The organism is Clostridium sp. AM25-23AC (assembly GCF_003435125.1).
GTDB lineage: Bacteria > Bacillota > Clostridia > Lachnospirales > Lachnospiraceae > Pilosibacter > Pilosibacter fragilis.
Window position 1 is genome coordinate 60,585 of sequence record NZ_QWGI01000010.1, and the last position, 57,671, is coordinate 118,255.

Annotated in this window: 62 protein-coding genes (2 of these 62 cut by a window edge); 12 read left to right on the plus strand and 50 right to left on the minus strand. The window is 43.0% G+C overall.

Going from position 1 to position 57,671, the window contains the following annotated elements; all coding sequences use genetic code 11:
* The 9 genes from aepX to DW677_RS07920 all read right to left on the minus strand — a co-directional run.
* Positions 1-61, minus strand: partial view of a phosphoenolpyruvate mutase gene (gene aepX, locus DW677_RS07885; RefSeq protein ID WP_117566832.1) — the 5' end (the start) only. The gene continues 1,235 nt to the left of window position 1, outside the view; the window shows 61 of its 1,296 coding nt (coding positions 1-61); its start codon is at positions 59-61; its stop codon lies off the left edge, out of view.
* Between the two features lie 27 nt (positions 62-88).
* Positions 89-1,264, minus strand: coding sequence for a hypothetical protein (locus tag DW677_RS07890; protein WP_117551762.1), 1,176 nt, complete (start codon positions 1,262-1,264; stop codon positions 89-91).
* Positions 1,265-1,267: 3 nt separating this feature from the next.
* Positions 1,268-2,011, minus strand: coding sequence for a DUF6564 domain-containing protein (locus tag DW677_RS07895; protein WP_117566834.1), 744 nt, complete (start codon positions 2,009-2,011; stop codon positions 1,268-1,270).
* Positions 2,008-2,997 carry an NAD(P)-dependent oxidoreductase gene (locus DW677_RS07900; protein WP_117566873.1) on the minus strand — a complete coding sequence of 330 codons (990 nt, stop codon included), beginning with the start codon at positions 2,995-2,997 and terminating at the stop codon, positions 2,008-2,010. Before DW677_RS07900 ends, DW677_RS07895 begins: the two co-directional genes overlap by 4 nt.
* Positions 2,998-3,002: 5 nt before the next feature.
* Positions 3,003-3,740, minus strand: a complete 738-nt coding sequence (locus DW677_RS07905; RefSeq protein WP_117566836.1) for a metallophosphoesterase family protein — start codon at positions 3,738-3,740, stop codon at positions 3,003-3,005.
* 94 nt (positions 3,741-3,834) lie between these two features.
* Positions 3,835-4,122 (minus strand): hypothetical protein, encoded by a 288-nt coding sequence (locus tag DW677_RS18710; RefSeq protein WP_242992128.1) that lies wholly within the window; start codon positions 4,120-4,122, stop codon positions 3,835-3,837.
* A gap of 65 nt (positions 4,123-4,187) precedes the next feature.
* A complete protein-coding gene (locus tag DW677_RS18715; protein ID WP_242992129.1) occupies positions 4,188-4,790 on the minus strand; it encodes a LicD family protein in 603 nt (200 codons plus the stop codon).
* Between the two features lie 99 nt (positions 4,791-4,889).
* Entirely contained in the window at positions 4,890-6,683 is a 1,794-nt protein-coding gene (locus tag DW677_RS07915; protein ID WP_117566838.1) for a methyl-accepting chemotaxis protein, read from the minus strand.
* A 119-nt stretch (positions 6,684-6,802) separates the two neighbouring features.
* Positions 6,803-9,238: a hypothetical protein gene (locus tag DW677_RS07920; RefSeq protein WP_117566839.1), complete on the minus strand. Its 2,436-nt coding sequence runs from the start codon at positions 9,236-9,238 to the stop codon at positions 6,803-6,805.
* Between the two features lie 190 nt (positions 9,239-9,428).
* Between DW677_RS07920 and DW677_RS07925 the strand changes: the two genes are divergently transcribed.
* From DW677_RS07925 to DW677_RS07945, 5 genes are all read left to right on the plus strand, one after another.
* Entirely contained in the window at positions 9,429-11,531 is a 2,103-nt protein-coding gene (locus DW677_RS07925; RefSeq protein ID WP_117566841.1) for a chemotaxis protein CheA, read from the plus strand.
* A gap of 15 nt (positions 11,532-11,546) precedes the next feature.
* Positions 11,547-12,014, plus strand: a complete 468-nt coding sequence (locus DW677_RS07930; RefSeq protein WP_117505533.1) for a chemotaxis protein CheW — start codon at positions 11,547-11,549, stop codon at positions 12,012-12,014.
* Positions 12,015-12,127: 113 nt separating this feature from the next.
* Positions 12,128-12,940, plus strand: a complete 813-nt coding sequence (locus DW677_RS07935; protein ID WP_015553176.1) for a protein-glutamate O-methyltransferase CheR — start codon at positions 12,128-12,130, stop codon at positions 12,938-12,940.
* Between the two features lie 51 nt (positions 12,941-12,991).
* On the plus strand, positions 12,992-14,080 hold the full coding sequence (locus DW677_RS07940; RefSeq protein WP_347472264.1) for a chemotaxis response regulator protein-glutamate methylesterase: 1,089 nt from the start codon (positions 12,992-12,994) through the stop codon (positions 14,078-14,080).
* Between the two features lie 24 nt (positions 14,081-14,104).
* Complete coding sequence (locus tag DW677_RS07945) at positions 14,105-15,094, plus strand: C39 family peptidase (RefSeq protein ID WP_117551767.1); 990 nt, start codon at positions 14,105-14,107, stop codon at positions 15,092-15,094.
* On the opposite strand, the gene DW677_RS07950 is transcribed toward DW677_RS07945, so the two are convergent.
* The 8 genes from DW677_RS07950 to DW677_RS07985 form a co-directional block, all read right to left on the minus strand.
* Positions 15,031-16,359 (minus strand): glycosyltransferase, encoded by a 1,329-nt coding sequence (locus tag DW677_RS07950; protein ID WP_117566843.1) that lies wholly within the window; start codon positions 16,357-16,359, stop codon positions 15,031-15,033. The two genes, DW677_RS07945 and DW677_RS07950, sit on opposite strands and share 64 nt — an antisense overlap.
* 235 nt (positions 16,360-16,594) lie before the next feature.
* Complete coding sequence (locus DW677_RS07955) at positions 16,595-17,419, minus strand: flagellin (RefSeq protein WP_117566844.1); 825 nt, start codon at positions 17,417-17,419, stop codon at positions 16,595-16,597.
* Positions 17,420-17,583: 164 nt separating this feature from the next.
* Positions 17,584-18,450 (minus strand): flagellin, encoded by an 867-nt coding sequence (locus tag DW677_RS07960; protein ID WP_117566846.1) that lies wholly within the window; start codon positions 18,448-18,450, stop codon positions 17,584-17,586.
* Positions 18,451-18,599: 149 nt separating this feature from the next.
* Positions 18,600-19,394 carry a lytic transglycosylase domain-containing protein gene (locus tag DW677_RS07965; RefSeq protein WP_117566848.1) on the minus strand — a complete coding sequence of 265 codons (795 nt, stop codon included), beginning with the start codon at positions 19,392-19,394 and terminating at the stop codon, positions 18,600-18,602.
* A 5-nt stretch (positions 19,395-19,399) separates the two neighbouring features.
* A complete protein-coding gene (locus DW677_RS07970; RefSeq protein WP_242992130.1) occupies positions 19,400-20,566 on the minus strand; it encodes an N-acetylmuramoyl-L-alanine amidase family protein in 1,167 nt (388 codons plus the stop codon).
* A gap of 112 nt (positions 20,567-20,678) precedes the next feature.
* Positions 20,679-22,091, minus strand: coding sequence for an N-acetylmuramoyl-L-alanine amidase family protein (locus DW677_RS07975; protein WP_117566849.1), 1,413 nt, complete (start codon positions 22,089-22,091; stop codon positions 20,679-20,681).
* On the minus strand, positions 22,066-22,377 hold the full coding sequence (locus tag DW677_RS07980; protein ID WP_015553167.1) for an EscU/YscU/HrcU family type III secretion system export apparatus switch protein: 312 nt from the start codon (positions 22,375-22,377) through the stop codon (positions 22,066-22,068). Before DW677_RS07980 ends, DW677_RS07975 begins: the two co-directional genes overlap by 26 nt.
* Positions 22,364-23,785, minus strand: a complete 1,422-nt coding sequence (locus DW677_RS07985; RefSeq protein ID WP_117566851.1) for a hypothetical protein — start codon at positions 23,783-23,785, stop codon at positions 22,364-22,366. The genes DW677_RS07980 and DW677_RS07985 overlap by 14 nt, the downstream gene beginning before the upstream one ends.
* Before the next feature lie 258 nt (positions 23,786-24,043).
* Between DW677_RS07985 and DW677_RS07990 the strand changes: the two genes are divergently transcribed.
* The 7 genes from DW677_RS07990 to DW677_RS08020 all read left to right on the plus strand — a co-directional run bounded on the left by DW677_RS07990 (position 24,044) and on the right by DW677_RS08020 (position 28,958).
* Positions 24,044-24,355: a flagellar biosynthesis anti-sigma factor FlgM gene (locus DW677_RS07990; protein ID WP_117566853.1), complete on the plus strand. Its 312-nt coding sequence runs from the start codon at positions 24,044-24,046 to the stop codon at positions 24,353-24,355.
* A complete protein-coding gene (gene flgN / locus DW677_RS07995; protein ID WP_015553164.1) occupies positions 24,352-24,780 on the plus strand; it encodes a flagellar export chaperone FlgN in 429 nt (142 codons plus the stop codon). Before DW677_RS07990 ends, flgN begins: the two co-directional genes overlap by 4 nt.
* A gap of 51 nt (positions 24,781-24,831) precedes the next feature.
* Positions 24,832-26,508, plus strand: coding sequence for a flagellar hook-associated protein FlgK (flgK, locus tag DW677_RS08000; protein WP_117566855.1), 1,677 nt, complete (start codon positions 24,832-24,834; stop codon positions 26,506-26,508).
* 22 nt (positions 26,509-26,530) lie between these two features.
* Positions 26,531-27,652: a flagellin gene (locus DW677_RS08005; protein ID WP_117566856.1), complete on the plus strand. Its 1,122-nt coding sequence runs from the start codon at positions 26,531-26,533 to the stop codon at positions 27,650-27,652.
* Positions 27,653-27,725: 73 nt separating this feature from the next.
* Entirely contained in the window at positions 27,726-28,217 is a 492-nt protein-coding gene (locus DW677_RS08010) for a hypothetical protein (RefSeq protein WP_117483981.1), read from the plus strand.
* A gap of 28 nt (positions 28,218-28,245) precedes the next feature.
* The gene (locus tag DW677_RS08015; protein ID WP_015553160.1) at positions 28,246-28,719 is read left to right on the plus strand and encodes a flagellar assembly protein FliW; all 474 of its coding nucleotides are present in this window, start codon (positions 28,246-28,248) and stop codon (positions 28,717-28,719) included.
* 2 nt (positions 28,720-28,721) lie between these two features.
* On the plus strand, positions 28,722-28,958 hold the full coding sequence (locus DW677_RS08020; RefSeq protein WP_117483982.1) for a carbon storage regulator: 237 nt from the start codon (positions 28,722-28,724) through the stop codon (positions 28,956-28,958).
* Positions 28,959-29,007: 49 nt separating this feature from the next.
* Here the strand turns inward: DW677_RS08020 and DW677_RS08025 are convergent, their stop codons facing one another.
* From DW677_RS08025 to fliG, 33 genes are all read right to left on the minus strand, one after another.
* Positions 29,008-30,099: a nucleotidyltransferase family protein gene (locus tag DW677_RS08025; RefSeq protein ID WP_117566858.1), complete on the minus strand. Its 1,092-nt coding sequence runs from the start codon at positions 30,097-30,099 to the stop codon at positions 29,008-29,010.
* Between the two features lie 6 nt (positions 30,100-30,105).
* On the minus strand, positions 30,106-30,510 hold the full coding sequence (locus tag DW677_RS08030) for a hypothetical protein (protein ID WP_117551781.1): 405 nt from the start codon (positions 30,508-30,510) through the stop codon (positions 30,106-30,108).
* Positions 30,511-30,520: 10 nt separating this feature from the next.
* Positions 30,521-30,928, minus strand: a complete 408-nt coding sequence (locus DW677_RS08035; RefSeq protein ID WP_015553155.1) for a flagellar export chaperone FliS — start codon at positions 30,926-30,928, stop codon at positions 30,521-30,523.
* A 15-nt stretch (positions 30,929-30,943) separates the two neighbouring features.
* Positions 30,944-33,367, minus strand: a complete 2,424-nt coding sequence (gene fliD / locus DW677_RS08040) for a flagellar filament capping protein FliD (protein ID WP_117566860.1) — start codon at positions 33,365-33,367, stop codon at positions 30,944-30,946.
* 118 nt (positions 33,368-33,485) lie between these two features.
* On the minus strand, positions 33,486-34,205 hold the full coding sequence (locus DW677_RS08045; protein WP_117566861.1) for a late competence development ComFB family protein: 720 nt from the start codon (positions 34,203-34,205) through the stop codon (positions 33,486-33,488).
* A gap of 1 nt (position 34,206) precedes the next feature.
* Positions 34,207-34,977 (minus strand): ParA family protein, encoded by a 771-nt coding sequence (locus tag DW677_RS08050; protein WP_117514355.1) that lies wholly within the window; start codon positions 34,975-34,977, stop codon positions 34,207-34,209.
* Positions 34,978-35,037: 60 nt separating this feature from the next.
* Complete coding sequence (locus DW677_RS19065; protein ID WP_278286993.1) at positions 35,038-36,177, minus strand: hemerythrin domain-containing protein; 1,140 nt, start codon at positions 36,175-36,177, stop codon at positions 35,038-35,040.
* Positions 36,178-36,191: 14 nt separating this feature from the next.
* The gene (locus tag DW677_RS08060) at positions 36,192-37,130 is read right to left on the minus strand and encodes a chemotaxis protein (protein WP_015553150.1); all 939 of its coding nucleotides are present in this window, start codon (positions 37,128-37,130) and stop codon (positions 36,192-36,194) included.
* Positions 37,131-37,200: 70 nt separating this feature from the next.
* Positions 37,201-37,689 (minus strand): chemotaxis protein CheD, encoded by a 489-nt coding sequence (locus DW677_RS08065; RefSeq protein WP_117566863.1) that lies wholly within the window; start codon positions 37,687-37,689, stop codon positions 37,201-37,203.
* Positions 37,689-38,309 carry a chemotaxis protein CheC gene (locus DW677_RS08070; RefSeq protein ID WP_015553148.1) on the minus strand — a complete coding sequence of 207 codons (621 nt, stop codon included), beginning with the start codon at positions 38,307-38,309 and terminating at the stop codon, positions 37,689-37,691. The genes DW677_RS08065 and DW677_RS08070 overlap by 1 nt, the downstream gene beginning before the upstream one ends.
* A gap of 8 nt (positions 38,310-38,317) precedes the next feature.
* On the minus strand, positions 38,318-39,109 hold the full coding sequence (locus tag DW677_RS08075) for a flagellar hook-basal body complex protein (RefSeq protein ID WP_015553147.1): 792 nt from the start codon (positions 39,107-39,109) through the stop codon (positions 38,318-38,320).
* Between the two features lie 13 nt (positions 39,110-39,122).
* Complete coding sequence (locus tag DW677_RS08080) at positions 39,123-39,920, minus strand: flagellar hook-basal body protein (RefSeq protein WP_015553146.1); 798 nt, start codon at positions 39,918-39,920, stop codon at positions 39,123-39,125.
* Positions 39,901-40,698, minus strand: coding sequence for a sigma-70 family RNA polymerase sigma factor (locus tag DW677_RS08085; RefSeq protein WP_015553145.1), 798 nt, complete (start codon positions 40,696-40,698; stop codon positions 39,901-39,903). The genes DW677_RS08080 and DW677_RS08085 overlap by 20 nt, the downstream gene beginning before the upstream one ends.
* Before the next feature lie 49 nt (positions 40,699-40,747).
* Positions 40,748-42,871, minus strand: a complete 2,124-nt coding sequence (gene flhA / locus DW677_RS08090) for a flagellar biosynthesis protein FlhA (RefSeq protein ID WP_015553144.1) — start codon at positions 42,869-42,871, stop codon at positions 40,748-40,750.
* A gap of 21 nt (positions 42,872-42,892) precedes the next feature.
* A complete protein-coding gene (gene flhB / locus DW677_RS08095) occupies positions 42,893-43,966 on the minus strand; it encodes a flagellar biosynthesis protein FlhB (protein ID WP_015553143.1) in 1,074 nt (357 codons plus the stop codon).
* Between the two features lie 17 nt (positions 43,967-43,983).
* On the minus strand, positions 43,984-44,742 hold the full coding sequence (locus DW677_RS08100) for a flagellar biosynthetic protein FliR (RefSeq protein WP_015553142.1): 759 nt from the start codon (positions 44,740-44,742) through the stop codon (positions 43,984-43,986).
* Between the two features lie 9 nt (positions 44,743-44,751).
* On the minus strand, positions 44,752-45,015 hold the full coding sequence (locus DW677_RS08105; protein ID WP_015553141.1) for a flagellar biosynthetic protein FliQ: 264 nt from the start codon (positions 45,013-45,015) through the stop codon (positions 44,752-44,754).
* Positions 45,016-45,030: 15 nt separating this feature from the next.
* Positions 45,031-45,687 (minus strand): flagellar type III secretion system pore protein FliP, encoded by a 657-nt coding sequence (gene fliP, locus DW677_RS08110; RefSeq protein WP_015553140.1) that lies wholly within the window; start codon positions 45,685-45,687, stop codon positions 45,031-45,033.
* Positions 45,680-45,946, minus strand: coding sequence for a flagellar biosynthetic protein FliO (fliO, locus tag DW677_RS08115; RefSeq protein ID WP_015553139.1), 267 nt, complete (start codon positions 45,944-45,946; stop codon positions 45,680-45,682). The genes fliP and fliO overlap by 8 nt, the downstream gene beginning before the upstream one ends.
* A gap of 1 nt (position 45,947) precedes the next feature.
* Complete coding sequence (gene fliN, locus DW677_RS08120) at positions 45,948-47,249, minus strand: flagellar motor switch protein FliN (RefSeq protein WP_117566865.1); 1,302 nt, start codon at positions 47,247-47,249, stop codon at positions 45,948-45,950.
* Positions 47,250-47,269: 20 nt separating this feature from the next.
* Entirely contained in the window at positions 47,270-47,719 is a 450-nt protein-coding gene (gene flgC, locus DW677_RS08125; RefSeq protein WP_015553137.1) for a flagellar basal body rod protein FlgC, read from the minus strand.
* 20 nt (positions 47,720-47,739) lie between these two features.
* Positions 47,740-48,102, minus strand: a complete 363-nt coding sequence (locus DW677_RS08130) for a response regulator (protein ID WP_015553136.1) — start codon at positions 48,100-48,102, stop codon at positions 47,740-47,742.
* A 56-nt stretch (positions 48,103-48,158) separates the two neighbouring features.
* Entirely contained in the window at positions 48,159-49,250 is a 1,092-nt protein-coding gene (locus tag DW677_RS08135; protein WP_117514373.1) for a FliM/FliN family flagellar motor switch protein, read from the minus strand.
* A 15-nt stretch (positions 49,251-49,265) separates the two neighbouring features.
* Complete coding sequence (locus tag DW677_RS08140; protein ID WP_117566866.1) at positions 49,266-50,249, minus strand: flagellar motor protein MotB; 984 nt, start codon at positions 50,247-50,249, stop codon at positions 49,266-49,268.
* On the minus strand, positions 50,246-51,064 hold the full coding sequence (locus tag DW677_RS08145) for a MotA/TolQ/ExbB proton channel family protein (protein ID WP_117483993.1): 819 nt from the start codon (positions 51,062-51,064) through the stop codon (positions 50,246-50,248). The genes DW677_RS08140 and DW677_RS08145 overlap by 4 nt, the downstream gene beginning before the upstream one ends.
* Before the next feature lie 12 nt (positions 51,065-51,076).
* A complete protein-coding gene (locus tag DW677_RS08150) occupies positions 51,077-51,280 on the minus strand; it encodes a flagellar FlbD family protein (RefSeq protein ID WP_117483994.1) in 204 nt (67 codons plus the stop codon).
* 5 nt (positions 51,281-51,285) lie between these two features.
* Entirely contained in the window at positions 51,286-52,206 is a 921-nt protein-coding gene (locus tag DW677_RS08155; RefSeq protein WP_117566868.1) for a flagellar hook-basal body complex protein, read from the minus strand.
* A 16-nt stretch (positions 52,207-52,222) separates the two neighbouring features.
* Positions 52,223-52,792, minus strand: coding sequence for a flagellar hook capping FlgD N-terminal domain-containing protein (locus tag DW677_RS08160; RefSeq protein WP_117551793.1), 570 nt, complete (start codon positions 52,790-52,792; stop codon positions 52,223-52,225).
* A gap of 18 nt (positions 52,793-52,810) precedes the next feature.
* Positions 52,811-54,010 (minus strand): flagellar hook-length control protein FliK, encoded by a 1,200-nt coding sequence (locus DW677_RS08165; protein ID WP_117566870.1) that lies wholly within the window; start codon positions 54,008-54,010, stop codon positions 52,811-52,813.
* Between the two features lies 1 nt (position 54,011).
* Positions 54,012-54,470: a flagellar FliJ family protein gene (locus DW677_RS08170; RefSeq protein ID WP_178274605.1), complete on the minus strand. Its 459-nt coding sequence runs from the start codon at positions 54,468-54,470 to the stop codon at positions 54,012-54,014.
* 24 nt (positions 54,471-54,494) lie between these two features.
* Entirely contained in the window at positions 54,495-55,796 is a 1,302-nt protein-coding gene (locus DW677_RS08175; RefSeq protein WP_015553129.1) for a FliI/YscN family ATPase, read from the minus strand.
* A gap of 39 nt (positions 55,797-55,835) precedes the next feature.
* On the minus strand, positions 55,836-56,663 hold the full coding sequence (locus DW677_RS08180; RefSeq protein ID WP_117551796.1) for a FliH/SctL family protein: 828 nt from the start codon (positions 56,661-56,663) through the stop codon (positions 55,836-55,838).
* Positions 56,641-57,671, minus strand: partial view of a flagellar motor switch protein FliG gene (fliG, locus tag DW677_RS08185; RefSeq protein WP_015553128.1) — the 3' portion only. 28 nt of this gene lie beyond the right edge of the window; only the last 1,031 of its 1,059 coding nucleotides appear in the window; the start codon falls outside the window, past its right edge; it ends in the stop codon at positions 56,641-56,643. Before fliG ends, DW677_RS08180 begins: the two co-directional genes overlap by 23 nt.

The window sequence follows — 57,671 nt, forward strand, 5'->3', positions numbered from 1 at the left end:
TGATATTTAAATGCCCTGCATGGATCACATCTGTTGTAAAGCATGTATATACAATGCCCATATTTGAATCTCCTCTAATTTGTTCGTTTTATTTGTTTTTTTCTATTATTTCCCTGATAATAAACTCTGCTGTATTATCTATTTCATCAAAAGAAACCTGTTTTGTAAGATTCACGTCAAAAACTTTTTTTACTTTTTGTAACAATTCATTTGTATAAACAAGAACACCATCCTGGACATTCTCTATTCCGTCTAAATAAATAGATTCTTTGTTTTTTTTCCTCATTTCTTCCAAAGAAAAAACAGTTTCATCTATATACGCTCGTGGAGATTCACCACTTCCATCAATAATAACCGGGTATCCACCTATCTCACCAAATACCCCAGGACAATGAAGTTTTGTCTTTTTTCCAGTTCTTACCGCCCCAAGGATTGCCTGAATAATTTCAAAATTACTAGAAGCATTCATCATATTTCTTTTAGCATCAACTGGCATAGGGATATTGCAATTGGATATGATTTTATCAATCCCCAAAGGTAGTGGACTGTCATGGTATCTCATGTCGATCAGCATTGGAACTCCCTCTGTATGACCTTCTTTACTAATACATACATCATGAAAATGGGCAACTGCAAATGTAATATCTATATTCCAAAAGTCTCTAATCGAGAGAATATTGCCTGCCGCAAGCTTAAATCGGTATACCAGATGATTGATGTTACCACTTCCAAAGTCCGGATATGCCTTACCTGCCGATTTCAACCATGGTATCACCACATCTGAATAAGATGTATTAATAACAATCGCATCTGAACCAGTTCTTTCATAAGCCTCCATGATATTTTTTGTATATCGTATAGATAAAGGAGACCAGATTCCATAAGCCCGCACTGTTTTCCACGAAATGCTTCCATATTTCAACCCTGAGTAAGCACGGCTGCTATTGACAATGATATCCGGTACAAAACACTCTATAGCATGCTCAATCGTTTTTATATCGTTTAAATCAACAGTAGCATTTATTTTTACCTGACATTTGTTTTGTCCTCTGATCAACGACGCAACCTTAACGATATTTACATCCGAGTTCATTTTTTCTTCATTTCTTCCAACCACGCAGATTTCCATATTCTCATCCGCCATAGAAACCAGATAATCCAGCAAATAATTTCCTACACTTCCCAGGCCAATGATCATAATTCTGACTTTCCTGTTTTTCAATTCATTTTTCAATTTTTCCAGCTTTTCATTGATTGTTTTCATCTTTTAATACTCCTGAATTTGGTTGAAGTCATCTAATGTATTGCAGTTAACCCAATTTCCCAAGGTAATCAGTTCATACTTGTCTCTCCCAATAGTACGAAAATATTTTTCAACAAAAATCAGATTAGTTCCTTTCCATTCTTCTTTATCTATTTTGCTAAATACTTTTTTTGCTATTTCTTTATCTGAAAATTTCCAGACCTGTCCAGAATTATAAATCGCAAAAAAGGGCTCTTTTATGAGTAATTCATTGTGTCCTGTATCATATATGTATCGGATTTCACCAGCAATATCAAAATACAGCGCAACTGATTTGTCTGCTAGGATTGGATTTCTATTAACAGTAACCACACTTTTATCGGCACTACACACCCTTTGGTAATCGTCTTCATTAAAATATAAATCTCCTTCTGCAAAAACGATCTCATCTGCCCCTGTTTCAAAGGCTTTTTGCAGTCCTAAATAAAGACTATATCCTGAACCATAGGTTGAATAATATGGATTTTCAATCAAAAGAATCCTATCTGAAAACTTTTTAAATGATGCCCTGATTGTTTCGCATAACTCTTTATATCTGTATCCACCCACTATAATAAAATAGTCAAATTCTCTGCTGCGTTCTAACAAAATATACAACAAGCTGTCTTTTAATGACTTATTATGATATAAACACTTAATGACCGGCTTACCTACTGACCGGCTGAATCGTGTAGACATGCCCGCCACCGTTATGATTAAAACTTTCATTTGTTTAATTCCTTTACACACTCTTCAATACCTTGTTCAAGTGTTACTTTCGGCATCCATCCGGTTCTTTCCCGGATTTTATCTGTATTTAACAGTCTCCTTTCCGGATCTGACTTTCTAAATCCTGTAAATACAATCTGTGGATCTTTCTTCCCCATTTTATCCCCACACATTTTTACCAGATTTACAATGGATATTTCCTCATCCGTTGCCACATTATAAATAGAACCATCCAAAGCCTCCGGTGAATCAATCAATGCAATCACAGCCCTGCAAGAATCTTCATTGTAAAGAAATGTTCTCATATTTTTCTTACTATTTTCTAAAAGCTGCACCTTTCCTGTATCCTTTAACTGGTGAAGGATATAAGGGATAATATGTTTTGGATACAATTCATTTTTACTGTAAACATTAGCAAAGCGAATCGAACATCCTTTAATCTTACCTTCATCCACAGCATCTTTTATAAAAAATTCTGTCATAAGTTTTCCAGTAGCATAGCTCGTTCTCTGGCTGTGTTCTGCATCAGACATAGTAATAAAATCCGACTCTTTCACTCCATCCGGTGTCCATGACTGCATAGAATATACTTCAGACGTTGAACAATTTATATAAATATCTGCACCATTCTCTATCGCCTGGTCAAGAAACATCTTCATTCCCAGTACATTGGTTGTAAACGTGCGATTTACATGATAAAAATGTTCCGTATGTACCACTGCAGCACAGTTTATGTATACAAGTAAACCATATTGACCCTTTTCTTTTTGTATTTCTTGTTTCAGGCTGTCCATCTGGGCATTATCATTAATATCGTATTGATAAAACGTAAAAAGTGAATTATTGACTATGTCTTCTACTGTATGAAGAGAAGACGCAAAAAAATTATCAAAACCTATCACCTTATGTCCCATTCTGACAAGCTGTCTTGCCAATTCATTTCCTGTCATTCCAGTTACTCCACTGATCACATACAAGTTTTTCATTATCATCATACTCCTGTTAATAACCTTTTTTTATAAAAAGAATCTATTTTATCAGAAAATGCTTTCTGCTCTCTTTCTATATCATAATCAACTGCACACATCTTAAATTCATCTGTTTCTGTATCCCATAGTACAAATTGTGCTCTGGGATTATGATTCCTTGGCTGTCCGACAGACCCTGGATTAATAAACATTGTACGTTTCTTATTTCTGTATTCTATATTATCTACATAATAATATTCACCAAATATATGCGGTAAATGGGAATGTCCAGAAAAAACATAGTCATATTTTTTATATTCTCTTAAATCCTGCCCAGGTCTGATAGCTGTCCACAAATGATCTTTAAGGCTTCCATGAACTGCTAAGCATTTTTTTCCTTCTATAACTACCTCTGTTAATGCTGTTGAATCCATTATGGTATTCAAATAATGCCAACTTTGTGCATTCAGCAATTTTCGCGTATTCTCTGCACATCTTTTCCCTCTTTCAGAAGAAAACATGTCATATTTTTGTTCTATGACTGCTTCCTCATGATTTCCACGAATATTACCGATTATTTCCCATGGAAGATCCATTAAGCAGGTAATCACCTCATTTGAGTGAGGACCATAATCAATAATATCTCCCAGAATGAGTACTTTTTTTATCTGTTCTTTTTCCAGATATTTTACAACTTCACGAAAAGCTTCCATATTACCATGTATATCTGATAAAACTGCTATTTTCATTAATTTAAACATGCCATCGCGACATGTCCTCCTTGTATCGCTCCTGCCTTCGGCACAAACAATGCATGAATCTTTTTTGACAGGTTACTTTTTATTTCAGTTCGTTTTAAAATCCAATTGGCGATATCAGAATAGTATGACTATTTCCCGTTTCCGTATTGGCTGTGTTCTCACAGATTCCTTTATTATTTTGCATTTTTTCTTTTACATTTTTGCTTTTTACATTAAAGTCAAAACTTGATACAGGAGCATGTGTCTGCCTTTTTTCTACAGGAAGAGGTGTCATATAATCATTATAAAAATATTTTAAAAATCCATCATAATCCTTCGTTCCATAAAATTTATGCCCTTCAAAATCATATTCTGAACGCTCTAAAAACCAACTTTTAGGCATTCCAAAATGTGCTTTTCCGTGATTATAGTTTTTATGATATTGAAATAATGGAGATAATAGAGTTCTCACTCTATTTGGGCTGGTGTTACTACTTTTTTTGACATTTTCCCAACCTGTTTATATACCCAGTTTACAGAAATCAAATTTAAAAGTTGATAGCAGAGCTTCGGTAAACCTTTGGCATTTACTTTTCCTACCCGAGCATAGAGGATTTTTCGAAGAAAAAAGCACCAGAACCTATGAAATATCATCCCCAATAAGCTTTTGGGGCAGTCATCCATCACAAGGATATCCACAAATACCCCATTTTTTCCCTTCATATGCTCCTGACCTGCACGGACAAATGTAGTTCCAGTGCGTCGCAGTTTCCCATACTGCCAAAGATACTCCGGGTCATTAAAATGATCCTGGAAATAGCAGATAGAAGGATCCATTTCGTGTGCAACCTTACGAAATTTTTCATACTCTTCCCTAAGCATTGCTATATCAGAGTCATCATCCCATGGGATAAATCCCTTATGTCTGACAGCTCCCAGGAGGGTTCCATAGGTAATACAGTATTTAATATCATATTTTCTACATACCCGGTCCAATTCCTCCAGCATATCCAGCTCTAACAGCTGCATCGTCCTGAATTCTTCCGGTGATAATTTTCTTGGCTCTGCCATTTTCAGTTTCCTTTCCAACTTTAATCAAGCCCACAACAGAAAATAAAATCTGCTGTGGGCTCGCTCATACACACTATCTATTCTTTTTTAACCACAGCCTTAGTATTTGTCATTATCCTCATAAGAGATAGTGGATGACGGTTCTTTTTCTCCTGTTTCTCCTGTTGTCTTGCCTGGCTGTGCTGTATGTGATACAGGATCCGCAGAACCATCCTTCAATGTGAATTTACCTACCAAATCCTTTAAGATCTGTGCCTGGCTGGAAAGTTCCTCACTGGCTGCAGCGCTTTCTTCTGCAGTTGCAGAATTGCTCTGTACAACGCTGGAGATCTGGCTGATGCCTTCATTTACCTGTTTTACTGAAACTGCCTGTGACTCGCTGGCAGAAGAGATCTCCTCAATGGTCTGTGCTACTCCCTGAACGCCTTCGGTCAGCTGCTGCAATGCCTTGGCCGTGTCATTTGCAATCTTTGTACCACGGTCAACTGCGTGAAGAGAACCTTCAATGAGAGCAGAAGTATTCTTTGAAGCTTCTGCTGATTTTCCTGCAAGATTACGAACCTCGTCTGCTACTACTGCAAATCCTTTTCCTGCTGCTCCTGCACGGGCTGCTTCTACGGCTGCGTTCAAAGCAAGAATATTAGTCTGGAATGCAATATCCTCAATCGTCTTGATGATCTTTCCAATCTCACTGGAGCTGTTGCTGATGTCCGTCATGGCAGAAAGCATCTCCTGCATACGCTGTCTGCTTTCTCCTGCCTGTTCTCTTACATTATCAGCCATGTCGCTGGCTGACTTTGCATTCTCGGCATTCTTTTCAACATTATTGGAAATCTCATTAATGGTAGCTGCCAGTTCTTCCACGGAAGAAGCCTGCTCGGTAGCACCCTGGGATAATGCCTGTGCTCCGGAGGATACCTGATCGGAACCTGCTGCCACCTGATCAGCTGACTGGGTAACACTCGAAAGCGTCGTGCTTAAATTATCTCTCAGAAGAACCATAGAGTTATAAATCGCAACATAGCTTCCTACATAATCCTTTGACATAGAAGAATACACATTAAAGTTTCCGCGGCTCATCTCTGTAAGGATATTTGTCTCATCTGCCACTACCGCTTTCAGGAACGCTGCTACAGACCGCAGATCGTCTGAAAGCCTTCCAAGTTCATCTTCAGACTTGTATCCGATCTCAATATCCATATTACCTTGTCTCATCTTTTTCATAGCTTCCTGCAGCTGTTTTACCGGCTCCACTACGGAACGTATCAGGATCGTTGCCATAATAACGGTAAGGATCAGTGCAACGATAACAATTATGATCCCTACAATAAACAGGACGTTTCTGGTCTGCATGGAAGAATTGTAATCATTACCAACAAGGTCTGTCACCTGATCGCTAAACTGATCCAGAATTCCTTCCAGCTTGGACACTTCCGGGTCAAACTCATTGATAAACGTGAGCCTTGCCTGCTCTTTCGCACGGTCAGAACCAGTGGACAGATACTCTATGACCTTGTTTGTGACCTCAGAAGTTGCCTGAAGCTGTGTATGAAACTGGTTTACCAGTGTCATATCTCCATTATAATGCTCCAGGAACCAGCCTGCGTTCTCCTCAAGGCCGGCTCTATACGAATCAACGTTTGAAAGATGTGTTTTTGTGGCGGTGGGGTCATCATTAATCATAGCCTCCACCAGATTCTGGATTGTTGCCAGCGTATAGATTTTTACCTTGTCTACATGTACGATCGCTTCGTGGTTATTTTTATAGAACTGGGTATATCTTGTACTGATATTAACCATTCCATAAAAAAGTGCACCAACTGTTACAAAAAAACAGATGACCACTGCTCCAAAAGCAATCGTGATTTTTTGCTTCATATTACGGTTCTTCATGTTCCTTCCCTCTCTTTGTTATTTCTTTCGTGGAATATTGTGGAATCTAATCCCTATATTTATTATTCGGCAAGTACCGAAAAATCATAAGGGATGTTTGGTTTTTCATTTTTCTCTTTTCATCCATTTGCAAGCTTGCTTTTTACATAGTCCTTGATCATTTTACCGCTGTGTCTATCATCTGGTACTGGCATCTGGATCTGGTCACAGAGAGAAAGCCATTTGTCCAGCGTAAGGACTTCATTTTCCTCCTCTACATAATACAGATCTGTGGGAAGGATATCCTTATAAATTGCTGCTGACGGAGAATTCCATTCCTGATATTCCTGCTCTGTAAAACGGATATCACAGTTTTTTTCTCCTTCTGTAACTTTCCTAAATCTGCTGCCTAATACGGTCTTTTCTTCTTTCCGTTCCTTTCTCCAAACCACTGTTCCATCCAGACAAAACTTTAAATAGATTCCTGATCCCAGATCATCTGCGATCACTTCATTTTCGGATACTGCATATAGCTGTATTTCGTTGCTGTCAATATATAAAAGCTCTTCTATTTTTCCCTCTTCTCTGGTTTCTTTCAGGATGCATCCTGTTCTGGCATCGAAAAATACCAGAGTATCACCACAAACTGTAACCGAAGTGATTTCCCTTTCCGGATCTGCAAAACTGCACCAGGATACTTTTCCTGTATCCGTGTTCAGGATCAGCCATCGTTTTTTATAAGTCTGCGGACATAAAATGTTTCTGCCTATAGAAACAGCCCCGCCAAATACCCCCGGAATACCACGTACTTTATTCTTATCCACCATTGTATAGGTTACATGTCCGGAAGTAAGATCTATGCAAAGGATGCTGTTGTACCATGCAGGCATACAATATAGTACATTACCTCTCTGAAAGCCTTTCAGGAATAACGGCTGTTCTATAAAATGCTCTGCATCACGGATCTGTACGGACTCAAACTGATCCTTATCTATATGGTAAATGGCCAGGTTTCTGGCAAAATATGGGACAAGATACAGTCTGTCTTCTACCCGTACAACAGAACGGAACAGATCTCCCTTAAATGCCAATTCTCCCGGAATCTTTCCTATGCAGGAAAGTCTGTCCATTTGTTTATCATAATGAAACAGCAGGTTTACTTTTCCGTGAACAAACCACACCTCTTTTTCATCTTCCCAAAAAGCTCCCGGCCAGCATGGTATCTTACATTCCTTTTCTCTTACCAGGGAATCCTGATATAAAACCGGTTTTCCTGTTTCCCAGAACAACTGGGCTACAGAGCTGTAATCTCCGTAATAGCAGTCACAGGAAGCAATGGCAAGATCAAGATCGTATCCGCTGTCCAGGATTCCCCAGCCTTCTTCTTCATAGGAAGCCAGAAGTTCTCTATATTTCCGTAAAAACTGGGGCCGCATCACCTCCAGTGTCTGTTCATACAGTGGATGAGGACGAAGCCATAAAGCGAGATCTTTTCTGTTTCTAAAATATTGAAGTACCTCTTCTATCTTCTGCATCATATCTGGCTGGGTCAGAAGTGCCTCTACAGACAGACTATAAAATACAGTCTTTTTCCTGGCTCCGTCAGGTCTGTAAAGACATTCCCTCCATTTTTCTGGAAGAGAACTGTCCTGTCTTTTCGTACTTCGGGCACGTTCAATCTTTGGTGATCCAAAGTTCTGTACCTTCTCTTCCCATTGCTCTGTTGGAACTCCTTTGAGTCCGGAACACAAAATATTGATAAACAGTTCTCTTTCCTGCTCTGTTGCTGTAACAAAGCAGTCTGCATTAATAGTTCCCGGCTCAATGACAAACCCGGTGCTTCTCGCCTGGCGTTTCGCAGATTCTACGTTTCCAGTACTTGGTGTGGTATAATAAGGCAGATATACCAGCTGGTCTGCATATTTCTTCAATCTGCTGCTATAAAAATCAGGATGGACGCTGGTCAATCTATTGTTCTGGTCATAGGGATTGTGGATAAACACCGCATCCGGTTTTTTATCTTCCAGGCGGAATGTGCGGTAATCTGTGACAGGAACATCTGATGGATACTGATCTCCCTCGTAGTGTTCTACTGCCAGATTCCCGTCCTGGTCTTTATCAAAATAGGGGATCGGTACAACATAGGCATCGCAATCCGGATCCTTATCTGCCGCTTTCCAGACGGTTTCCATAGAATCCCACATAGACACTTTATATGGAAGAAAGACAAAACAGAGACGGTCTGTTTCCATATCATTCTCCATACGTTCATATAAAAGTTTCAATTCTTTCTTTATTTTTTTATACAGCCTTGCAATCTGTTTTTTACTGTGAAGATTCTGACTCATCTCATAAAGATCTTCACAATATACTTCCAGAAGGGGGACCAGATCTGCTTTTCCCACATTTTCCAGCTCTGTTCCCAACAAAAGGGCTGTTTCCTGAGATTGTGAAAGAGCATCGATCATCATTTCTTCTGTATTCTGGCCGAATCCCATGAACACTCTTTCATTTGCCCGCATTAAGAGGGCCGCTGTCTGCAAAAGCCTTCTTTTTTCTTTTCTTTTGATCGCCATTTTTACGGTTTCCTCCAAAAATGATCAGATATCCTATCTCTGATAATTTTATCGGCGTTTTCTTTTTTTTTATAACTGTTGTATCAACTTACTGTTTCTTTTTTGAAATCCCCTTATCCATTTTCAACCACCGCCGATAAAGTTAAAAGAAATACTATTCTGATTATTATGAAAAAAGGCGGTGTACAATATGAGCAGTGGTATGGACAGCAGTATTCTGGATACATACCTTTATGAAGAAAACAATCTTTTAGACCAGTTAGACGAAATGCTGGTTGCTGATGAGAAAAACGGTGATTTTTCCACCGATGACGTAAATGAGATCTTCCGTATCATGCATACGATCAAAGGCTCTTCTGCAATGATGGAATTTAATTCGATCTCCACGATCGCCCATCATATTGAAGATGTATTTTTTTATATCCGTGATAAAGGAATCGAAACTCTGGATCCTGAACATAAGAAAGAGCTTTTCAACCTGATGTTCCGTTCAGAGGATTATTTAAGAAGCGAAATCGAGAAAGTAGAACAGGGAGTACCTCTTTCTACTGATATTGATGCGTTCTCCAATGAGATCAATTCTTTTTTGAAGAAGATCAGCGGCGCTGCACCTGCACAGCCGGAAGCTTCACAGGCTGCACCTGCAGCTTCTGGAGCTGCAGCTCCTGGTGCTGCAGCTCCTGCTTCTCTCCCTGATGATAAGGATGCAGCCTGCTTTTTCCATGTTTTTCTGGAAGAAGGCGTGGGAATGGAGAATCTGCGGGCTTATATGATCGTAAATGCAGTAAGGGAATGTGAAGTGACTTTTCGTTTCTATCCCAGTGATATGGAAACAGATCCGGATACTTCACAGAAGATCGCAGAAAATGGCTTTTTCCTTGCTTTTGACTCCAGTGAAGACGCTTCTAAGGCTGAAGGAATTTTAAAAACCCAGAACCACATCCGATCTTATGAGCTTGTAAATGTCCCAAAAGCTGCTCCTCCTGCAAAAGCTGAGGAAAAAAAGGCATCTGTTTCTAAACCCACGGCACCAGCACCTGCATCCACAGATACAGCTGCCGGGAAAGCAGCTCCTATGCTTTCCCATGCCCCGGTCAAGCAGAATCTGATCAGCGTCAACCTGATGAAGCTGGACAGCCTGATGGATATTGTTGGTGAGATCGTGATCACTGAATCCATGGTCACATCTTCCCCTGAATTAAACCTGCTGCCAAGGGACAACAGGGATAATTTTATGAAATCAGCACGCCAGCTGCGTAAACTCACCAATGATCTGCAGGATATTGCCATGTCTTTACGCATGGTCCCGATTTCCGGCGTGTTCCAGAAAATGAACCGTATTGTGCGTGATATGAAGCAGAGCCTGGGAAAAGACGTCCGTCTGACCATTGTAGGTGAAGATACAGAGGTAGATAAGACGATCGTAGACAATATACAGGATCCTATCATGCATATCGTGCGTAACAGCATGGATCATGGGATTGAAGAAACAGCCCAGGAACGTATTGCTGCCGGTAAGGATCCCCAGGGCGAAATCGTACTTTCCGCTTCCCATACCAGCAGTGAGGTTGTTATCTCCATTAAAGATGACGGATATGGCATGGATCCCCAGAAGATTCTTGAAAAAGCCCGGTCAAAGAACATGCTGACCAAGCCTGATTCTGAATACAGCCAGAAGGAGATCCTGGGGCTGATCATGCTTCCCGGATTTTCCACCAATACAGAGGTAACTGAATATTCCGGTCGTGGTGTTGGAATGGATGTTGTAAAGAAAAATGTAGAATCCTTAGGCGGTATCGTTTCTGTATCCAGTACCTACGGTGAAGGAACTACGATTTCCATGAAGATCCCGCTGACTCTGGCTATTGTAGATGGAATGAAAGTAACGGTAGGTGATTCTATTTTTACTATACCGATCGCCAATATCCGTCAGTCCTTTAAGGTAAAAGCAGATCAGGTGATCAAAGATGAATATGGCAATGAAATGGTAGAACGTGTTGACCATTTTTATCCTATCGTCCGCCTCCATTCCTTCTATCACCTTCCAACTGAGGTTACCCAGATGGAAGACGGTATCCTTTTATGGGTGGAAGCAAATGACCGTTCTTACTGCCTGTTTGTAGATGATCTGATCGGCGAGCAGCAGGTGGTAGTAAAGCCGCTTCCTGCTTTTCTCAGTGAATTTAACCTGAAAGACCACGGCATCACCGGCTGTACCATTATGGGTGATGGCAATATCAGCATCATTCTGGATATCCTCAGCTTATATTCCATAGCTGTAGAGAATGCGTAAACAGGAGGTTTTAAAATGGCTGAAGTAACAGAAACAAATATCCGGACAGACGTACCGGCTGAAAACCAGTCCGTTGAACGCTGTCTTACCTTTGAGTCGGGAGACATGACTCTGTTTTTAAGTATCAATAACGTAACGGAGATCATCAATGACTGTGCGATCACTCATCTTCCACTGGTACCTGATTATATTAAGGGAATCATCAATCTGCGTGGTCAGATCCTTCCGGTAGTAGATATACGGCTCTATATGGGCAAGCCTGCTTTGGAATATAACAGTAAGACCTGCTTTATCGTTTTAAATGTAGACGATCTTCCTGTATGCATCGTTGTGGATTCTGTGCAGCAGGTGATCGATATTGATCTTCAGGATGTACGTCCGATCCCTATCAAACGCAGACAGAAGCTGTTAGATGGTATGATCACACTTGAAAATGGGACTGTGCTTATGTCTTTTGACTGCAAGTCCCTGGTCAGCTCTTAATGTACTCCCGGAATCTTTTTGTACTTGATTTTGCGAGAAGATTTTTTGTCAGCCGCAAAGGCAGGTGCAGGAAAGACTCCGAGAGTACATCCGATTCCTAAGGAGGTCATACAATGCTTACATTAAGTGACGGGGATTTTAACCGTCTTTACACTTATATCCAACAGCACTATGGTATCAATCTGAGCCACAAAAAACAGCTGATCACCAGCCGTCTTACTAATATGCTGCAGCAGAAAGGGTTTCATAGTTTTACAGAATACATAGATGAGATCATCTCAGGTAAAGATCCTGAGATGGTTTCTGTTATGTTAAACAAGCTGACTACCAACTATACCTATTTTATGCGGGAAAAAGAACATTTTGACTTTCTCCAGAAGCAGATTCTTCCTGAGCTTGCAAACAAGCATTCCCGGGACCGTTCTATTGCGATCTGGAGTGCCGGCTGCTCCTCCGGTGAAGAACCTTATAACATTTCTATGTATCTGAAAGAATATTTTTCCGCTATTCCCGGAAGCTGGGATACCCGTATCCTTGCTACGGACATTTCCCAGCGTGTTCTGGATTCTGCCATGGATCCCAGATATTCCCTTGAAAGCTTAAAAGAGCTTCCGCCTTCCTGGCAGGAACGCTATTTTGTTCCCATAGGAGATAAAACCTATACTGTTTCAGATGCTTTAAGGAAAAATGTGATCTTTCGTTCCTTTAACCTGATGGATCCCATCCATTTCCGCAAAAAGTTTGACCTGATCTTCTGCAGAAACGTGATGATCTATTTTGACCGTCCTACGAAGGCGGCACTGGTAAGGCGCTTTTATGATGCTACCGCTCCGGGAGGCTACTTATTTATCGGACATTCTGAAAGCCTGGATAAGGAAAGCTGCCCGTTTTCCTATATTGAACCGGCTATTTACCGAAAGATCTGATCCCGTAGGTTATCTCATACGTTGTTACAGCTATCTTATTAAGGAGGCATTATGATCATGGATCATAAATTAAAATTAATGGTGGTGGATGATTCACCCTTGTTCCGCACCTGGCTGATCCATTCTCTCTCTGAGGATGACCGCTTCCAGGTTGTAGGATATGCAGTAAATGCCCTTGACGCCCAGGAAAAGATCCCGCTGCTGCAGCCGGATATGCTTACCCTGGATATTGAAATGCCGGGAATGTCAGGCATTGATTTTTTAAAGCAGCTGCTTCCCGTCCACCCTATCCCGGTGATCCTGGTATCTTCCCTGAACCTGAGGGTTTTTGATGCCCTGGAAGCCGGAGCTGTGGATTTTGTACGGAAACCGGATGAAACCAATGGACTGTCTAAAGAGATCTTTCTTTCTATGCTCCGTTCCAAACTCATGGTAGCGGCTGCTTCCCACGTACACCTTCCTTCTGCTCCTGCAGACCCTCAGGCAGGTGGTATCCGCAAGGTTTCTTCTTTACCTCCTGCCAGAAATACTTTCCTGCAGAAACCAAAGATTCCTCTGGGTGCTTCCCCTGAAACCGTGATCGCTATCGGGGCATCTACCGGAGGTACAGAAGCCATTCTCGAGGTAGTAAAGAATTTTCCTGCAGATACTCCCGGAGTTGTGATCACCCAGCACATGCCTGCCGGTTTTACAGCCATGTATGCAGAGCGCTTAAACAGGATCTGCAAAATGGAAGTACGGGAGGCGAAAAACGGGGACCGGATCCGCAAAGGTCTCATGCTTTTAGCTCCCGGAGGTCTGCAGATGCGTGTGGTACCTCTTGGAAACTCCTATGCAGTCAGTGTACAGGAAGGAGAAAAGGTAAACGGACACAGACCTTCCGTGGATGTGCTTTTTGACTCAGTTGCATTACATGTGCGGGAACACGCCATCGGCGTTCTTCTCACAGGAATGGGAGCAGATGGAGCTGCCGGTCTTTTGCGCATGCGCAAAAACGGCGCCTATACTATCGGACAGGACAAGAACAGCTGTGTTGTATACGGCATGCCTATGGAGGCACATAAGATTGGCGCTGTATGCCAGCAGTGTCCTTTAAATACCATTGGTCAGACTGTCCTGGCCCGTGTATCCCTTCGTTAACGGATAAGAAATAAATGGATAAAAATGAAAGATAGAACTTTAAAGAATCAAAAAAAACAGATAAATAAAACCTTGAAACAGTTCCAACTTGCGAAAACGATGATCCAGCTTTCCATTACCGGTACAGTTTCGGTGATCACTGCCAGCCTGAGCTTTTATTTTTGCCCAGGCTTTTCTTCCCAGATCATAAAAGACGCACGATCCGCTATTTCCTTTGTACAGACTGCCAGTGGCCAGAAATTTCATGAACTGGAAGACTTTCTTAAAAAGCAGACCCAGCCAGAACCAAAAATCCAAAAACAAACAGAGCTTTCAGAGGATACTTCCAGGACACAGGGGATCCCAGATACATCTTCTGTGACTGCAAATACATCTCCTGTGATCCTTGGAAAAGCAGAAAACCTGCATATGGAGGCAAAGCCGGGATCAGATGGCAATTCTTATGATGCTGCCATCCTGGATACCAGTATGGGACCGATGTACTACTATAATCAGGGAGATACCCGCTGGAGCAGTTATCTCTACGGCGGTTCAGATCCCATGCAGCAGTATGGATGTGGTCCTACTGCTGCAGCCATGCTCATCTCCAGCTTCACAAATGACGGAGAAGCCATTACCCCGGTAACGATCGCAGACTGGTCTTCTGCCAATGGCTATTATGCCCCCCAGAGCGGCTCCTATCACAGTCTGATCCCATCTGTCCTTACTGCATATGGCTTTCAGGTAGAATCTGTAACAGACCACTCGCCCCAAAACGCAGCTTCCCTTCTTTCTTCCGGTCATATCCTGGTCGCCCTTATGGGTAAGGGAAGCCTGACGCAAAACGGTCACTTTGTCCTGATCACAAAGCTCCTTCCTGACGGAAATGTTTCTATCGCAGATCCTAACAGCTTTGCTAACAGCACCTGTGAATGGGAGCTTCCTCTTCTCATGGGAGAGTTGAAAAAAGTCTATGACAGCGGTGCCCCGCTCTGGGCCGTTTCCATGGCTGCATCAAACTCTTCCCTCTCCTGAGGAAGGAGGATTCCCCTGAACATCCGCTCCAGATCCTTTCTGCCCATTGCCATAGCCACCCGCAGAAGGATCACCTTGTCTTTTATATCAGAATAATCATAAATCTTCCCTAAAAACTGGACTACCTCTTCTGCGCTGACATTGCTCTCTGCAAAACAGTTGATCAGAGTCAGCAGCGCATTCATATCTTTGTGGTCAGTATTCAGTACGATCACACAATAGCGGACCGCTTTCTGGTAATCTCCCAGCTTTCTGCAGCCTTCTCCCAGACACTCATACATCTGGATCAGCATGGAGGTGGTAATGATCCCCCTGTTCACTGTTCCATAGGTTTCCAGCTTTGCTATAGCCAGTTCATACATCTGTACTGCTTTTTCATATTGCCCCTTTCTCCAGTACCAGTCCCCCATAACACAGTCAAAATCAGGCTCTTTCGGAAGCTTTTCCACTGCCTCTTTATAAATAGCTTCCACCTCGGCTTCCGGTGCGTTCAGGCACTGGGAGACCCTTAACAGGTTTGTATAGGTATAAGAACTTCGCTGATCATATACCCCCAGTTTTTCCGGCATGGCTGCCACCGCCTTTTTGTATGCATCCCTTGCTTCTTCATTTTTTCCGTCTGAAGAATAGGTATCTCCCAGATATCCAAGATAATCACAGTTTTCAGGCTCCTGCTTCAGGATCTCCAGGATGATGTTCAGATTTCTTTCAAATTTGGACTTATCCTTCTTCTCCTGTTCCTGGTAACCGGTATGGAGGAAAGCCAGCTGCTTTGTAGCATCGGTCAGATGCAGTCCGGATTCTCCTTTTCTGACCAGGTGTTCATGTATTTTTCCTACATAGCGCAGCTCCGGCCGGTTTACAAAGAATCGGATCATGGTGCCGCCGCTTGTGATATGGTTGTTTTCATCCAGATCTACGATCCCTGTAAGAAGGCCGTCTACATCGTCTCCCACATATTCCAATATCTCCGGAATCTTCGCTGCATCCTCCGGAGTAAAGCTTTCATCTGCATCAAGAAAGGCGATCCAGTCTCCTTTTGCCTGGTCAATGGCAAAATTTTTGGCAGCAGCAAAATCATTGATCCATGGAAAGAAAAATATCTTTGCCCCCATTTCCCTGGCAATCTCCACAGTACGGTCACTGCTTCCTGTATCTACTACGATCTGTTCACACATGATATCCTTCCCCCAGGAAAGGGCGCGGCGGATATTTTTTTCTTCATTTTTCACGATCATACACTGTGATATGGTTTTTTTCATCATCTGTTACCTTCTTTTTAAGTTCTAAAGGACATATTGTAACTGTTCAGTAGGTCTGCGCACTTGCTGCGCTGACCGTAAGAAAACATAGGCTGGAAGGCAAAAATCCCATCAGCGAAGCTGATCTGGAATGGATTTTTGCACGTAACTATGAAGGTACTGAATAGTTACGACATATTTAAAAAAAGAGGATCTGCGCAAAGCAGATCCCCTAAAAGATGCAGAATCAATTTCAAGATTACTGCAGCATGCTTAATACACCCTGAGGCATAGCGTTGGACTGGGAAAGCATAGACTGAGCAGCCTGTAAAAGAATGTTGTTCTTTGTATAAGCTGTGATCTCATCTGCCATATCTGTATCACGGATACGGCTTTCCGCAGAGGTAATGTTCTCAGAAGTAACCTTCAGGTTGTTTACCGTATGCTCCAGACGGTTCTGGGCAGCACCAAGGGTTGCACGGTAAGTAGATACTGTGTCAATTGCAGCATCTATAGATTTCATTGCCTTGAATGCATTAGTTGTGGTATCTACATCAACTTTGTCAAGCTTTAATGCGTCAGCTGTCATAATCTGCTGTCCAACGGTCATTGCATTGGTCTTATCTGCAGTAGCACCGATAAAGAAGGTAAGTGCCTGATTTGCTGCTTTAGGACTTAAAGGTTTCTCACCATTGAACTCTGTCGTCGTAGCGATACGGGTGATTTCCTTGTTCAGTGCATCAATCTCAGCCTTGATGTTTTTTCTTGCAGTTTCGGTATAAGTACCGTTTGCTGCCTGGGTAGACAGAGTCTTCATACGCTGAAGCATGGAGTGGGTCTCTGTCATAGCACCTTCTGCTGTCTGGATCAGACCGATCGCATCGTTTGCGTTGTTTACAGCCTGGTTTAAACCATTGATCTGGGAACGCATGGTCTCGGAAATAGCCAGACCTGCTGCGTCATCGCCTGCACGGTTGATCTTGTAACCGGAAGACAGCTTCTCTAAGTTTTTGCTCAGTGCACTCTGGTTGGTACTTAAGTTTCTGTAAGAATTGATCGCTGCAATATTATGCTGAATTACCATAATGAATTCCTCCTTTTATAAAAGAAAATATGGCAGTGGACTCCTTTCCTCTGTCTTCTACTGTCCCAAGGGCCCTTTCTGGAACAGCAGAATTTTCTTTCTATATATATATATCGTCTTATGTTAAAAAAACATAAGCCTGTTTTTCATTATTTCTTTCATTTTTATTTTAAAAGTTCAAGTATGGTCTGAGGGAGATTATTTGCATTTGTAAGCATCATATTAGAGGACTGTAGGACGATGTTACTGCTGGTGTATTTTGTGATCTCCTCTGCCATATTGGTATCACGGATCTGGCTTTCTGCCGCCTGCATGTTTTCACTTGTAACGCTTAAATTATTGTGGGTGTGATCCAGATGCATATAAGCAGCTCCAAAGGATGCCCTGACTTTAGAAACAGCCTCTATCGCGTTTTCAATGTATCCCACAGATTCTTGTCCCTTTTTTACATCGGAAAAATCTGTCTGATCCAGCTGTAGTTCCTTGCTTCCTATATAATAGCGTTCTACATCCAGAACTTCTCCAGCCTGAGTAGAACCGCCGATCTGGAGCGGGATCGTATCGTCCAGCACTGGCGGCTGCCAGCCCTGTGTATTTGTATTTGTATTGGCATCTGCCCTGGAAAACAGGGAGATTTCTCCAAATTTAGTGGTAGAACCAATCCTGTCAATCTCCTCAAGGATCTGGTTTTTTTCCATGTTCAAGGTTTCCCTGTTGGATTGATCGTAAGTTCCATTTGCGGATTTTAAAGCCAGAGTCTTCAGTCTCTGGAGCATGGAATGGACCTCTGTCAAAGCGCCATCTCCTACATTGGTAAGTCCGATGCCGTCATCAATGTTTCTCATCGCCTGGTTCAGGCTGTTGATCCTGCTGCGCATACCTTCCGAGATCGCCAGTCCAGCTGCATCATCTCCCGCACGGACGATCCGAAAGCCGGAAGACAGCTTTTCAAGGGACTTTTTCAGCTTTCCTGTTTCGATCCCCTGATTTCTGGCAGCATTTATGGATGCTATGTTATTCTGCACCTGCATGATGTTTCACCTTCCTTTGTATCTTCTATGAATATCATCAAATAACCATTTGTTTTTATTATCGGCAAAATGCCTTATTTTATTGATACCAGGGTCAAAAGGCCGAAATTGCGGGAGTGCAAAGCGCGCGGCAATCCGATATCTGTCTGTCAGATCAGCGTACCCGTATCCTTACCCATATTCATCATCATCTGAAGACGGAGGATCTGCACCATATTAGACCAGTCTTCCCCGGAAAGGTTCTCTCCCTTTCCTGCTGCCAGAAGTGTACCAAGGCTGCCGGTGCCGGAAAGACCTGTATTTCCCGCAAAGCTGCCTAAAAGACTGCCTGCTGTCAGACTGCTTCCTGTAAGGCCACTTCCTATAAGGCTGCTCACTGCTGTACTGCCGGATGTTTTCCCATATGTTCCGGTACTCACCGTACGTCCTGCCAGGATCGTATTGTTTCCCGTATAATCCGCCATGATCTTTTTTACATAATTCTGGGTTTCTTTATATGGTGGGATGCCTCCGTATTTGGTCACACTGTTCGGACCTGCGTTATAAGCTGCCAGTGCAAGGCTTACGTCTCCTCCGAACCGGTCCAGATTTTGTTTTAAGTATTTTGCCCCTCCAAGGATATTTTGTCTGGCATTGTAAGGATCGCTTACTCCAAGAGAACGGGCTGTTCCCGGCATCAGCTGCATCACGCCCATAGCCCCTGCTTTGGATACAGCCTTTGGATTAAACCCTGACTCTGCCTTTGCCACCGCCCTGAGAAGTTTAGAAGGGATCTGATATAAAGCAGAAGCTTCTTCGAAAATAGAATCCATATCTTCTTTTATGGCATTCAGCCCATTTTTCAGTATCCCCTGAAATTCCTGGACCGGTGTTGTCTTCTGTGTCTGATCCGCTGCCTGTGCAGCCAACTTTCCCCCATCTCCTGTTATCGGTGCTAAACTCATATTTCTTACTCCTTTCGGCCTGCGCCGTCTGCTCCAAGGTACCAGCCGTCCTGAGAACGGTTTACTGCCATAGATCCATCGTTATTTAGATAATACCAGATATTTTTATCATACAGCCAGCCGATCTTCATATCCCCATCCGGGTTTAAGTAATACCATTTTCCGTTTCCTGTGTTCACCCAGCCGGTCTTCATACTTCCATCAGGGTTTAAATAATACCATTTTCCGTTTCCTGTGTTCACCCAGCCGGTCTTCATACTTCCATCAGGGTTTAAATAATACCATTTTCCGTTTCCTGTGTTCACCCAGCCGGTCTTCATATATCCATTTCCGTCGAAATAATACCATTTTCCACCATACAAGAACCACCCCCTGGTACGGTTTCCTTCAGCGTTAAAGTAGTACCATATACCTCCCACCAGCTTCCAGGTATTAACTGCCAGAGTCCCATCCGGCATAACAAAGTTGTCTCCCTTTAGAGAACCTGCTACGCCTGGACCAGTACTGCAGCTCTGGGAAGTTGCTGCATGTTCTTTCTCCTCTTCCGCACTGTCATCTATATCCTGTTCCTGTGATGTAACAAATTCCCCTTCTTTTAAGTATTTTTTCTGTTCTGCCGTAACCGGGACCGCTTTTACCTGATAATAGTAGATCTTGTCCGGATCTGTCATGTACTCCTTTAAGCTGACAGAGTTACTTGTAACTGTCATCCGTTTCACCACTTTATCATTTCCATATAAAGTCAGGGTATAGCCCGGAGCATAGTCTACCTTCTTCCACACTGCCTTTTCTGAGTCATGTGAACTCCAGCCTGCTAAAGCTGTGTCACCCAGAACAGTGACCGGCGTATAGTTCACTTTTACCTGCATGGAGGTATTATCCAGGGCTTTCGCCGATACAAAATCAGCCCCGGTCACACGGCATTTGGATCGTCCAAGGGACACAGGGAAATACTTTCCCTGTGCAGCATCCACAGTGATCTCCATCCGTACCTTTTTACCAGGTTTCCAGTTTTCATATTCTGTTTTGTAATAAATATCCCCAATGGATACCCCTGATCCGCTGATGGTGATCTGGGGCTGTGGTATTTCCTCCGGATCTCCAAAAGTGGTGTCAAATTTAATACTCATGGTCTCGATGATGCTGCTCTCTGCCCCATAAGCTGTATCCATATGAAAGATTCCCCCTGGCACAGACTGTAAACTTCCTGTGCTAAGCAGCAGTCCTGTTCCGGCACAAAGGAGTATTTTTCTGATCATTTTCATTTCCATTCCTCACATATCTTTACCTGTACCAGATCCCGTCCCCATTAACATAAAATCCATTGATATACTGGTTTTTTGCCATTTCACCTGAATCCGGCCAAAAATAATACCAATTCCCGTCAACCTGATACCAGCCGGCAGCCATAACTCCGTCAGCATCCAGGAAATAAGTTTTCCCTTCCCGGATCAGCCAGCCGGTAAACATGACTCCCTGAAGGCTGTTGTCAAGTGTGTTTAAGTAATACCAGGAACCATTCTGTTCCAGCCAGCCGGTATATAAGGAGCCGTCTTCCCTGAAAAAGTAATAATCCGCCCCTATGATCTTCCAGCCTCCATAAGCCATGGTTCCCTGTGTATGCCCATTTTCCGTTAATGGCCAGAAGTAATACCACTGTCCATTGATCTTTGCCCATCCGGTTGCCATTTCCCCGGTACCATACAGGTAATACCAGTCATTTGCCATCTTCTGCCAGCCGGTGAGCATCGTGCCATTGACATCAAAATAATACCAGTATCCGTTGACCGACTGCCATGTACCCCGGCATATAGAGCCATCCGGAAATCTGTAATTCCATATATTGCCTTTTTTTACCCAGCCTACTTTATCTGTGGTTCCGCGCTTTGCAGAAGGATTTTTTGATTGCTGTCCTTTACCATCTGATACATACCGGTCTGTAATGGAAAGCTCCCCGGATTCTATCCATTCGCTTTTTCCACCATATTTTTTTTGGGAATCCGTTCCCGGTACTGTGCGTACCTTAAAGGTATACTCTCCTGTTTTTGTCATATATGGATAAAAATTATACTGAACCGCACTGGTCTGGGAGACGCTGTAAACTTTCGTTTTTCCTCTGTAAAGCTGCACTTCGTAATAACCGGATGTGTTATCCGGCTTTTCCCATTTAGCCTGTCCCAGGCTTTTTTCATTCCACCAGGCATCTTCCGGAGCAGCATAGTCTCCTTTGATCCCTTTTACCCGCAGGGTAACTACCAGTTCATCTCCATCTCGTCTGGCAGACACAAATGTGCCCCCACTGATCTTTACATTCGCTTTTTTATAGCTGGAAACAAAATAATCTTCACTGACATCTTCCGGTTCCAGGGTGACTTTCATCTGAGGCTCTTCAGCAGCTTTCAGTTCATTGGAGCTTTTATCCGTCCATTCGGCCTCGGAAACGCTGTATTTACCTCCACTTGCATCTACTGCCACTTCTCCATCTGAAACCGTGGTCGTTTGCAGTTTTATATCCGGAAGCTTGCTGCCTACTTCCAGCTTGGATGTAACACGGATATTTACTGTTTTAATCTCTTTTGCTGCTGCAAAAGCATCTATCTTTCCCCATTGGAACAGCAAGACTCCCGAAAGAAGGAGCAGAAACATTTCCCGTCCGTGTCTGGATCTTCTGTCAGGTATTTTCGACTTTTTCTTCATTTTCTTTTTCCTCCGGTGACGGCACATATCCTAAAAAGTAAATATAGATCTCTATGATCGCCTGATATAATTCTTCCGGCACAGCCGCTCCCAGCTGTAATCTGCTTAAAAGAGTTGCAAGAGAATCATCCTCATAAACCGGAACCCCTGACTTTCTGGCTGCTTCCGTGATCTTTTCTGCCATATATCCCATTCCGGAAGCAACGATTACCGGGGCAGTGTCCTTTTCCGGCGAATATTGAAGCGCAACTGCCTTTTGCTCTAATAACCGCTCAAACGCTGACATTAATACCATTCTCCTTTTTTCTTATCTTTGGAAAAACATCCAGCAGACGGTAATGAGCTTTCCGTTCCTGCACCTGCATCATTTTCACGCGCATCCCGTTTCTGGTACATATTTCCTGAAGCTTTGCCTGTATCTCTCCGGCTCCGGCAGAAAGATTTTTAGGAACTCCCAGCTCCATGGATATTTTATGATCCTGGAGATCTGCCAGAAGCTGGAAATCTCCCAATCCCCTGATCTCAAAGTCCACCAGAAGGCGTATTTTCCTGCCTCCATCTTTTTCTTCTTCTTTTTTCTCTGCATCCGGATCGATCCAAAATTCAGATACTGCCTCTTTTCCCTGATATTGAAAAGGAAGGACAAAATGATTCACAGACATATATACGCTTTCGTTTACCAGCATCCCTCGCATCAGCTGATAAAAATCCTGTACATGTTCCAGCCCGGCTTCTCCTTTGGCCCCTCTTTCCACAAGTGAGCCAAAAATATCTCCATAAATATTTCCTTTTTTTCCTTTTGAACCGGTAAGTACAGCATACAGTTCTTCAGGCTCTGTTTCAAAAAAACGTTTAAAATCCCTATTAGCTGCCATTTGTTCAAAAAGGCTTCTGAGAAGGGTGCTGCTTCCGTTTTCATAACGTGCCCCATAAAGGATCAGCTGGATCACGCTGCTTCTTACATTGCCATAATCATGAGTACGGGAAATATATCTTGAAAGAAAGGGGACCAGCTTCTGAAACAGAACCTGGGAATTTTCCTTCGTTTCCCCATTTTCTGCCTTCCAGTCCAGCTGATCCAGAATTGATGCGTATTCCTGTCTTGCAGAGGTGTAAAGCATTCCTTTTATTTCATCTGCCAGTTCCTGCATCTGTTCTAAAAGATGCTCACCGCTGGAATAATTGTTGAATACCTGAAGGAATTTGAGGGCTGTTTCCTGCAGGCCTCTGTTTCCTTCCTGCTGCAAAAGAGTTCTCAGGTTTTCAAAGAAAGTACCGGAAAATTTAGTCTGTCCCTGCATTTTTAAAAAATCCAGCAGCTGGCCAGAATCTTCAAAACTGGCAGAATCCAGCAGCTGCTGCACCATTTTACCCAGACCTTCATCACCTTTAGCGATAAAGGCTCCATCCCGGAACAGGATCCGGCCCAGGGAATCCTTTATTTCATTTTCCTGCCCCAGCTTCTGAAGAAAGTCCGTATAATTTCCATTATAATTGCGAACGCTGAAGCCACTTTCATTTTCCTGGTCACCAGCGGTACCGCTTTTCTGTCCATCTGCCCGCACTACACGGGATGGGTCAGAAGGATTCTGGATCTGGGAACTGTTCAGGGCGCTTTGCTGCTCCTGGCCTGTATGGACATTTCTATTATCTATATATGTAGAAGGATCTGTTACCTGTAATATATTAGACATGTTTTATCCCTTTTCTTTTTGATTCTATATATTATGATGTTGGGGTCAAAAGATTTTGACCCCTCTGATACCGAATTACCCTGCATGCTTCCATATGTATATTTAATCGGCGTTTTCCCGTTTTTTATAATTATTATTTTTCTTATATTTTCAAGAAAAAAGGCGATAATTTACATAGATATAGATTCAGTAAGCATGTGAAAATCACAGGATACTTTTGTGGTCCTGCCGTTTTATTTTAAGGTGAGGAGTAATTGTATGAAAATTCAAAATTTTATCCAGGAGCAAATACACATGGAACATGTATCAATGAGACAAAGCAATATTGCTTTGTCTGATAATATTTCTGCAAAACCAGCTGATCTTGACCGAGCCAGTTTTGAATACACCGAAGGTATTTCGGCTGATGAAACACTTTTCGCACGCTCTCTGGCCCACAGCATTACAGAAGATGTCTGCCGCGAGAAAGGCGTTTCCGTTGAAAAGGCTGCCCAACTGAAAAAACAGGTTGAGGAAGGAACCTACGAACCGGATCCCATGGCCATTGCAAGGGCCATGTATAATCTATGAGGGCGCCTGAAAGCCTGATCCCGGTATTAGAACAGCTGTGTACTGTATTAGAACAGCTATGCCGGGTTGAGGCTGATAAACTAACCGTTGTTTCAGCTGATCATCCTGACCAGCTGGAATCTCTTTTAAATGATGAAAACATGCTTTTACTGCAGCTGCGCGGACTAGATAAAAAACGAAGTGATCTTCTTCGCAGGTCGGGTCTTGAGGGGCTTACTTTCCGCCAGATTTTGATGCAGGAGGACAGCGAGGAGGCTGTGGCACTTCTCTCTCCGATCTTGGAACGTTTATCCAGCCAGGCTGAAAAGCTGAAAAAGATAAAAGGCGGCACAGACCGTCTGATCCGGATCCGCATGAAACAGTTAGAACAGCGCCTTTCCGGTGCGAAGCAGAGCGATCCTCATGTTTATGACAAATATGTCTGATAAAACTGTGGGGACTGCAGGATACTTATATTTTGGAGGTAATAATATTTTATGGTAAGAGCAACTTTTTCCGGTTTTAATACCGCTCTGTCCGCTCTCCAGGCCAACCAGAAACGTCTGGATATTACAGGACAGAATTTGTCAAATATGAATACTGCCGGATATACCAGGCAGCAGTTAGAGGCATCCAGCCTTAATTATACGAATCCTGTTTCCCATTATTCTAATGGGAATGAAACTGCAGTAGGCTTTGGGGTAAGCATGGACCGGGTCTCACAGATCAGAGATCCTTATCTGGATATCCAATACCGCAGCCAGTCTGCTGACTGCAGCTATACCAATCGTTTACAGACTGCCCTTAATTCTCTGTCAAAGGTACTGGACGAAACAACCATTTCCGGCATCCGCCAGGCATTTGATAATATCCAGTCTACCCTTACAAGCATGCAGGATCCTGCAAAGGTATCCGATCCCATCTATGAAAGTGAGCTGCGAACTAAAATGCAGTCTGTATGTAATCTTTTTAACCAGGCATCCAGACAGATCACACAGGCCGAACAGAATGAATTTCAAAGGCTCACAGGGGAAGGCAGCAGTGAACAGGGCGATGTACAGAAGATCAATGACATCCTCCGCCAGATCGGCGACCTGAACGTGCAGATCAAACGTAACCAGGTTGCCGGTCATCCTTCCCTGGAACTCCAGGATGAACGAAATCTTCTTCTGGATGAGCTTTCCGGTTATATTCCTGTTGAAACAAGATATTACAAGGATGATGCCCATTCCGGGAATAACGCCTATGACTATGATGCAAATGGTGCTGTGATCGGCAAGAAGGATTGGCCTGATGACCTGGAAGTGAGCATGAATTATATTGATGCCCAGGGAAAGAGCCAGAAGCTGATCCTGGTAAACGGATCTGACCTTGGTGCTGACGGTCTCACAAAAAACTACGGTCAGTTAAGTATGTTAAAAGGCGATCACCAGACAGCTGCTTCTGTTTCTGATCCTGCAAACATTTCCATCAAGTTTGAAAAAGCCCCCAGCTATCAAGGGAATGGACCGGCAGCTACCAATGATGTATACGCAGAGTTAAAAGGGATCCATTTTGAAGGCGGCTCTCTTCAGGCAAGCCTGGATATGCTCCAGAAAACAGGTACCGGCAATGTGATAAATGGATCTACTGCTGTGGATGATGTCCGTGGATACCAGTATTACTCAGGAAAACTGGATCAGTTAGCTGACACTTTCGCAAAATCCATGAATGCCAGCAACAATGGCAACAACCACAAGGATCAGAATCTTTTATCTAATTCCACCGATGACTCAACAAATGGTATAACAGCCGGAAATATCGGTATCAGCAAAGGCTGGACCAGTGGAACGATCCATATTTCTACAGACGGCACCAACCGCACAGATACAATCCTTGATATGATCGCAGCTATGAAGGATACCAAGAAATTGAACGGGAAAACATTTGCTGATTATATGAATAACCTTTCCACCCAGCTGGCATCTGATTCCAGCTCCAACCAGACTGCATTAAAGACGGGCACAACTGTTTTAAACAGTATCCAGGACTCCAGAGACTCTCTTTCCGGTGTCAGCCTGGATGAAGAAGCAACCAATATGATGGCCTACGTTTCAGCCTATAATGCTGCTTCCCGTCTGATGACTGCCCTTGATGAAGTGTTGAATACCCTGATCAGTAATACTGGTGCATAAATATAAGGAGGATTAATAAATTATGAGAGTTGTACGTTCATCTGTTTACCGCAGGTATACTTCTTCTTTAAATGATCTTCAAAGCAATCTGAACAAAAGCATGAACAAGGTTTCTACCGGCGCTGCTTATGAAACAGCTGCTGATAATCCTCTTGCTTATTATCAGGGAAAGAAAATGGATCATTTATATCAGGATGCAAAGAGTAAAAGTTCTATTTTAGGTGATATTAAAAACCGTCTGTACCAACAGGAGCAGGGCGCAAGGGATATCCAGAAAACTTTAAGCAACAGTAAGACTTCCATGCAGTATGTGCTGGATTCCTCCCATAACAGCTCAAAAACTTCTGTCCAGACAAAAAGAGATGCTCTTCTTCAGGATGTGCAGAGCATGGTCAGCAATCTGAACAGCCAGTATCAGGATTTCTATGTTTATGGAGGAAATGATATTACAACAGCTCCGTTTTCTTTAAGCGGAGATGGAAAAACCCTTACTTATACCCATAAGTATTCAGACGGTACCACAAAGACGGTCAATATGACCATGGCTTATGACAAAAATAACAATACTTACAGTTATCATTTAAGCGATGATGACCTGAACAACCTTGTGACAGCTATGAGAGAACAAGGCCGGGTAGATATCGGTTATGGCGATATTTCCAACCGCCAGTCTCTTTTAGATACCTATACCGGAGGACTGAATATGCTTACGGGGCTTACTTCAGATTCCTTAAATGCCATGTCTGATGCGGATGCAAAGGATGCGGTCAAAGCTGCCCTGGAAACAACTCCTGTGGCACTTCTGAGCCGTTCGGTTATGGCCTGTGATAATTATATCAATGATACTACGACCGTTGATCAATTTACAGATACTATGGGCAGTGTACTTAAAGATGCAGCTAATACAGAGCATACCATCAGCACCATTTACAGCGACCTTGGCAATAAATATTCCCTGGTAGAAACTACAAAAACCCGTCTTGATACTTTAAGCGACAACCTGACAGAGGAATACAAAGACATTCTCGGAGCTGATCCTTATGAGGCCATTACAGAAATGTTCTCTTACCAGTACTCCTATTCTGCTGCTTTAAAAATGGGGTCAAACCTGATGCAGTCATCTCTTTTTGATTTTATAAAATGATATCGGTACATTGTTTACAAAAAACAAGCAAAAAATAATTTTCTATTTTCAGGTCTGAAGAAGGTGAAAATGTATGAAACCTGTGATTGAAGCAAATTTTAAACCTTTTGAATCTGTCCGTTTCCGTCAAAATGCCAGTCTGGTTTCAAAGGACCAGCTGGCAGCAAGACAGCATCAGGCGATTTCCCAATACCGCCTGAAAGTACGTCAGGCTCAAAATTACGGGATCAGTTCTCCGGAAAGCATGACCTGTATCCAGGATATCAGACAAGCTTTTAATCTCCGGGATACTGTCCAAAGAGTACATGGCACAGCAAACGTCTCTGGATCAGGAAACAGCTTTTGTGATCCATTTTCTGGCAGCCCTGACAATAATGGGCTGTATACCCTTCAGAGAGGTGAATTTGAATTTCGTGTGGCATCTGGCAATCTGGAATACGTACCAGCCCTGGAAATGACCATCATAACCTCTTATCCAAAAGTAGAGTTTGTGTATACCGGCACCCCCAATTATGTTCCACCAAAAAAAGAGCCGGATTCCCCTGCTCTTAATGTTACCATATAAAAACTGACCCCCGGAGGCTTATGCAATCATGAAGATTGATACAAAATATTACGGCGAAATTGATTATACAAAAGATGAACTGGTTGTATTTCCAGATGGTTTATTTGGTTTTTCCCAGTACCATGACTATCTTCCCCTCTCTATGGAGGAAGATGACAGTTCCCTGCTGATATTGCAGTCTGTAGACGAACCTTATGTAGCCTTTTTTCTCATCGATGCAGCAGCACTCTTTCCTTCTTATTCACCGGTTCTTCTACCAGAAGAATTATCCTTTCTGGAAGTAAATTCCAGTGATGAATTATCCTATTATGTCATATGTGCTGTAAAGAAGGATTATCTGGATGGAACCGTCAACTTGAAATGTCCTCTTGCCATTAATCCGGATACCCGCAAAGGAATCCAGGTGATCTTATCCAACGCTGACTATGATTACCGCCATACCTTACGTTCTCTTCTTGGTAAAGAGATAAAGGAACAGGACACTAAAAAAGGAGATAAATAGCCATGCTGATACTGAAACGTAAAAAAAATGACAGTATCCTGATCGGGAATGACATACGCATCACTGTACTTGACTGCGACAATGGATCTGTCAGCCTGGCTATAAATGCCCCGAAGCATATTTCTATTTTGCGGGAAGAATTGACAGAAGCAGAACGCAGCAACCTGGATGCCTTATTATCTGATACAGATTCACTGCGCTCTATTGAAAAAGGACTGAATTCTTATATGAAGAAATAGACCATAAGCTTAATGACCCGCAAACGGGTGAATACTGATAAAATGACTCTTATCTGCTATACAAAATATCATATAGCTCTTTCAGCTGCCGGCGTACGAGAGAAAAAAACTCTCTCAGACGCCGGTAAAATAATGCTCTTTTTTCCATGCGGTTTTCCCGCTCTTCTTCTTTTAATATGTCTGATCTAAGATCCAGCGCCTGTTCATCTGTTTCCGGCCCAAATTTCCCTGTCATGCCGTAGAATACATTTTTCTCCAGTATATCAAATACCTGGAGTTCTTCTTCCTCTGTCTCCATGCTGGCACATTCTTCCCGTGTTCCAAACCACATATAGCTTAAATGCAGAAGCTTCTGCGCCAGTATATTTACTTTAAATTCCTTTAGCCGGTTCTCAAGCTCCTGAAACTGGTCTTCTTCTGCTGCTTTTCTGTAAAATACATATAAGTCTGTCAGATGGCGTATCTGCAGATGTCCTGTTACATATAGGTAAGCAGACTGGATCATCAGATAGACTAGCTGGTCTATGGCATTCCATTCATAAATGTAGTCACCATTTTCTTTCAGGAAAGCACGCTGGAGCAGCTTTTCCATCCCCCTCTGGTATACCTGGGTTTTAAAAGGAAAGGTATGATAGATCTCCACAGAAAAGCGACCTGGTATACGCATCTTTTCACCCACTCCCGGATAGAGAGTATCCGTTTCGTAGCCTATATTGACCAGATAGCCTTTTGCAAAAAGATAATCTTCCGGGTCAAGAAAAAAAAGCTTCAGAGAGCTTTCCCCTGCCATTTCCTCCCTTGGATACAGCTGTCTGCGGCTGCTGGAGGAAAGGACGAGTACCGGGATTTTTTTTAATTCCAGAAGGACCAGTATCTCCCGTTCTCCTTCTGTGCAGCTTTCGTTGAATTTCAGAATATCGCTGTAGCGCTCATAAAAGCGTGTTTTCCACCGTTCCGGCATTTTTTCATTATTTCCAAGGATTGCAAGATAGATCAGGTTTGAAATTTTGTTATAATCTGCAACCCGGAACAGCCTTTCCCAGTCCAGATTTCCATGAAGCGGCTTTAAATCATCCTGGCGCATAACAGATGCAGCCATATTTACCAGTATGCGGCCTTCATAAAAGTTTTGATTTTCCATTTAACTTCACCTGTTTTTTGATATTCTTCTGTTAAGTCCCCCATCGATCCTGCGTATCTTATCTAAAAGCTTTTCTGTGCGGCAACGCAGATCCTCAATACGCTTCTCCAGCATTTTTTCGCGCTCTGTCTTTCCTTTAAAACAGCTTTTTACATTCATTAATGGACCTTTAGCCAGATCTCGTAGATACCGGTCCCGAAGGCTGTTTCCCGCAGTCTGCAGGATGATCTGTTCTTCACAGTCTGCATGGCGCTGCAGCTGTTCTCCCCTCATATCTAAAAGAAGAGAAGCGGAGACTGTGTCGCCGCGCTCCACTGCCTCCGCCAGTTCTTCCGTCAGACTACAAACTTCTCTTAATATATTATATCTCCTTTGAAGATATATCAAAATTGTTTCCAAGTCTGCGCTCATATATTCTCCTTTAACCGAAAACACTTCGTTCTCTCACAATATGCTGATCGCCGGAAATCTTTCCTGCCTGGTTAAATGCATCTCTTAATTCAGAAAGTATGTGGCTGATCCTTGGAATCTCTTCTGCCCTGCGTTCCCTTCCTGCTTTAACACGGCTGATATCATAGATCAGGTACTCATAGATACGTTTCAGATCCTTGCTGATGGGATACTGCATATCCAGTATCTGTATTAAATACCGGACGATCCGTCCTGTTCTTTCGAGACATTCTTCAAAAGTCTCATATTTTTTATCCTCAAGTGCGATCTGTGCCATTTTCAGACGCTTCACTGCTTCGTCATACAATAAAAGCAACAACTCCAGATTGCTCATAGAATAGATCGTACTTTCCTTGTACTGCTTAAACTTTTCGTACATGCTTCCTTACCCCCATCAGCCACCTAACTGTGACAGGTAGCTGGACTGTGAATTCATCTGATTGATCAGCCTTTCCATCTGCGTAAACTGGCTGATATAACGGTCCTGCTCAGTTGACAGCTGGGACTGCAGGTTTGTGATGGTTTCCTGCATATCCTTTAATTCTTTATAAATACTGTTGTTAGTCAGAGTCAGGCTTAGTTTTTCAGATCCTGCCTCTTCAATAAGCACACCATAGGAATTTCCATTCCTGCTTGCATATCTGGTGGCATAAGTAGAAAGAGTACTGTCTATGGTGTTTACAATACCATGCGTGCCTGTGAACAGGTCTGATACCTTTTCCGGATCACTGTTCATGGCAGTTTTAAACTTTTCTTCATCAAATACGATCTTTCCACCTGCTGTGTAATCATCTGAGAAGGAAATTCCGATCTTTTCAAGATCGTCATAAGAAACACCGTTTATCATCATTGAAGAGAAAATGCCCTGGGTAGCATTATCCAGGTCTTTTAAAGCGCTGCTGTTGTACAGAATACCCTCTTTTGCCTTATCCTCCCAGTTTTTAATGGAGGTTTCATTCATTTCATTTTTCTGGTCATCTGTCAGAGGCTTATAATTACTGTCCGGCTTGGTTGTTGCCTGGGTGCGGACCTCATCGATCATGGCATTATAAGCTTCAATGAATTTCTTTACAGTCTCTGTCACCTTTTCTGTATCTGCTGATGCAGTAAAGCTGACGCCGCCTTCTGCTGTTGCAGAGCCTGTATTAAATGTATTCGTGGCTCTAATATCCAGACCGTCAATGGAGAAGGTATTGCTGCTGCTGGTAATGGTGGTCTGTACCCCATTATAGAGAATACTCATCTCACCATCTGTGCCATCTGTGCTAACCCCGCCGAAAATGAGATTTGCTGCATCAGTAGTATCTTTTGGATCTGCACCAAGGGTGATCTTACGGCCCTCACCTTTTTCATTGGAAGAAAGAACAAATTTATTTTCACTGCCCAGATAGATGGCAGTTACTCCCGCATCTTTATTATTATTGATCGCAGTAAGCAGTCCGTCTACTGTGGTATCTGCAGTGATATTATCTATTTTTGCACCATTGACTGTAAAGTTTTTTAATGCGTCGTTTAATTCCTCTTTTGTATTGTATTTTCCCAGTCCCAGTTTGACCCTGTTCTCCCACAGGCTGCTTCCTGTACTGATCTTATTTGACTGGGTAGATGTGATACCCAGGGCATTCTGGAGTTCCTTTGAGTCTGCGGATATCTGTAATGTCTGTTTGTTGTCTGTTGCAGTAAACGTCAGGCTGCCATTTTGACCCTCACCTACAGTAACCTTTCCTGAACCGAAGGCTTTATCCAACTTATTCTGTAAGCTATCCTTAAAAGCTTTAAAATCTTTTATCTCTTCCTTATCGCCGATCAGTTCAATATTCTTTGTCTGTCCGCCATAAGAAACAGAGATTGATTTTCCCTTAAGATAGCCGGAAAGGGGCTGCTTTGTTATAGCTGCAGCCTCAAATGAAGATGTATGGTCGTTAAATTCCTTAAGTGAAATGCCGTTATCTATTTCATCCTGATTCATGTTGCCGGAATTAAAGCCAAGACTCTTTAAAGCAGATGATGTTCCCCTGATCACATAGCTTTTTCCTTTATCGGTAATACTGTCTGTCTGACTGATCTGGATCTGATCACCATTCAGTGTAAATTTAATGCCGCTCTTTCCATCTTTTCCGAGAAATCCCTGGGAATCAAGGGCTTCATTCAGCTGTTCTACTATCTTGTCAGAACTAGCCGTATAATCAATGGTAACTGTCTCTGTTTTTCCATTGTCCAGCTTTTTTTCATAACTGGTGGGGAACGTAAAGGTTGCTTCCGTTGTAAACTGCTTATCTGTAATACTGTAGGTTCCAAATGTCAGCTTCGTTCCGGAAAGATTGGAGGTCTTTACTTCTTTATTTTCAAAATCAGACGCGCTGATGCCGCCTAAGGTAATAGCTGAATCTTTTTCATTTTCTGTTTTCTTTTCGCCAGAGATCAATGTGGCAGATGTTGCTAATTTGTTTACTCCCAGAACTGATACTCTGGATGCAGTGTCTGCGTTTCCTGTCGCTGATATATATTTTGTATAGTCAGGATCCCCCTGTACACTGACCTGGTTTTTTGCAAAGAAATCACTGTTTTTTAAGCTCTTTGTTGCTGAATAGCTAAGGTAATTGTCCTGAAGATCTATGATCTTATTGCTGATAGAACGATATGCATCCCGCTTCCATTCCAGTTTTGTCATAGCCTGCTTCTTGGCTGTGATCTTGGATGTTGTTCTTGCTGTCATCTGTTCGATCAGTGCATCCCTGTCAATACCGGAAGCTAAACCGCCAAATCCTCTTAAAGCTGTATTTCCAAGACTGCTGCTTGTTCTTGATACACTTGACATATCTGCTGCTCCTTTCAGTCATGTGATGTCGCGGAGTACATAAAATGCGCCGCTTCTGTATACTTTATCCCTGTGATTCTATAGATTCTATATAAATATTTCGGCGCAGCATGAAAATTTATAAGATATGGCGTGGATGTTCTTTTACTTCCATACAGGCTCTCATGGACTGACTTAAAACAGCCACACGGAATTTATTGCGGTAAAAGGTTAACAGCATCGGGACTGTCGTATTATCCGCTACAATATATTTGGGCGGCAGCCTGGTAAGCATCAGCGCCTTCACATCTGCCTGACAGCGGCTGCAGGTACAGGTATCATTACTTTTCAGTGCGTCAAGGATCAGTTCCGGAGTAAGGATCTCCTCCATGATATTTACGACCCGGTAACTTGGACCATCTTCCTGCTTCTGCTCTTCCTGTTGTTCCAGTTCTTTCTGTACAGGTGTCCCTGCGTTTGTTTTGGGCTGCTCTGTCTGTTCTTCTGTCTGTTCTTCTGTCTGTTCTTCCGGCTGTTCTTCCGACTGTTCTTCCGGCTGTTCTTCCGACTGTTCTTCCTGCTCCCCGGGCTGTTCTGCCTGCTCTTCTGTCTGTTCTTTTTCCAGCTCCTGGATCAGATTCTTCTGGATCTCTTCTGCCAGCTTTCCTTCTTCTCTTGGATCAACTACAGTCACATTAGCGGAAGGCACTCTTACCGGTTCTTCAGCAGCTGATCCTTCCTGCTGTGTTTCACCGGAAGCTGAAGAAGGCGGCTGTGTTTCGCCAGAAGACGCAACTGGCGGCTGTGAACCTGTGATAAGGTTCAGCACATGTGAGGTTTTATTTGTTTTTTTTGCCATATTATTTCTCCCTGAAACCTATGATCTTTTCTACCTCATCTAAAAACTTTCCATAATCCTTTACAGCTGATGCTCTCGGACTGTACTCAAAAATACTTTCTCCATGGGCCGGTGCTTCTGCAATCGCCACTCCGGACCTTATTTTTGTGTCAAATACCCGGGTTTCCAGCTGCCCGGCCAGCTGCCCGGCCATTTCCAATACATCCCTGCAAAGACATGTTCTTGGATTAAAGCGGTTTAGCAGGATACCCATGATCTTAAGGCCGGGATTGATCTGTATGCGGACAGATTCTACTGTTTCCTTTAACTGTGACAGACCAACCAGACTGAGGATATCCGATGCCATTGGTATAATAAGATAATCAGAAACTGCATATGCGTTAACTGTGAGAAGATTTAAGGCAGGGGGTGTATCGATCACAATATAGTCATAAAAATCCATTACCGGCTTTAAAACATTTTTTAAAATAGATTCTTTTTCTTCTCCCGGATTATACTCCAGACCACTGCTGCTTAAGGTAATATCAGAAGGAAGGATATCGATCCCTTCTGTGCGGCTGATCGCCTTTTGTATGGATATATCTCCTTTTAATACATCCAGTATAGTAGATCCTCCTTCGGTATCCAGACCAAGGCAGAATCCAAGATTTCCCTGGGGATCCAGGTCTATACACAGAACCTTTTTACCTGCCATCGAAAATCCTGCAGCCAACGCTGCTGATGTTGTGGTCTTTCCCACACCGCCTTTTTGATTTGAAACCGTAATGACCATTTATGTATCTCCTTTTATCCTCTCTTCTGCATACAATATTTTCTGAAAGCTCTCCCTGTATTATTCTCCAAGGCGTTCCATAGATTCCTCTACCTGTTTTACCAGTTCCTGGATCTCCTGATATACAGCGGCTGACTCATTTGCCATACGGCCGATCTCATCTGCTACAACACCAAAGCCTACACCTGCTTTTCCGGCACGGCCTGCTTCAATGGCTGCATTCAGGGAAAGCATTTTTTCCATCGTAGCCGTCTGCTCCAGTCCCTTTGCCTTATACTTGATCTGTCCTACTGCATCCCGTACTTTCTTTTCCTCTTTTGCAAATGCTTCTACGCTGTCCGCATTGCTCTTCCGGTAATAAAGGGCATTAGCCCACAGATTCAGCATCTCAGCTAAAAGCTGTCCACCGGCACTTACTACTTCCTGGCTTGGGGCTGAATCATCCGGGTAATCTCCAAGGACGATACCGCCGATCACTGTACCTGCACGGAATCCTCCTACTGTAAGATCCTGGGTAAACTCTCGCAGCTCATTATGTTTTCCATTGGTATACCTGCTGTAAAAGCTGGTAAAGGAGTTTCCTCTCGTAATGTATTTTCCTTTCATATCCACTACTGCTGCTGTCATGCCTGTGACCGTTAAAAACAGATCCTGGATCCGCTGAAGTTCTTTTATATCCAGGATCTGACGGATATCCAGATTTTCTGTACTTTCATCTTTTGTAACGGTATCCATATAGGAAGTTTTCCCTGATACAGCTGATCCTGTTGCCACTTTAGAAGCTGTAACTTCATTTTTGGCTCCATTCTGGATCCACTGGGCCAGCTTGCGGTCTGTTTCCCGGATATGCTTAACCAGCACGCTTACCATATAGTTGATCTCGCCCAGGGAATTGATCGTCGGACCTTCCTGCTCCAGTTTTATAATGGCATCCCCCAGTTTCTGTTTATACAATTCATGAAATTTATGATGTTCTGTATATTCCGGATATTTTGACTGCTTCTGGAGATCCTCCTCATCTGAAAAGTGTTTCGTTACATATTCAACAAGAAATTCTCCCAGACTTGAGAGATTTTCTCTTCCCTTTCCTTTTGAGCATGCATCCAGAAGGGTATTGACTTCGTCAAAAATCTTCCTGTGCTCACTGTCGATCAGTTCATTTCCTGTTACAAGATCCTGTGTTAATACATATTTTTCCATCCTTAGAGTCCTCCTTACTGCTGACTGTACTGTTTTTTAAAACGGGCAAGCAGTTCATCCATTACTGTGATCAGATGCCCGATCTCCGGCTTGGAAAGCTGTTCGTCTGCACCTAATTCTTTCCCCTTCTGCCTCATCTGCTCATTGATCAGGGAAGAGAAGATGATAACCGGGATCTTCTTTAAATGTTCGTCATCCTTGATCAGCTTTGTAAGCCTGTGGCCATCCATTTCCGGCATTTCGATATCTGTAATGACCAGATTGACCTTATCATACAGATCAGAATCATTATGTATTTGTGAAAGGTAATCCCATGCCTCCTGGCCATTGGAAAAATTCTTTACATTGGTAAATCCGGCCCTTTCCAGGGAATCATCGATCATTTTACTTAAAAGAATGGAATCTTCCGCGATCACAATAGGACTGTTGCAGATAGGGCGGTCTCCCATCTTATCTACATCTGTCACCTGTATAGTTGTTTCCGGTGCGATCTCTGCCACGATCTTTTCAAAATCCAGGATGATCACCAGCTCTTTTCCGCACTGGGCAATACCGGTAGCAACACTGTCATCTCCATTTGCAATGGTCTTATCTGGCTTCTGTATATCTTTCCATGAAATCCTGCTGATACCTTCGATACTGTCTACCCGGAAAGCGACCGTCATTTTATTAAAATTTGTTACGATAAACAGATCTCTTGGCCCATTTTCCCGGTCATCTCCTGTAAGATATTTTGCCAGGTTGATCACTGTGATCAGCTCATCCCTTGGTTTAAAGATGCCTTCTACTGCCGGGTTTGCATGAGGCATCGGTTTTACCTTTTCACTCATGATGATCTCCTGGACTTTTGCCACATTAATGCCATAAAATTCACCCAGAACTGTGAATTTCATTACTTCAATCTCGTTTGTTCCTGATTCTAAAAGAATCCCTTCTTTTTCATTTTTGACCATGATCTTCTCTCCTTTTTTCTGTAAACAGGCATGTCACAGATGGTGACACCACCATAAATGAAAGCCCTGGCTATAGATGGCGTTCCGGTCGTCCCACTGTACGCACGATCACATCGCCTGTTGCAAGATCTAAAAGCATGGTACGGGCATAATTTCCTCCTGTATCCTCTGCTGCGATACAGATTCCTTCCTGGGCCATGACTTTTTTTACACTTTCTGCATTTCTCTGCCCGATATTTCCAAAGCTGCTGTTTCCGCTGATCTCAAACATCTTGGCTCCCCCTGCGATCTTAACTACCATCCGGCTTTTTACCATACCGAATATTTTCAGCTTTCTGAGGGTTTCCCTGATGCCGCTGTCTGCAAATTTAAATGGATTGGAATCCTTTCCTTCAAACTGTGCCGGAAGCATGATGTGCAGAAGTGCTCCCAGACGGGTAACCGGATCATAAAAGGTTATCCCGATACAGGAACCCAAAGCATAGGTTATGATCCTTCCTTCCCCTCGTGAAAACTTCATATCACCGATTCCTACTTTTAATTCTGTGGCTCCGATCATTATGAAACTCCCAACCTCTCTAAAATATCGTTTAGAGAACGAATGTCCGGCAGCATGAGCAGCCAGTCAGAAAGTGCTTTTCCGCCGATCACAAAATCTGCATTGCAATACATCAGTTTATCTGTTTCATATCCATACTCAGCAATAGGTACCATTAAGATCCCACCCAGCATGTTGATGGTAGCACTTGGAACAGACAGTTCCACCTCTACATTTACAAGTTGTGAAAAAGCATTTATATAAGAACAGATAATGATGTTTCCTACTTCTACCAGTGCTGATCTGGCCATTTCGTCCATATCCAGAAAGGACTTATAACGGCTTCCAAGCAGTTTTTCCAATACCTCATTTGCAAAATCCAGGTCGAAAAGGAACAGCATCAACCCCTCAATATCACCTGACATTTTTACAAGGGCTGCTGCAACAAGCTCCTCCGCATCACCGATCCGGTTCATGGCATCATTGTATCCAAGGATATTCACAGATGGGATCGAGATCCGGACTTCTTTCTGCAGAAGCTTGGAAAGAGCAGTTGCTGCATGACTAGTACCGATACTGCCGATCTCCCGCATTACATCCAGAGCCTGCAGGTCCATATCTTCATATCGCTTTATTTCCATTTTTTACCTTATCCTCTCAGTGAATTGATCGTTCCTTCTATATCATCTGATGTAGTGATCATTTTTACAGCATAAGAAAAGGCTCTCTGACATTCGATCACATGGACCATTTCTTTTGCCATATCGGTGCCTGAATTCTCCAGTGCCCCTTTTTGCAGGACCGCATCTGATTTTAAAGAAGCTTCCATTCCATCCTGTGCTTTATATTCATTATCTCCTACGCTTAAGAGACGGCTGGGGTTTGAAAATGTGTATACACTTACCTTAGGAAGGTCAGTATCATCCTCTGTGCTGTCTGTATCATCTGTATCGTAGTCATCGTCTTCTGACTCTGATTCCTCCTGCAGCTTTTCTACATCTGTTACTTCCAGCTTAAGAGGCTGCCGGTTCTGGTCCAGCACCAGCTTTCCATCTTCTGTTGTAAGATAAAATCCATCTTCACGTTCTCCCCTGTGAAAATGACCGTTTCTTGTATAGGTGATCTCACCTGATGCAGGATCCTGTATCATAAAAAATGCATTAGGCTCCATAATTGCATAATCATATTCTTTTCCGGTCTGAGTAGCACCGGCTGTACTAAAATCCGTCCAAGTACGCTCCACTCTGGCTCCTGAACCTGTCTGCAGCTCTGTCTGGGCATTTTCAGAATCATTAAGATTATAGTGGATCAGTTCAGAAAAAGCCGCTGTTTTAGGTTTAAAGCCTGTATTGTTGATATTGGCCAGGTTATTGGATACAACTGACAGTTTTTTTGTAAACTGTCCGGCTCCTGCTGCTCCTGTATAAAATGACATATTCATTTCTTTATCCTCCTTACAGCTTACCGACATCTGACACAGACTTACTCATGATCTGATCATACATTTTCAGTGACTGGGCTGCGCTTTGAAGCGCTCTCTGGGATGACATCATAGCTGTCATCTGCTCCACCATGTCTACATTGGATTTTTCCAGCATTTTCCATTGAACAGTTGTATCTGCAGGCGTTGTTTCTGCCTGTGCAGTAGAGAAAAGTCCATTATCCTCTGCATGAAGCTGCCCCTGATCTGGAAAATCCACTACTTTCAAAGTTCCATAATCCTCTATGGTAACTTCCTGGCTGCCGCTTTCTTCACCATCAGACTGATTTGTAATAGCAGCAGTAATGTGTCCTTTGGAATCAACTGTAAAGTTCTCATTTTTGATCTGGACAGGCTGTCCTTCTTTGTTTAAGACTCTTCCTGCCTGGTTTAAAACCAGATATCCATCTTTATCTACTGAAAATGAACCATTCCTTGTATACCGGATGCCCTGTGATGTCTGGATGCAGAAAAAGCCATTTCCATTTAAGGCAAAGTCATAGATCCCATCTGTCTGTTCCAGACCGCCCTGGTCATAATTGGTATAAACCTGCTTTGCTGTCTTTATTTTTGAAACAGTTGCCAGCTGGGTTGGATTTTCTTTGCTATACTGTCCTGTACGATAAAGCATTTCTTCTTTGAAAGTACTGCTTACCATTGTTTCGTTTTTATATCCAGGAGTCTGGATATTCACCATATTATTGCTGATGGTATTTAAGTTTCTGCTCTGGGTCAGCATGCCTGACGCCAGATTATAAAATCCCTGATACATCTGACTTTATCCCCTTTCCATTTTTTGTTTCTATAAAATGGCGCAGCTTACGCAAGGCGATCGTGTGGATCTGGGATGCTCTGGGCTGGCTGACACCTATGACCCGGCCCACCTGTTCCATTTTCAACCCTTCCATATAATGCAGTGCCAGTGTTTTTTGCTCTTTTTCATTTAGCTGGGCTATGCCTTCTGCCAGCACCCGCATATCCTCTTCCCACAAGCATGCCTCCTCAGGCTGTACCTGGGTATCGTTGTTTGTGATCTGGAGTCCATTGGATGTATTCTGGTTTTCCAATAAAAAATCAAGAGACTGGATATTTCTCCTGTTTTTCATGGAAATGATCCTCTGGCAGCGTTTTTTTTCTATTCCAAGATGCTTTGCCAGTTCATCAACTGTTGGTGTTCTTCCTAATTCACGCTTCATGTCCTCGCATGCAGATTCTATAATCCCCAACTGCTTGTAAAATCCCCGGGGCATCCACTCCTGTTTTCTTACATAATCCAGCATTGCTCCTCTTACCCGCGTTGTAATGTAAGTGGAAAACTTAATGTTTTTATCCGGATCATACATATCGATCCCTTTTATGATCGCCACCACACCTTCATTCACTGCATCTTCCATCTGCATGGTGGTAGAATAAAGATCATATAGTTTCGTTGCCGTGGTTCTGGCTATGTACAGATACTGCATTGTGATCTCTTTCTTTATTTCCGGATCTTTCGTTTTTTTATAAAGCGCAAATAACTCCTTCTCTGCCTTTTCCTGCTTATCTTCCATAACTTTACTCACTCCTGTTATCTGCTGTTTATATCATTTGACCGTACACTTATGATCCTTTTTTCATTGTACTTATATTTCCAATTGACTGGATCTGCACATTATTTGCGATCTCATTAAATGAAAGCACCCTGATATTAGGATAAAAGGGTTCTACCAGATGGTAAAAATGGATCCTCATAACCTGTGAAGTCAGGATCACCGGATTCTGTGATAAACCACTGAACTTTTTTATCTGCTCTGCCAGCTGCCGGATCACATGCTGGAGCATTTCCGGGTTTAATGCCAGATATAAGCCATTTTCCCCTTTTGACAAGGATGCGACCATTTCCCGTTCCAGCTGGGCATCCAGTGTGATGACCTTCATGCATCCATCTGTACAGTACATGCGGGTAATGGTACGTTTAAGAGCTGTCCTGATCTTTTCTACTGTCTGGTCCAGCTCTCTTGGAGGAAGACCTGTTTCTGAGGCTGTCTGCATCAGATTCTCTACAATGGTCTCCAGGTCGCGGATCGGGATTCCTTCTTTTAGAAGGTTTGTAAGAACTCTCTGGAAATAACTGTAGCTGATCATCTGTGGTATTGCCTCTTCCACCAGTTCAGGAGCTGTTTTTTTCAAATTTTCCGTAAGCCTTACCACTTCCTGTCTTGTAAGCAGTTCGTATGAATGCTGCCGGATGACTTCTGAAAGATGCATGAGCAATACAGACAGAGGATCAATGACCGTATAACCATATAATTCAGCCCGATCTCTGTTTTCAGGCTTGATCCACCTGCTGGGTATACCGTATGCCGGTTCAATGGCCTCAATACCTTCGATTTCTTCTTCCACCTCCTCTGGTTCCAGAGCAAGGAAATAATCAATCAGGATCTCTCCTCCTGCAACTTCTTCTCCTTTTATGCGGATACTATACTGACTTGGTCCCAGGGAAGAACTGTCCCGGAGCCGGATGGATGGGATCACAAACCCCATATCCTGGGCATATTGGCGGCGGAATATAACGATCCTGCTGATCAGCCTTCCGCCTACTGACTCATCTGCCAGAGGGATCAGACTATAACCAAACTCGATCTCCACTGGCTCCAGTGTAAGAAGGCTGTATACATTATTTACATCTTTAAAATATTCTTCCTCACTTACTTCCTCTTTTGCAGCAGCTGCCTGAGCCTGTGGGGAATCTTGAAGCTGGGTAGAAGGAGCCATTGCCATTTGTGACAATGCCTGTGGCTCTTTTTTTATCTTTCCGGAAAGATAAAATCCGCTTCCCATAAGACATGCAGCCACAACCAGAGTCCTTACTGCCGGCATTCCAGGTATCACAGCCATAACCGCCACTGCTGCACCACTAACGATCATAGCATGAGGCTGGGCCAGAAACTGCTTTGATACATCTTCATTTAAGCTGCCTTCTGAAACAGCTCTTGTAACGATCATTCCTGTTGCAGTAGAAATAAGAAGAGCCGGTATCTGGGATACCAGACCATCACCTACTGTCGCAATGGAATAGGTACTCAGCACGGCTGAGATGCTGCTGCCGGACTGTACAATACCGATGATGCTGCCGCCGATCAGATTGATGGCAGTTGTGATAAGTGACATAACTGCATCGCCCTTTACGATCTTAGTCGCACCATCCATTGCGCCATAAAAATCTGCTTCTCTCTGAACCTTGGCACGCCGTTCCCTTGCCTGTGTTTCATTGATCAGGCCAGAACTAAGGTCTGCATCAATAGCCATCTGTTTTCCCGGCATGGCATCCAGATTAAATCTGGCTGCCACCTCTGCCACTCGTTCTGCACCTTTTGTGATAACAATAAACTGCATCAACACGATGATCAGGAAGATGATCAGACCTACTACTACGTTTCCTCTTAAAACGAAATCACCAAAGGCAGCAATGACACGGCCTGATGAACCTCCCTGAGAAAGGATATTTCTCGTGGTTGAAACATTGATACCCAGACGGAACAGCGTGGTAATAAGCAAAAGAGAGGGGAATATGGAGAATTCCAATGGCTCCCGAATGGTCATGGTTATTACCAGGATCATCATGGAAAGGGACATATTCAATATGATCGCCACATCCACCAGTCCCGCCGGAAGGGGAATGATCAAAAGCAATATGATCGTGATCACAAACATAACCACTGAGTAACTCAATAACCGTTTCATTCGTCCATTAATCTCCAACTATTATTTTTTATCTTTATTTTTCCCGTTATCCTGTTTATACAGATATACCAGGATTTCTGCTACTGCCGTATAAAATTCTGAGGGGATCGGCCTGTCCAGTTCACAGGAATTGTACATAGCCCGTGCAAGTGGTTTATTTTCAATGGTATAAACATTGTTTTCTTCCCCCACCTTTACGATTCTTAACGCCAGTTCATCTAATCCCTTGGCAAGTACTACCGGAGCATTGTCATGATCAGGATCATATTTTAAAGCAATGGCCACATGGGTAGGATTTCGTATGATCACATCTGCCTGGGGAACCTTCTGCATCATCCTGCTGGATGCCATCTGACGCTGCAGGCTTTTGATCCTGTTTTTAATCTCAGGATTACCTTCTGTCTGTTTATACTCATCTTTTACTTCCTGCTTTGTCATACGAAGCTCTTTTTCGTATTCCCAGCGCTGATACAGATAATCGCCAAAGGCAATGACCATAAAGGCAATACATACACGTATCAGCAGATCAAAGATCATTTTCATCATATAAGCCGCAGATGCTGCAGGATTCATATCGATCATTGATGCCATGGGCTGCAGATCCTGCTTCAGTATGTTGTAAAGCAATACCAGCAGCAGTGTTATCTTGATGGAGTTTTTCACCAACTCTACTGCATTTTTCATGGAAAACAGACGTTTTATACCTGAAAGAGGATTAAGCCTGTTCCATTTTGGCCGGATGGATTTAAAGGATACATTAAAACGTGTTTGTACTCCATGCGCCACAATTCCAAGTAAAAGGGCTAAAAGCAACAGAGGAAGCGCACATTTTAAAAACACAGACAGTGTAACAAAAACAAGGCTGGCTGAAAGCATATCTTCTGAGGACCGGGCTGCTCCATCTATGACCCAGGTCATATAATTTTTCATCTGTCCATATATAAAAGGAAGCCATATGCGGATCCCGAAAAATATGCCAGCCAAGATCACTACGGTAGCTACATCCCTGCTTTGGAAGATATTTCCTTCTTTTCTGGCATCCCGCCGCTTTTTGGCGGTAGGCTGTTCGGTTTTCTCCTGGCCACTCTGTCCCATCTTCTATGACACTCCTTTCAGACTGGTTTCATATTGCTTAAAAGCTTCCACATCATCTGATACATATATGTAAAGATGGTATCTATATAATCTGCCATTGGCGAAAACAGTAGCAGCATCATCAAAAGCCCCATTATGATCTTTACCTGGAAATTTACCGTAAAAACATTGATCTGGGGAATGATACGCATCAGAATCCCCATTGCCAGTTCTGATACAAGCTCAATTGCTATCATTGGAAATGCAAACTGCATACCAGTAAGGATCCCCTGGCAGAATCCAGCTGTGATCACATGGACCAGCATGGGATTAAATGTCACTTTTCCAAAAGGGATCAGCTGTACCGACTGGTAAAACAATTCTAACAGCCGCAAATGACTGTTGCTGGCAAAAAAGATCAGTACCATAAATGCATAATAAATACCGGAACTGACCGTTGACTGGGTTCCATACTGGGGATCATAAACCTGAGCCATGCTAAGTCCCATTGAATAATCCATAATGGAAGAAGCAAACCGGATCGTAAGGAATGCCAGTTCCATTGCAAAGGCTAACACTGCCCCAAGAAAAAGCTCTCCCGCAAGCATCAGGATGTATTCTGCCATTGATCCCGGATATGCCATCTGGGTCTGGTCTGCAGACAGATACAGGAGCAGTGACAGGGCAAAAATAAAATATGCCCTTATTTTTACAGGAAAATTACTTTTTCCAAAAAGGGGATTGAATCCGATGGCTCCGCTCATACGCATCACTGCCATTGAAAATGTGATAAACATAGATCTTCTTTACCCCTTTGCGATCAATTCCACTATGTATTGAAAAAATTCCTGAAGCATGACCAGCATAGAACTTCCTAAAAAACCTAAAAGCACCATAATAGCCAGCAGCTTGGGGACAAATGTCATTGTCTGTTCATTGATCTGTGTGGCTGCCTGAAAAACAGCAATGACCACACCTACGATCATACTGATCAACAGAAATGGCAGCGACAGCTTCATTGCCAGCTGGAATGCTTCATACATGATATCCAGGATCTGCACTTCTGTCATATTCCCACCTCTTTCCTACCGGAAGCTTTGTACCAGACTGGAAAATAAAAGTTCCCAGCCATTTACTGTAATAAATAAAAGTAACTTAAAGGGAAGAGAGACCATAGTTGGCGGAAGCATTACCATACCCATGGACATAAGGGTGGTAGACACCACTATATCTATAAGCAGAAATGGAAGATAAATCAGAAATCCTGCAAGAAACCCTTTTTTTAATTCGCTGGTCATAAAAGCTGGTACAACAACAGTAAGAGGATATTCTTTCACATCTTTCTTAACTTCCTGTTTTGACATCTGTACAAAATGATCCAGCGTATCCTTCTCTGTATTGCGAAGCATGAATTGCTTCAGTGGATCTGCCATGCGGCTTACTGCCTCCTGCTGTGTGATCTCCCCATTTTTATAGGGCTCGTAGGCAACCGTATTGATCTGACCTATAACCGGACTCATAATATACAGCGACAAAAAAAGTGCCATGCCTGTTAATACCATATTAGGCGGTGTCTGCTGGACTCCCATTGCATTTCTCGTAAAAGAAAGTATGATTATAATACGCATAAAGGAACTCATCATAACCACAATGGAAGGAAGCAATGCTGCAAAGGTAAGCAGCATGATAATATCCAGCGCAGGAACATTTCCTCCATTTAAGCCTGTAATCAGCTCATTCATTCGTTTTCTCCTCCTTAAACCGTTCCAGAACCTGGATCCCCGTCTGACTAGTCCCAAGCAGATATTGGTTTTCATCCAGTTTAAGAAGAATAATGTACTGATCATTTCCTACTTTTAGTTGTTCCAGTATCCGCATCTTTCCCCCCTTATTTCCATAAGGGGCGTTTTTCCCCAGGTACCGGCTTGCCTGCCATGCCAAAAACAAAATGACTACAAAAGCAAGCAGCATACCTGTTGTAGAAACAATATCTGTTATCATATTAAGGGCTCTCCGGATTGATATCCCTGGTTACAATATCGGTAATACGGATACCAAAATTATCCTCTACTACTACAATATCTCCCCTGGCAACACACTGTCCATTTACATACAGGTCTGCCTGTTCTCCTGCCATTTTGTCCAGGACTACAAGAGATCCCTGGGTAAACTCCAGAATATCCTTTACCAATTTCTTAGTGCGTCCTATTTCCACTGATATCTCCAACGGCACCTTCATGAGCATTTCCTGGTTGGCGCTTTCTTCTCCATTTTCACTTCCAGAAGATTCAAGACCAGGCGCATTGGCCGGCCGGATCAGGGCAGGTTCCCTGGATTCCTTTTTCCCTTCCTGTTCCCGTTTTTCCATATCCTGCATCAGCTGCATCATCTGCACCTGTGACTGCTGCATCTGATTCAAAAGCTGTAAAATAGCCGGATTCATATCTGCAGAAATACCAGCTGGAATCTGGGAATATACCGGCTGCGATGTAGGTGCTGGCTGCGGTGTAGATGCTGGCTGCGGGGCCGGTGCTGGCTGCGGGGCCGGTGCTGGCTGTGGGGCCGGTTCTGGCTGCGGTGTAGGTGCTGGTTCTGGATCAGGCTGCGTTTTTTCTTTCTCTGCTGCCTCTTCTATTACCTTCTCTGCAGTTTCTTCTACTGCCTTTGATCCTGACTCCTTATCTTCTGTCTGAACCTCTGCTGCTTCTTCCAGGGATATCTCAAATGGTTCCAAAAGCCTTTTGGCAAGCTTTTCCGGCATAATATTTAAAAACTCACTTTTCAGCTTTCCTTCGATCTCAAGGGTAAAGGAAATGACCACCATAGGAATTTCTTCCGGAAAATACTTGTTTTTAAAGCTTTCTGCGTCTGTGATCTCAAAAGAAACTGGTGTGGATATATTAACTGTAAATTTCAAAAATTCTGAAAGTGCCGTTGCTGAAGCACCCATCATCTGGTTCATTACCTCACAAATAGCACTTCTGTTGATCTCATCCAGTTCAAATTTATCATCTGGTACCTCTTCGCCCAGAAGGGTTCCTACTATGATGCGCACGTCATTTCTGCTGAACATCATAATATTGCTTCCTTCCAGTCCCTCTACATAAGCGATCTCTACTCCTACTGCCGGTTCCAGCTTTTTAAACTCAAACTGATCCCTTGTAAGGATCTTTACCTTTGGAGTCGTAATGTGAACGGTAGATCCTAAAAGGGTAGACATTGCTGTCGCTGATGCTCCGAGGCTGATATTCATCATCTCCCCAAGAGCATCTATTTCCATCTCATTAAAGCTGAGTGCACCCATTCTTATTTTCCTCCTGTTTTCTACTTACCGATTTCCAGTGCTTTCTGAGCCATCAGCTTAATTGCGTTTAACGCTGTTACATTTGCTTCATAAGACCGGGTCGCTGACATGCTGTCTACCGTTTCCTTCAGCACATCCACATTTGGCATAGTCACATAGCCGTCTGCATCCGCATCCGGATGATCCGGATTGTAAACTTTCTTAGCTTCTCTGTCATCTTCCACAATGCCAGAAACTCTTACTCCTGCATGACGGCTGGTTATTCCTTTTCCCCGTGCTGCATTTTCCATTGCCTGGGCAAAAGACGTATCTGAATAGCTTTCAAGAAGTACATTTTTCCTTCGGTATGGACCACCTGACTCTGTCCGCGTTGTGTCCATATTTGCTATGTTTTCTGCCGCAATATCCATCCTGACACGCTGTGCGCTCATTCCAGAAGCGCTTATATCGAATGAACCTAAAAATGCCATAACAGTTCCCTCCTTATGGATCATTTTCCTAAAATGTCATTTACAGTTTTTACAATTCTCTGTGCATCAAAAGGCTTCACCACAAAATCACGGGCACCTGATTTGATCGCATCTACAACCATGCTTTCCTGTCCCATTGCTGTACACATAACAACTTTGGCATTTGGATCACCTTCACGAATTTTTTTCAAAGCCTGAAGCCCGTCCATATTTGGCATGGTGATATCCATAATTACCATGTCCGGTTTTTCCTCACTGTATTTTTTTACTGCTTCTGCCCCATCCTGTGCCTCGATAAAATCGTTATATCCACTTGAACTGAGAGCTTTCTTGATCATCATCCTCATAAAAGCAGCATCGTCTACCAGCATTATCTTAGCCATTTCTTATTCCTCTTCTTCCTTCATTCTTATTTATACTCCCGTATTCCGGAGCGTATTTATCCTTGTTCTTTTACAGATCCGTCACTGTTATCAGGATCTTCTTCCTTCTGCGGCATTATATCCGTTTTCTTTTCTTCTATTTGTGACGTAATGCATTTTTCAATCTTCACAGCCACATTTTTCTTATAACATCCCATTTGTCCTGTAAACCAAGGCTGACGTCCTACAAAAAGTCTGACCGGACTGTCTTTTGGCTTTCCAAGATCGATCACATCTCCTACCTGGATCTGATAAAGTCCTTTCAGATCCAGCTGTACCGTGCCAAGCTGTCCTGTAATAGGCAGTTTGGAGTAACGGATATTATCCATGATCTTCTCTTTATTATCCTGATAAGAAAATCCTCTTGCCAGGTGCTTGCGGTTGTCAATACTGTGAAAGATCACCGTAAGAAGATTGCCCGGAAGGCAGATCTTTACTTTTTCCTGTGCCTGTCCAGATATGTCCACATTTAAAATGATAATGGCTACTGTTTCATCCAGACCTACATCCTGGACCATGGTTGGATTTTCTTCTACATGTTCTACGGAAAAAACAATGCTCACATAATTCGAAAATCCATCCTTTAAGGTACCTGTCATATATTCTACAATCCGCTTGTACAAAGCACGTTCCACGTCGGAATACCGGTAATCATCCTCTACTGCTACAACATCTTCGCCCCCCAGCATATGGTTGATCAGTGTAATCACCATACCCGGAGTTACAAACAGCATCAGTGGAACACTCATTTTTTCTTCTCCTGCTATTGATGCGTCTATCATTGTCATGCAGTCGTTTTCGTGAAGGGCATTTACGTATTCGTAATACCTTCTTTCCTGTACATCCAGCACCGTTATGTCCGTCATCACGCGGAAAATACCGTTGATCTGGGAAGTAAGAATACGTGCATAATTCTCAAATACACTCCTGAGGATCTTCATTTTTTCTTTTGTGAATTTCCTCGGGCTGAAAAAGTCGTATTTAATATAGTTCTTTTCTTCTGGTGACAGAGGCTGTACAGATTCTGTTTTCTTTTCCTGTGCTGGTGCATCCGCACTCATGGATTTTAAAAGTGCATCTATCTGGCTTTGTGATAAAACATCTGCCATTCTTCCTGACCTCTCTTATTCACTGGTATTTTGCATTTTCTCCACAGACCCTGCATCTTCTGCACCTGCATCTTCTGCACCTGCATCTTCTGCACCTGCATCTGCTGCACCGGTATCTACCGGTGCCTCTGTATCTGCCGGTACGGTTTCACCACCCTGGGAAGAGCTTTGTGACTCTCCTACTGTTACTACTGTAGTATTCGCATATTCACCGCTCTTAAACTCTTTATAATACTCATTCAGGTCTCTTTCTTTTGCCCCATTATCTAAAAGCAAAAATTCAATCCTGCGGTTTTTTATCCTTCCTTCTTCTGTGGAATTATCTGCTATAGGGCGATATTCACCATAACTTATATCCACCAGCTTCTCCGGCTTTATTACATTCTGCTGCTGAAGATAAATACATACTTCTGCAGATCTCATCGCCGAAAGGATACGGTCTTTTCGTATAATCTGTGGATTGATCTGTGAATTATCTGTTACTTTCGCAGTGTGGGACATGATATTAACCTGTTCAATCCCACCTGCTGCAGGAGCTATGGCTTTTGCAAATGTATAGAGGACTGCCTGTCCTTCCCGTGTAAGCACGGAGCTGTCTGCACCGAAAAACACATTATTTGCAAAAGAAACATAAGTATAATCATCTCCCCTGATGACCGTAGCCTCCTTTACACCCGCCTGATTCAGGCTTTCAGCGATCGTAAGATACAGCTCATTTACATCTTCTGCCTGAAGAGCTTCCTGGGCAATCTCCTGGCCGATCTCCTGGCCTTTGCTATCCACCTCTGGGGTATCTGACATCTGGGAATTAATGGTAATATTTTCTGATCCCTGGTTCTGTATGCTTGGGATGCTTTTCACAAAAATAGTCCATTTCTGTGCGTCCAGGTTAGACATGGAATACAGCATGATAAAAAATGTAAGCAGCAATGTTACCATGTCTCCATAAGTATCCATCCAGTTGCCGCCGCTGTCTGTGGGGCGATTTTTCTTACTCATTTATCTTCCTGTTCCTTCCCCTGAAAATCTCCAGCTTCTGCTTTTGCAAGGATCTTCCGCTGCTGTGACTGTTTAATCGATGCAAGAAGATGTTCCCTCAGGTATTTTGGATTTTCTCCTGCCTGTATGGCAATGATCCCTTCAATGATAGTAGAACAATACAGTTCTTCCTCATCCTGACGGATCCTCAGTTTCTTTGCGATCGGATTAAAAATAACATTTGCAAGAATACAGCCGTAAAAGGTTGTGATCAATGCTACTGACATGTCACTGCCGATAGTAGATGAACCGCCTGCATCCATATTCATTCCCTTCAGCATGTTGATCAAACCGATCAGGGTACCTATCATACCAAAGGACGGTGCATAAGATGCAGCTTTTTCATAAAGACCTGCCGCCTGGTCGTGACGGATCATCATATTATCCAGTTCTCTTTCCAGAACCAGCCTTACTTTGTCCGGATCGTTTGCATCTACGATCATCAGGACACTCTGCTTAAAGAAAGTATCCTTGATCTCCGCCGCTTTATCCTCCAACGCCAGAAGGCCGCTCTGCCTTGCTATGGTTCCCAGATCTACAAGCTGTTCGATCAATTTGGGGATATTATAGCGGTTTCCCCTTATAAGTACTGCAAAATGCTTTGGGATATCCTTTAATATCCCTAATGGATAGCTGGACAAAGTTGCTGACAGAGCCCCACCAATTACAATGACCATACTGGGGATATCAATAAAGTTACCAATCTTGGCAAAACCGATTCCGTTTACAATTAAAGCAAAACCCAGGATTATACCTAGTAATGTTGTAGGATCCACCTGCTTTTCCTCCTAAATCTGCATCTCTTTTTTTATGCTGACACACCTTTGAAAGAACCCGGTCACCTGATCTTTGATGCTTTCTACACTGTCTTTTACCAGATAGTAATCTCCATTCATCATACGGATCTTTGTTTCCGGAATCTGTTCGATCAATTCAACCTGAAGCCAGTTCAGATATAAAATCTCTCCGTTAAGTCGTTCTACACAGATCATATTCCTTACCGCTTCATGTTGATCAGATCAGACAGGATCTCATCACTGACTGTGATGATCTTTGAATTGGCCTGAAAGCCTCTCTGTGTTGTGATCATATCAGAAAATTCCTTTGCAAGATCCACATTGGAAGCCTCCAGATATCCGGTCATTAAAGAAGAGGTGCTTCCTCCTGGGATCGTAGCGGAAGCATTACCACTGTTATCGCTTTCTGCTGCCCCATAGTAAAAAGAACCCTTTTTGCTTAAGCCCTCCGGATTCTGGAAGGTGGCAATGGCAACCTTACCGATGCTGACGGTTTTTCCATCCTTATCCGGATCCGTTGACTTTACTGTACCTGAAATCTCTCCCAGACTGTTGATCTTTACATTTGTCAGCTGCAGCGGAGCATCACCAAAATCATTGCCTGTTACATCACTAGGAACCTTGATGGCTACAAGATCTCCATCAAATCTCGTTGGCTTATCTACCTCATCCGGACGGAAACCATAAACAAAATTTCCGTTGGCATCTGTAAGATATCCGTTTCCGTCAATATTGAACTGACCAACTCTGGTATAATCAAAGTCCGTTTTCTTCATATCCGCTACTGTAACCGTTTCTGTGCTCTTTGGGAATGTAATAAAGAAGCCTTCTCCGTCTACACTTGCATTAAGACCACCTACATAGGTTGGTGTAGAGGCACTCATATCCGTACTGATGGAACCCATCATGGAACCATATCCATACTGGGCTGCATTTACACCACCGGCATTCTCGCTTCCCTTTGTGGAGGTGGTGGAAGTCTGGTACATCGCCTCTTTAAAGCTGTAGCTCTGGGACTTAAAACCAAATGTATTTACGTTTGCAATATTGTTGCCGATGACGTCCAGTTTGTTCTGATGCGCCCGAAGACCTGATACTGCTGAATCCATTGCTCTTAACATATTCTTTTGCTCCTTTTTACATTTCTTCTGTTTCTGTATCTTCAGATCCTGTGTCTTTCAGATCTGCATTTGCTAACTGTTCTGTGATCTTATCTGTTTTTTCAGATCCTCTGTCAGGATCTTTTTCACCTGCTTTCTCTGGAAGCTTTCCTACTCCCAGGACACTGGACATCTTATAGCTGGTATCATCACCTTCCAGACGTACCACCGGATCTCCCTGGGTAAAATCAACAGAAATTACCTTCCCATATTTCACGCCATTTGCTGCCCCGGTATCAGGATCCGTAACCGCCACTGTTATCTCCTGACCGATCAGGCTGCCTGCATATGTCTGAGTTGTAACAGCAGCTGATGTATTTAATGACTCTGTCATGGCAGTAAGTGACTGGACCATTGCCATATTTGTCATCTGGGACATCATTTCGCTGTTATCCATAGGGCTTGTCATATCCTGATTGGAAAGCTGTGCTGCTAACAGCTTGATAAAGCTGTTTACATCCATCGTGTTCTTGCTGTTGGATCCGGCACTGTAAACACCTGCCTGATACGGGTTTGCAGTGCTGCTGACTGTTATTTGATCTGCCATATCACTTTAATCCTCCTTCTAGGCCAGTCCCAGCCTTAGCTGTTGGGCAAAGCTGTCATCCTGCTTCTGGCGCTGCTCTTTTTGATCCTGCCTGCCGTTTCTGCCATGACCGGGATCCTGATCCATGTTTTGCCTGTTTTCAGTCTGTTCCGGTGTGTAAATAACGGTAGGGGTTCCTGTTTTTTCTTCCAGGATCTGTGCCAGATGCCCTGCTTCTTTGCTTAATATCTCCAGTGTTTTTGCACTGGTTGAAAAAATAGTGACCTCTGTTTTTCCTTTTTCATACTCCAGCCGGATAGTCAGCTTTCCAAGCCTTTCCGGCTCCAGGGAAAGCTCCAGCTTTCCTTTTTTTTCACTGATCTTTGTATCCAGGTAGTTTCCCAGATCCTCTGTCAATGTATCCTGGGCTGTTGGCAGCCGGTCTGCCGGTCCTGTATCAACAGCAGCTGGTTTTGCTGCTGTGCCAGCTGAACTTTCAACAGTTCCTGTATAACCGGGCGATGCCAGGGCTGTCATTTCCTTTCCGGAAATATGTTCCTTCTGGTCTGGTATTTCTTCTTCCCGGTTCATTTTGGCAGTTTGCTTTGACTGCCCGGCTTCTCCGGTCCGTCCTGCAGCTTCTGTCTGTGCCGGTCTGTTCTGGAGCTTTAAGTCATCTGCATGGACAGCTGTTTCTGTGTGGGGGGCTTCGGTCTTCTGTATGGTACTGACAGCTGCCGACTGGTCCTCCATTCCTGTTTCCACCGTTGTCTGTACAGCCAGATCTTGTATTCCATTTATTTCATTGTTGTAAGCAGCAGGCGTTTTACTATTTTCTGCTGTTATCTGTACAAAGGTCCTGTAACAGGCTTCAGAAACATAGGCAGCTGCCAGTTCCTGCTCCTGCTCTTTTTCTCCATCCTGGCTGTTCTTTCCGTCCTGTATGTCCGTTACTTTTATTTCTGCTTTTATTTCATCTGTTTTTACGTTTTCTCCGGACTGCCTGCCATTAACCTGTTTTTCATTTCCCCTGTTTTTGGTTTCTTCTGGCTGTGTTTCTTTATTTTTTGTTTCCCATGTTTCTGCTTTTTTTGTTTCGTCATTCTGGGCTGCTTTTTTCTGGTATTTTGTCAGCATCGATGCAAAATCTGACCCATTCTCCACTTTTTCTTCTGGGTTCGTACCTGACTTCACAGAATATCCTGTTTTTATCTGACCGGTATTTTCAATCCTGCTCAACCTAGATTACCTCCCTGTTTTGAGAATATCTGGCTGTTCTTGAAGCAAATTCTTCTATAAACAGCTCCTGTGCCTTTTTAGCAGCTTTTTCATACTCACTCTGCCGCCTGTCCTTTAACTTTTCATAACGGGACGTATCTATCTTTGCAGCGATCACCTGTACTTTTTTCTTTTCTTCTTGCTGCTGTAAAAGCTTTAACTGTTCCTGTTTTTTCCGGATCTGATTTTCCATTTCACTGATATACATACCATAAAGACAAATATCTTTTATCTGTACATCCTGTTTTTTCAAATCATCCATCTTATTCTGGGCAGATACCAGCTTGTTCTCCAGTTCCTGTATCTCTGCTTCTTTTTTCCGGATCTGTGCCAGAAGTGTACCATGTTCTGCCTTAATGCTGTCCAGAATCTGTTCCTTATAATGAAGTACATTTTCAAGACTGTATTTAAATCTCTTCATCTTAAGTATCATCTCCTATAACTGCTAACCCACGATTTTTTCCATTCTCCTTATGCTTTCCTCATAAGGGATATTTTCATTTGTTTCCTGTTCCAGAAATTTATTCATATCACCTATGCGGTCAACTGCTTCATCCAGAGCACTGTTTGCACCTTTTTTGTAAGCGCCAATGGAGATCAGGTCTGCATTTTTCTGATAAAGACTTAACATGTTCCTGAACCTTGAAGCTGCTTTCCTGTGTTCTTCCCCGGCTATATCATTCATAAGACGTGAAATACTCGCACTGATATCAATAGCCGGAAAATGGTTTGCATTAGCCAGCTGCCTGCTTAAAACAATATGACCATCCAAAATACCTCTGACTGTATCAGCCACCGGCTCATTGGTATCGTCTCCCTCCACCAGTACCGTATAAATCCCGGTAATGGAACCTTTTGCAAAATTCCCGCTTCTTTCCAGAAGCCTTGGAAATTCTGCATAAATAGAAGGTGTATAACCTCTGGCTATAGGCGGTTCTCCAATAGCAAGACCGATCTCCCTCTGTGCCATGGCATATCTGGTAAGAGAATCCATCATCAGCAGCACATCTGCTCCCTGATCCCTGAAATATTCAGCGATCGTTGTTGCAACCAAGGGACATTTCATACGCAGCATTGCCGGCTGGTCTGATGTGGCTACAATAAGGACAGAACGTTTCATGCCCTCTTCTCCCAGATCCTTTTTAACAAATTCCAGAACCTCCCTGCCTCGCTCTCCTACCAGGGCGATCACATTGATATCTGTTTTTACATTCCGGGCGATCATTCCCATCAATGTACTTTTTCCAACACCGGAGCCTGCAAAAATCCCCATTCTCTGACCTTTTCCAATGGTATTTAAACCATCAATGGCCTTAATCCCAAATTCCAGATGTTCCCTGATAGGAGGACGGTTAAGAGGGTTGATATAGGCACTGTCTACTGTATAAAGCTTCCCTGGGGGAAACTCTCCTTTTTCGTCAATGGGATGCCCCAGCGCGTTGATGATACGGCCTTTCAGGAAGTCTCCCACCGGTATCTGCAAACGGCATCCGGTATTGCGGACAAAACTTCCCGCTGTGATCCCGCTGATATTTTCATAGGTCATCAGCTGTATTTTGCCATTTTTGAATCCTACCACTTCCGCAGGAACCTGACAGTTCTCAGCTTCATTGTAGATCATAACAATATCACCAATACCGGATCTGCCTCCGGAAGCTTCCATTGACATTCCCACTACATTTTCAATTTTTCCAATGCGGTCTGCTGTTTCTGCCTGCTGTATTAACTTCAGGAGATTTTCATACATGGTTTTCACCTCTGTGTACTTTATGTATCCATAAAATCTTTATGTATTGGCGTTGTCTACAAGTCTGTGTATATTTTCAAGCTGGGTATCTACACTCATATCTATAATCCCGTCCGGCATTTCGATGATACAGCTTCCGCATTTTCCGTCCTCCATTACTATAAATTTGACGTTGTCAGAGAGCCGTGACAGTTTCTCTGCCAGATGTCCATCTGCCTGAACCATGGTCTCATAGTCTTCTTTTTCCATATAGATCTTGACCCAGTCCATTTTCTGCAGTTTTTCTGTTTCAGCTTCTATCATCCTGCTTATAACAGAACCGCTGGATCTCAGGCTGATATGGATCACTTTTTCAGCCACTGCCACAGCAATATCTTTTAATTCTTCCAGATATTCTCTGAGGCATTTTTCTTTTTCTTTGTTGATCTCTATTAAGGCTTTTTCCAGGCTTTCTTTAAAAAACCGCTGATTTTCACGATGTTTCGCCTCATTTTCCTCTTCTGCCCTAATCAGTCCCTCTTCATAGCCTTTTTGTCTGCCTTCTTCAAATCCTTTCATCTGGGCTTCCTCAGAGATCTGTTCTGCCTTTTCGTTTGCTTCCTGTTCAATGGCTGCCGCTTCTTTCCGGGCTTCTTCTAATATTTTTTCTTTTTCCCTAAGCACCAGCTCTATTTGTTCCTGACTGCATTCCAGACCATTGCATGTATCATTGCCCGCATTTAAAGAAGCTTCCGTTTCTTTTTTATTCTGCTTTTCTGTTTCTGGTTTCTGTGCATCCGGTGCCGTAAATACCTGTAAGGGAAGCTTCCGGACTCTGGCTTTATTTTCAAAGCCTGTATCCTGATCAGACAACAATGTTATCGTCATCTCCTCCCTTATTGATTATTACTTCTCCTGCATCTTCCAGTTTACGGATCAGATTAACAATACGCTGCTGTGCCTCTTCCACTTCCTTAAGCCTTACATTGGTAGTGATCTCCAGGTCTCCCTTGACTGTTTCTGCCATACGCTTGGACATATTTGCAAAGAATACGTTCTTCATATCCTCTGATGCAGTCTTTAATGCATATACAATATCCTTGGAATCGCAATCCCTGATAAAACGCTGTACAGATCTTGGATCCATATCGATGATATTCTCGAACATGAACATCTTGTCCCTGATGCTTTTTGACAGTTCCGGATTATCTTTATCCATTTCATCAAAGATCTGTTTCTCGTTTCCTCGGTCAACATGGTTCATCACATCTGCCACATAATCAATACCGCCCAGGTTCATATTATCCTCACTGGTAATGATCGTAGCGAATTTCCTCTTCATTTCCTCTTCCACAATAGCTATTGCCTCAGGAGATACACGGCTCATATTTGCCATGCCTTCCAGTACCGGTATCCTTTTTTCATTTGGAAGCTGTTCCAGTATCTGGGCCGCCTGCTGAGGATCCATATAAGCCATGATCAGAGCGATCACCTGGGGCCGCTCATGCTGGAGCAGGGCAAGAAGGGATTTGGGATCTCCCTTTGTAAAAAAGTTAAATGGCTTGGACTGGAGAGTCTTGGATACTTTTTCCAGAAGATTTCTGGCTGTGGTTTCTCCAAAAGCTTTTTCCAGTACACTTCTGGCATAATCCAGACCTCCATCTGTCATCATCTTGTGGGTAAGGCACATTTTATAAAACTCATCTAATGCATTCTCCACCTGGGCATTATTTGTTTTTCCAAGCTTTGCTACCTCATAAGTCAGGTCTTCGATTTCCTGTTCACTGAGATATTTATAAATCTGGGAAGCGCGGTCTGCTCCTAAAGACACAACTACCACTGCTGCTTTCGCCCGCGCATCCATTTTATCCAGTTCGGACCCCCCGGTAATATCTG

Bases quoted from the DNA above. Each gene is read 5' to 3' on its own strand.
- DW677_RS07890 (WP_117551762.1), bottom strand. From the start codon at position 1,264: ATGAAAACAATCAATGAAAAGCTGGAAAAATTGAAAAATGAATTGAAA.
- DW677_RS07895 (WP_117566834.1), bottom strand. From the start codon at position 2,011: ATGAAAGTTTTAATCATAACGGTGGCGGGCATGTCTACACGATTCAGC.
- DW677_RS07900 (WP_117566873.1), bottom strand. From the start codon at position 2,997: ATGAAAAACTTGTATGTGATCAGTGGAGTAACTGGAATGACAGGAAAT.
- DW677_RS07905 (WP_117566836.1), bottom strand. From the start codon at position 3,740: ATGTTTAAATTAATGAAAATAGCAGTTTTATCAGATATACATGGTAAT.
- DW677_RS18710 (WP_242992128.1), bottom strand. From the start codon at position 4,122: ATGCCTAAAAGTTGGTTTTTAGAGCGTTCAGAATATGATTTTGAAGGG.
- DW677_RS18715 (WP_242992129.1), bottom strand. From the start codon at position 4,790: ATGGCAGAGCCAAGAAAATTATCACCGGAAGAATTCAGGACGATGCAG.
- DW677_RS07915 (WP_117566838.1), bottom strand. From the start codon at position 6,683: ATGAAGAACCGTAATATGAAGCAAAAAATCACGATTGCTTTTGGAGCA.
- DW677_RS07920 (WP_117566839.1), bottom strand. From the start codon at position 9,238: ATGGCGATCAAAAGAAAAGAAAAAAGAAGGCTTTTGCAGACAGCGGCC.
- DW677_RS07925 (WP_117566841.1), top strand. From the start codon at position 9,429: ATGAGCAGTGGTATGGACAGCAGTATTCTGGATACATACCTTTATGAA.
- DW677_RS07930 (WP_117505533.1), top strand. From the start codon at position 11,547: ATGGCTGAAGTAACAGAAACAAATATCCGGACAGACGTACCGGCTGAA.
- DW677_RS07935 (WP_015553176.1), top strand. From the start codon at position 12,128: ATGCTTACATTAAGTGACGGGGATTTTAACCGTCTTTACACTTATATC.
- DW677_RS07940 (WP_347472264.1), top strand. From the start codon at position 12,992: ATGATCATGGATCATAAATTAAAATTAATGGTGGTGGATGATTCACCC.
- DW677_RS07945 (WP_117551767.1), top strand. From the start codon at position 14,105: ATGAAAGATAGAACTTTAAAGAATCAAAAAAAACAGATAAATAAAACC.
- DW677_RS07950 (WP_117566843.1), bottom strand. From the start codon at position 16,359: ATGATGAAAAAAACCATATCACAGTGTATGATCGTGAAAAATGAAGAA.
- DW677_RS07955 (WP_117566844.1), bottom strand. From the start codon at position 17,419: ATGGTAATTCAGCATAATATTGCAGCGATCAATTCTTACAGAAACTTA.
- DW677_RS07960 (WP_117566846.1), bottom strand. From the start codon at position 18,450: ATGCAGGTGCAGAATAACATAGCATCCATAAATGCTGCCAGAAATCAG.
- DW677_RS07965 (WP_117566848.1), bottom strand. From the start codon at position 19,394: ATGAGTTTAGCACCGATAACAGGAGATGGGGGAAAGTTGGCTGCACAG.
- DW677_RS07970 (WP_242992130.1), bottom strand. From the start codon at position 20,566: ATGGATACAGCTTATGGGGCAGAGAGCAGCATCATCGAGACCATGAGT.
- DW677_RS07975 (WP_117566849.1), bottom strand. From the start codon at position 22,091: ATGAAGAAAAAGTCGAAAATACCTGACAGAAGATCCAGACACGGACGG.
- DW677_RS07980 (WP_015553167.1), bottom strand. From the start codon at position 22,377: ATGTCAGCGTTTGAGCGGTTATTAGAGCAAAAGGCAGTTGCGCTTCAA.
- DW677_RS07985 (WP_117566851.1), bottom strand. From the start codon at position 23,785: ATGTCTAATATATTACAGGTAACAGATCCTTCTACATATATAGATAAT.
- DW677_RS07990 (WP_117566853.1), top strand. From the start codon at position 24,044: ATGAAAATTCAAAATTTTATCCAGGAGCAAATACACATGGAACATGTA.
- flgN (WP_015553164.1), top strand. From the start codon at position 24,352: ATGAGGGCGCCTGAAAGCCTGATCCCGGTATTAGAACAGCTGTGTACT.
- flgK (WP_117566855.1), top strand. From the start codon at position 24,832: ATGGTAAGAGCAACTTTTTCCGGTTTTAATACCGCTCTGTCCGCTCTC.
- DW677_RS08005 (WP_117566856.1), top strand. From the start codon at position 26,531: ATGAGAGTTGTACGTTCATCTGTTTACCGCAGGTATACTTCTTCTTTA.
- DW677_RS08010 (WP_117483981.1), top strand. From the start codon at position 27,726: ATGAAACCTGTGATTGAAGCAAATTTTAAACCTTTTGAATCTGTCCGT.
- DW677_RS08015 (WP_015553160.1), top strand. From the start codon at position 28,246: ATGAAGATTGATACAAAATATTACGGCGAAATTGATTATACAAAAGAT.
- DW677_RS08020 (WP_117483982.1), top strand. From the start codon at position 28,722: ATGCTGATACTGAAACGTAAAAAAAATGACAGTATCCTGATCGGGAAT.
- DW677_RS08025 (WP_117566858.1), bottom strand. From the start codon at position 30,099: ATGGAAAATCAAAACTTTTATGAAGGCCGCATACTGGTAAATATGGCT.
- DW677_RS08030 (WP_117551781.1), bottom strand. From the start codon at position 30,510: ATGAGCGCAGACTTGGAAACAATTTTGATATATCTTCAAAGGAGATAT.
- DW677_RS08035 (WP_015553155.1), bottom strand. From the start codon at position 30,928: ATGTACGAAAAGTTTAAGCAGTACAAGGAAAGTACGATCTATTCTATG.
- fliD (WP_117566860.1), bottom strand. From the start codon at position 33,367: ATGTCAAGTGTATCAAGAACAAGCAGCAGTCTTGGAAATACAGCTTTA.
- DW677_RS08045 (WP_117566861.1), bottom strand. From the start codon at position 34,205: ATGGCAAAAAAAACAAATAAAACCTCACATGTGCTGAACCTTATCACA.
- DW677_RS08050 (WP_117514355.1), bottom strand. From the start codon at position 34,977: ATGGTCATTACGGTTTCAAATCAAAAAGGCGGTGTGGGAAAGACCACA.
- DW677_RS19065 (WP_278286993.1), bottom strand. From the start codon at position 36,177: ATGGAAAAATATGTATTAACACAGGATCTTGTAACAGGAAATGAACTG.
- DW677_RS08060 (WP_015553150.1), bottom strand. From the start codon at position 37,130: ATGGTCAAAAATGAAAAAGAAGGGATTCTTTTAGAATCAGGAACAAAC.
- DW677_RS08065 (WP_117566863.1), bottom strand. From the start codon at position 37,689: ATGATCGGAGCCACAGAATTAAAAGTAGGAATCGGTGATATGAAGTTT.
- DW677_RS08070 (WP_015553148.1), bottom strand. From the start codon at position 38,309: ATGGAAATAAAGCGATATGAAGATATGGACCTGCAGGCTCTGGATGTA.
- DW677_RS08075 (WP_015553147.1), bottom strand. From the start codon at position 39,109: ATGAATATGTCATTTTATACAGGAGCAGCAGGAGCCGGACAGTTTACA.
- DW677_RS08080 (WP_015553146.1), bottom strand. From the start codon at position 39,920: ATGTATCAGGGATTTTATAATCTGGCGTCAGGCATGCTGACCCAGAGC.
- DW677_RS08085 (WP_015553145.1), bottom strand. From the start codon at position 40,698: ATGGAAGATAAGCAGGAAAAGGCAGAGAAGGAGTTATTTGCGCTTTAT.
- flhA (WP_015553144.1), bottom strand. From the start codon at position 42,871: ATGAAACGGTTATTGAGTTACTCAGTGGTTATGTTTGTGATCACGATC.
- flhB (WP_015553143.1), bottom strand. From the start codon at position 43,966: ATGGGACAGAGTGGCCAGGAGAAAACCGAACAGCCTACCGCCAAAAAG.
- DW677_RS08100 (WP_015553142.1), bottom strand. From the start codon at position 44,742: ATGTTTATCACATTTTCAATGGCAGTGATGCGTATGAGCGGAGCCATC.
- DW677_RS08105 (WP_015553141.1), bottom strand. From the start codon at position 45,015: ATGACAGAAGTGCAGATCCTGGATATCATGTATGAAGCATTCCAGCTG.
- fliP (WP_015553140.1), bottom strand. From the start codon at position 45,687: ATGAATGAGCTGATTACAGGCTTAAATGGAGGAAATGTTCCTGCGCTG.
- fliO (WP_015553139.1), bottom strand. From the start codon at position 45,946: ATGATAACAGATATTGTTTCTACAACAGGTATGCTGCTTGCTTTTGTA.
- fliN (WP_117566865.1), bottom strand. From the start codon at position 47,249: ATGGGTGCACTCAGCTTTAATGAGATGGAAATAGATGCTCTTGGGGAG.
- flgC (WP_015553137.1), bottom strand. From the start codon at position 47,719: ATGGCATTTTTAGGTTCATTCGATATAAGCGCTTCTGGAATGAGCGCA.
- DW677_RS08130 (WP_015553136.1), bottom strand. From the start codon at position 48,102: ATGGCTAAGATAATGCTGGTAGACGATGCTGCTTTTATGAGGATGATG.
- DW677_RS08135 (WP_117514373.1), bottom strand. From the start codon at position 49,250: ATGGCAGATGTTTTATCACAAAGCCAGATAGATGCACTTTTAAAATCC.
- DW677_RS08140 (WP_117566866.1), bottom strand. From the start codon at position 50,249: ATGAGTAAGAAAAATCGCCCCACAGACAGCGGCGGCAACTGGATGGAT.
- DW677_RS08150 (WP_117483994.1), bottom strand. From the start codon at position 51,280: ATGATCTGTGTAGAACGACTTAACGGAGAGATTTTATATCTGAACTGG.
- DW677_RS08155 (WP_117566868.1), bottom strand. From the start codon at position 52,206: ATGTTAAGAGCAATGGATTCAGCAGTATCAGGTCTTCGGGCGCATCAG.
- DW677_RS08160 (WP_117551793.1), bottom strand. From the start codon at position 52,792: ATGGCAGATCAAATAACAGTCAGCAGCACTGCAAACCCGTATCAGGCA.
- DW677_RS08170 (WP_178274605.1), bottom strand. From the start codon at position 54,470: ATGAAGAGATTTAAATACAGTCTTGAAAATGTACTTCATTATAAGGAA.
- DW677_RS08175 (WP_015553129.1), bottom strand. From the start codon at position 55,796: ATGTATGAAAATCTCCTGAAGTTAATACAGCAGGCAGAAACAGCAGAC.
- DW677_RS08180 (WP_117551796.1), bottom strand. From the start codon at position 56,663: ATGACGATAACATTGTTGTCTGATCAGGATACAGGCTTTGAAAATAAA.